The organism is Amphibacillus jilinensis Y1, from assembly GCF_000306965.1.
In the GTDB taxonomy this organism is placed as follows: domain Bacteria; phylum Bacillota; class Bacilli; order Bacillales; family Amphibacillaceae; genus Amphibacillus_C; species Amphibacillus_C jilinensis.
In genome coordinates, this window is record NZ_JH976434.1 from 531,773 (window position 1) to 589,443 (window position 57,671).

Genomic DNA, 57,671 nt, shown 5'->3' on the forward strand with positions numbered 1-57,671 from the left:
TGATCAACTTCAACTTGAGCAAGAAAGTTCCCACTATACACCAGGTTTAACCCAAACACCTCGCCATGATGTTCCGTTGCATCAGGTCGACTTAAGGCAATAAACGGATTATGTTGGGCGCTACTTGTACCTCTCGTACTTGCAACACTTTGGATGCCGGCAGTTAACCTTCTTTTCTTCATATGCCTTTCTCTAGCCCATGAACCCGACAATTGATGCAGATCAAATTGGTGATCATTTAAATCGAAACTCGCGCTCATGACACGGTTTAATTGCAACGTCTGATCACCTTTATTGTGATAATGAGCTGAACGCGCAATCACAGCTGTTTCTTCAAATAGGGTATAACTCAATGTCAATTCTGTACCCATCTCTTGATCAAACAGGCGCACCTCAACCGTTGTCGCTTCATGATTATCTTCCACATAAGTTGCCGGAAGACCTGCCAACTTTCTTTTCCCCTTAAAGATAATATGATCGATATATTTAAAATCGGTGATACGACTCCCGTTCTCTTGAGTAATCTGATGGGCAGGCTCCCTAAAATCAGTCGTTCCATAAGACGGGTACTCTTGCTTGATCAAATCAAGTGAAAAATGGTTGCTTTTACCCGTCACGAAGCACGTATTCGGTGTCTCTTCGACATAAAAAAGTTGGTTAAAATCATCTCTATCAATTAAACGTTTGCCAAAGTATAAATGACCTAACTGATTATTTTCTAGCACGTTAAAAATATAACTTACTTTATTTGACTGCAAATGAAAGACTTTCTGATCTTCATGAAAATAGATTGGCAAAAAAACGTCCCCCTTATCAAAAATTCTATTGTTTAACCTTTAACAGATCCCATCATTCCTGCAACAAAATGTTTCTGCATAAAGAAGAAAACAAGTGCTGTTGGTAGAGTTGCAATGGTAATAGCCGACATGATCATGCCATAATCCGGTGAATAACTTGAACCTAAATTAGAGATTAATAGTGGAATCGTTTGCTTATCTGGTGATTGTAAGACAACAAGTGGCCATAAAAAGTTGTTCCAGCTATTCATAAATGCAATAATAGCTGCAGCCGCATACGTCGTCTTCATTGTTGGCATATAAATCCGAAAGAAAATCCCAAGTTCCGTTAATCCATCAATTCGCCCCGCCTCGATCAAATCTTTAGGGAACATTTTCGTGTTTTGTCTAAAGAAAAAGATAAAAAAGGCAGTTGTAATGGTTGGTAAGAACGCGGCAGCTAAAGTATCTAAACCGATAAGTGGTGCTGTATGAGAGATCCGACCAAACAAACGATACAGCGGCACCATAATAGCAGCAAACGGTATCATCATGGATAGTAATAAAACATTAAAAGCAATGTCTTTGCCACGACTCCGATACATCTCAAATCCGTAACCTGCTAATGAGGCAATCAGTAAAGTCAAAAAAGTTGATAATACAGCAATAATAGCTGAATTCGTTAAGGCAGTGACAATATTAACTTGGTCAAATAGGTTTGTTAAATTTTCAATTAAATGCGTGCCTGGCAACTGTCTGCCTCTCGTGACATCAACAGATGCATTCGTGCTACTTACCACCATCCAAAAGAATGGATAAATTGAAATGATCGTAGCAATCGACAAAAACGTATAGACCAACATGCGTTTAAACTTTTTCATTCTTTATCACCTGCCACTTTAAATTGGATTGCAGACAGTATCACAACGAGAATGACGATAACGTAAGACACAGTCGCTGCGTAACCAAAGTTCGGTGTATATTCAAACGACAAATTATAAATATACTGTGAAATCGTAATCGTTGCATTACCCGGTCCACCACCTGTTATATTAACCACTTCATCAAACAATTGGAGTGTTCCTATTGTTGATGTAATGGTAGTAAACAAAATAATCGGTTTTAACATCGGTACTGTAATTTTAGTAAACTGTTGAAAGGTTGAAGCACCATCGATACGTGCCGCTTCATAAATGGAATGATCGATATTTTGTAAAGCAGATAAATAGAAAATCATATTATACCCCGTCCATCGCCAGGTGATCGCCAATATAATAACAATTCTTGCCCAAAAGGAGTCCGTTAAGAAATTAATCGGTTCTGAAACAATAGATAGATTGATTAAAAACTGATTAACGATACCATTACCGCTAAACATATATTTAAAAATAACGGAATACGCTACCAAGGATGTAACCGCGGGTAAAAAAATGGCGGTTCTGAAAAAACCACGGAACTTTAGCGTTGGATCATTTAACATGACAGAAAATACTAAAGCGAGAATAATCATAACAGGCACTTGTACGATTAAGTAAGTAAACGTATTTGTTAATGCACTGATAAACGTTGGATCATCAAAGAGACGCATCCAATTATTTAATCCTGTATACTCTAAATTAGCTCCCATCCCTGATTGAAACGATAGTAAGAAGGCATCAATCATTGGATAGAAATAAAACAATGAAATACCAACAATAGAGATAAGTACAAATAACCAACCAATATTGTTCTTTTTTAACAACTTATTCACCTGCTTGCACCCCCATTTATAAAGATTAAACCACAAGTCACAACCAAACTTGTTTTCATTGTGCTTGTGGTTTAATAAAGCTACTCTTCAATCAGCGAGCGTCTTTGTGCTTCTCCCTCTGCTTGGTTTGTTTTGTGAATCAGGACATTAGCGTCCGTTAGCTCCCGCCTCTGCGCTCTGATTTAAGACGGGACTTTTACAGACGGTTATCCGTGATACGTTATCTTAATTGTGTCTCTGCTTGAGATTGTGCATCTTCCAACACGTCTGTTAGCTCTTTATCATTTAAATAGTTTTGTAATTCAACTGCTAAAATATCATCAATTGCATAAGTGTGCATGCCGTAATTGACAGCTGGAATCGCTTCCGTCCATTCAGAGAAATCAGCAACAATCGATTGACCATCAAAGAATTCATGCCCTTCTTCAAAAGCCTCTCCTTGCATACCAGGTAAATAAGTTCCAATTGCACCAATTTCATTAATTAAGTCTTGATAGAACATTTCATTTGATCCAAATGTGTTAGCTAAGAATGTCGCAGCAGCTTCCTTACCATCTGAATTGAGTACATACCAGGAGCTTCCACCTAAGTTTGTTACATTTGTTGCCCCATCTACTTCTAGCTTAGGAAACGGTACAACTGCCCAATTACCGGATTGTGTTTCTTCTGCTGTTATACTCGGTGTAATCCAGTTGCCTGTTGGCACACTTGCCACATCACCATCATTGAACGCGCCAACAAATTGACTCCAATCTGATACCATGCTAACAATATTGGCTTCCATTAATTCACGATAAGCCTGCACCGATGCTTCCAATGCTGGGTTATTAGCTAAATTTGGTGTTGAGCCATCTTCTTCAAAATACCACGAACCTGCTGATTGAATCATCATCCGAATTAAACCTAAATCACTTGGGTCTTGGGTGAGCATATTATTTCCGGTCGCTTCTTTAATATCTACACCGATTTGAATATATTCAGCCCATGTAATGTCTTGAACATCATCAACACTATAACCTGCTTCTTCTAAATAATCGGTTCGAATATACAAACCGGCTACACCTGTATCAAACGGTAAACCATACTGCTCACCATCTAAGCTTGTTGTTTCAATTTTATAGTCAGCAAATGCATCGACATCAATATAGTCAGTTAATGGATAAAATGCATCTGGATAAGCTTGTAAAAAGCTTTGTGCACGATAATCTTCTATTAGGACAATATTTGGCATGCCTTGGGTCGTACCAGAACTTAAACTTGTATTTAAGCGTTGAACAATATCATCTTGAGCATTTTCTATAATTTCTAATTCTAAATCAACCTCACCATCATAAGCTTGATCAGCTAATTCTAAAGCACGAATATTAAAATTCGGATCCCACGCCCAAGCAGTAATGGCCTCACCTTCATCGTTTGTGGCACCTTCCGTCTCATCGCTAGCTTCCTGATCATCAACCGATTCCTCATCTCTATCCCCACAAGCTACCAATGCAACCATCACTATGATTGTCAACATCATGAATACGACTTTCTTCATCGTTAACCCTCCTTTTATTGTAAGCGTTTACTTACGCTATAAATAAAGTATAACGCCAAGAAAAAAAGATCGTTAGTACGATCTTTAGAAAACAAATAGTCTTTTTTTTAGTAGAAACCTCCCTTACCACTTAATAGAATTGGACTTTCTTTAGAATTTGAACTATCTTTAGATTTATTTACTTTTTTCAATAACTGGTAACTTAATTGTTACCTTCGTGCCTTTTGTTAATTCGCTCGACACTTCAACACCATACTGATCGCCATACAACAGCTGAATCCGTTCATGAACATTTCGCATCCCAATTCCACTAAACAATTGACTTTTTTTCTTATATTTAGTAGGGAACTTATCTTTATTAATCACCATTCCATCACCATCGTCCACCACTTCACCATATAAAAACTTTCCATGTCTGCGGATAAGAATTTGAATAAACCCATCTTTTTTCTTATTAAAAGCATGAAAGAAAGCATTTTCTATAAAAGGTTGGAGCACAAGCTTTGGTAACTGTAATGATAAACAATCGGGTCCAATAAAATAATTAACTTTAATCCGTTCACCATAGCGCGCTTGATTAATCGTAGCATAGTTCTTCGTATTCTCTAGTTCTTGCTCAACCGTTATTGTTTCACTCACTTCTCCCAAAGTGCTTTGCAACAAGGTAATTAACGCATGAATCGTCGACATCGCATGTTCTGGATCACCTTGCATCACCATAAACTTAACCGTTGTCAGCGTATTGTAGAGGAAATGTGGATTAATTTGATGCTGTAATGATTCCAGCTCAGCATTTCTTTGCCTTTTCTGTGATTCAATAACAATGGCAACATAAGTCTCAAGCTCATCTAATGTATGATTGAATGCTTTAGCAATCTGTTTTGATTCGTAGCCACCTTCTTCAGCGACACGCTCACTAAAATTATACTTAGCTATTTTTGATATTTGCTTAACTAACCGTGTCAATGATTTTGTTATTCGTCTTGTGACAAACCAAACCATACCAAGTGCGAATAAAATAATAATGACACTAATCAATAAAATCTCTCCCGTATTTATTAAACTACGGACAACCAGTTGACGGTCAATTAGATTGACCAAATACATATCAAATCCCGGTAAATATTCAGTAAGTAGTAAATAATCGCGCGTCCTCCATTCCACTTCAGTATGCTCTTGGTCCGACAAATACGTCGACTCTGCTATATCTAACAAACCAGGATCTTCTGTCCCTACTAAACGAGTCTGACTACTTGAAACAATTTGACCTGTTTGATCAATGAGGATCACGTCATTTCCTTCGCTCGTATAGCCTTGATAAAACTCTCTTAGCTGTGATTCCCTAATCGAAATATAAACCGTCCCATAAATATAATCAGATAACCGCTCGGTAAGTGCTTTGGCAGCAACAATGACCCGATCATTTTCAATAACATCCGTTTCCATTGCATGATATGTTAATGCATGAGGGGCATGTGCCTTTTCTGTTAGACTTAATGATTCAATATAAGACTTTGAAACTGGCCAATAAATATAATTCATATTATACAAATGCTGGTTTCTACCCGATACCACTAGGTTCGCATCGAACGTTTGTAGGTTGGTATAAATTCGCTCAAGCTCTTGATTGACTTGATAATACGATCCCGCTAAGGTAACAGAATCGTCCTCCTCTTCATTTAAAACCCGTTTAATGACGCCATTATTTTCAATTTGATTCACGGTTGTAGCAACCGTTGCACTAAAATGATTAAATTGTGAAGTAATTTGTTGAATAATTTTAGAGTTTGTAATACTAAATGTTTCTAAAAACAAATTGGTTGAGACGCGAATCGTACTTAACGTAATCAACGTTGAGACGAGAATAATACTAATTAAGGTGACACTAAACAGTTTAATAAATAAGCCGTTTTTTATCATTATATCCTTTCCTTTTGCAATCATCCGTCTCATTTTAATGCATCTTTCCGATAACGACTTGGTGATTTATTGGTATTTTTCTTAAACACTTTGCAGAAATAACTATGGTCTGTATACCCCACCATTGCACCAACCTCTGCAATTGAAAGTTCTTGATTCGCCAACAATTCCTTTGCACGATCGACCCGCACTTTCGTTAAATAATCACTAAACCCCACATTATGATGTTGTCTAAAATAACTCGATAAATAGGACGGATTAAAATGAAAATGATCAGCAAGTGATGTTAGACTTAATGATTCAGAATAATGTTCATCTATATAGGTTAATAGCTGATCAATACGCCCTGTTTGCGACGTTTTTTCCTTCGCTGAAATCATTGTCTTTACAGCAGCAATGTACTGGGTAAACGAGTCAATCGCTTCATCAAAATATGTCGCGTTATTAATGGTATTAAAGTAATGATATTTGTCTTTTTCCAACTGATCCATATTATAATCCAGCATGCTTAGTAGCACCGTCGTATTAAAAATAATATTACCTAAGAAACTTTTAATCTGGTCGGGATCATACGTATAAAAGGATTGTAATGCATCAATGTATCGATCCAACTTATAAAATGCTGATTCGAATTTTTTATGTTTTATTAGCTCAGTAAAATAATCTAAATCAAAGGGTTCCTCTGAGCTAATAGGCTTTGGTAAATGATCATAATAAAAAAGCGTTTGGTCTTTTAAATAAAACCGATAACGTCGAAGCATGGCCATCTGCTGCTGATTGATCGTTTTCAACTGATCCAACTGATTAAACACCCCAGATATCAACCATTTTTCTTGCTGTTGACTTACATCATCCTTTTTTAATAAAGTAAGGAAGTCAGAAAAAGTCTTACTTGACAGATTAACTAATAATTGACAATTTGTATTTGTTTTCGTCAAAATAACAGCATTGATCAGATCAAGAGGTTCAATAACAGCTTCTATTACACTATCAATGTCAATTGAGGCGGGATAATGAATCTCCACAAAAGCAAATTGGTCTTGATTAAAGAAATCAAGTGATCGCTTATCTTGTGCGGATAATTCATAGCCTGCTAATAATTTTTTCAAAGGTGTTTTTAGTAATTGCTTTTGACCAATCACATCGTGACTTGATCGCGACCTTTGTCTTGAATTCTCGCCAACCACCCGTTCTAAAGCGGCAAGTAAACTGGCACTGTCTAATTTAGGCTTTAAAATATAATCCGTAACACCACTCTGGAATGTATTTCTTACATAATCATAATCACCATAACTGCTCAAGACAATAATTCCGATTTCAGGGTGAAGCGCTTTCACTTTTGCAATAAATTCAGTTCCACTCATAACAGGCATAACCATATCCGTAATAATAACATCAGGTTTATTTTCTGCAATCATCGTTAGGGCTTCTTTGCCATTCGACGCTTCTCCAATAAGCTCAAAACCTTCTTCTCCCCAATTAATATAATGGATGATACCTTGTCTAATTAATAGTTCGTCATCAACAATTAATACTTTTGTTAAAGCAGTCATCCTATTCCCCCCCTAACCAACACCGTTAATCAAATGCGGTACTAATTCTTATCATAGCATGCTTTTTGGTAAAACTCTAAACCAAAATTTTCTGCATTTTATTTTTTCATTGGGTGGATTTCATAATGGCCGCACTAATGCTAAACATGAATATAACCACCCCTATCATTCTTGTTTTTCGTGAATATATGTAATATGAAATGGATTTATATCGATTAAAATAAAAAAGGGGCTAATCCTTTTAAAAGGAACCCGATCTTGTTACTCTATGCATATCTTCCTCTATCAAGATAGTTGATCATCTATCATCATGCATTGATAACCAATTCCCCAATATAAATAGCAGACTACACCTAATACATATGAGACAACACAGTAAGAGACCAAATGATTTCATTCGGCCTCTTCCTTCTTCACCATCTATTATTTAACCGTCAACGGTTTTAATTGTTCTACCACACGGTCATAGTTGGTTCCGCCTGACAGTAACGATGCAGCCGTATAGGCACCTTCGATAAAGGCAACGTCCATTATCTCCACGGTCTTATCTGTCATTTCTATGGCCATCTCCATTGTCATTTTCGCACTTCCTAAATCATAAAAGGCAAAGCAATGGTCAGCTTCATTATCTTTAATCGCTGTCGTTATTTTATCAAAACTTGATCCGATCTCACCGTCATCTGTACCACCAGCATACGTAATTGACAGATCAGGTGCTGTTTCTTGCAACAATTGATAGACACCTTCAGCTAGTTTAAAGACATGTGATGATAAAATAATCCCGATCTCACTCATCAATAATCTCTCCTTCAATCATCGCTTCAAACAAATAGCCACTTGATACGGCACCCGGGTCCAATTCACCAAGTGACCGCTCACCAAGATAAGAGGCCCGACCCTTTGATGCTTTTAAATCTTTGGTCGCTTCAACGCTGTCTTGAACAGCTTCAATGGTGACAGTCCCTTTCTCTAGGTGTTCAACGATTGGAGACCAAACGTCAACCATTGTCTTCTCGCCAACCTCGGCCTTTCCTCGCTTTGTAATCCCATCAAGTCCAGCCTTTACAATAGCATGAATATCTGCTGAATCTTGATCTGCTTGCTTAGACATCCCTAAGAAAGCACTGCCATAAAGGGGGCCTGAAGCACCGCCAATTTTAGATAACAAAGCCATCGAAGCATCTTTTAATACCTCTTCTGGCTCAACGTAATCACCTTCAGCAAGCTTTTCTTTCATTGCTTTTACGCCTCGTGCCATGTTGTTGCCATGATCACCATCCCCGATCACACTATCTAACTCACTTAAATAAGCTTTATTTGTCTTAATCTTATCAGCAAAGCGTTCCAACCATGCTTTTGTATTATTTACCGTTAACATCTGCATTCCTCCTTACCAATCTGTCACATCAACAGGGTGTTGCCAAAGTTTCAACCAATCCTGTTCCAATTTAACGAGGGTTAGTGACACCCCATTCATATCAAGTGATGTCATTAAGGCGCCGACTTTTTTAAAAGCAACGTCTACGTCTTCGTTTGCTAACTGCTTCTCTACATCATGAAGGAAAATGTATTGTTCCATTAACGGTGTCGCACCTAGACCATTAACGAGCAAGCCATATGTTTCACCGTTTTGAAAATCAAAGGCTTGTTTTAATTTACTGACTAGTTCCTCCGCTATAGATGCCGAGCTCTTAACCTTCGTTCGATGATAACCAGGTTCACTATGAATCCCAACACCATATTCCATCTCATCATCAGCTAGAGAAAAACCTGGTTTTCCTACTTCTGGTACAGTGGCAGCTGTCATAGCCACGCCAATCGACTTCATTTGTTTCACTAACCTATCTCCTAATGCTTTTATATCAGTTAGGGACATCCCCAAATCTGCAGCTGCTCCAAGTATTTTATGAACAATCACTGTTCCAGCCACCCCACGTTTACCGGCTGTATGAGTGCTATCTTCAACAGCAATGTCATCATCAACGATTAACTGTTCAACCACAATTCCTTCTGCTTCAGCTAATTCTTTTGCCATTTCAAAATTCATGACATCTCCCGTGTAATTTTTAATGATTAACAATACACCAGCACCGTTATCTGCTGCTTTAATGCCTTCTAGTACTTGATCCGGTGAAGGTGAAGTAAACACTTCTCCAGCCACAGCAGCTGTGAGCATCCCTTTTCCAACAAATCCTGTATGTGCGGGCTCATGGCCACTACCACCGCCACTGACTAAAGCAACTTTGTTCTTTTCTTTATGCTTTTGAACAATAACCGTTGTATTCGGGACACGCTTGACACGCTCTCCATTAGCATAAACAAATCCTTTCAACATTTGATCAACCACTTGATCCGGTTGGTTGATGATCTTCTTCACTCTTAATCCTCCTTTATATCATGTCATGTTGTTCCTATTCCCTAAATATATGGATTTATGCCATCATTTAGCACAGATAACCGTCCGTAAAACACTGACCTCAACATAGAGAACAGAGGTAAATTTATATAGGTGGGGGATAACGGGGACACATGTCGTAATTCACTCAACTAATAATCAGTGGGTGAAGAACGAAAATGCTCACTGTATTGTTACAAAACCCCACCCTAACTTAGGTGGGGAACAGATAATGGTCATCTAATTGTCAAGGTCAATTCGATAGGCGCCGTTATCGTCATTGATATGCGGTGACTTTGGTACAGTTAATGTTAGTAAACCATTTTTAAATTGACCTTTAATCTGTGATTCATCGATGTCACCAACATAAAATTGACGCTTGAATGAACCATAGGAACGTTCACGACGAACAAAGTCATCTTGCTCTGATTCTACACGTTGTTCTTGGCGACCTTCAATCGTTAGGTAGTTGTCTTTGTACTCGACAACAATATTATCCTTGTCAAACCCAGGAAGTTCTGCGTCAATTTCGTAGTGATCTTGCTTGTCTTTGACATCGACTTTTGGCATATCAAAATCAAATAACGACTGATCGTGATGACGATCAAAAAAACTTGGCAACCAATCAAAAACATCACGTTTACGAGGAAATAGATTTCCCATCATTGACACCTCCTGTATTGATTTTATTTAACTTTCATAAAAATATTACCACGCCTCTTCGATGGTTAAACATAAGAAATGCAGATATTTTCTTATGATTTTTTTAAATAGATGAGTCCTTATTATTTTTGATACTTTAAAATGTTTACTTCTTTTATTAGAAATTTATCTTTTCCTTATCAAAAAAATAAAAGATCAAATAAACATGGTATAATAGCGTTTACAATATTAAAACAAAACTGGAGAATCGTGATGGAGCGCTTAACAAATTTAGAAACACAATCAGCTAAAAAACAGCTTTTACTCATTACTTGGCCAATATTCATTGAGATTTTTTTACAGGCGATTATGCAATTTTCCGATGTATTTATGCTAAGCTACATATCTGATCAAGCGGTAGCTGCGATCGGTGTCGTCAACCAAGTGATGATGTTTACTTTTGTCTTATTTAATTTTACGGCGATGGGATCTGGAGTCGTTGTTGCCCAATTCGTTGGCGCCAACCAACCTAAAGATGTAAGAAAAACAATCGCTCACGCAATAACCGTTAACTTAAGCTTCGGAATCCTACTGAGTTTAACGATCGTTAGCTTTCGCAAGCAATTTTTAAATTTGTTTTCACTTGAACCACAACTTTTTGAATTTGCCGAAACCTATATGATGATAGTCGGTGCAGCTTTATTTGCTCAAGCCATCATTTTAACCATCTCTGCTGCTTTACAAGCAATGGGGCACACAAAGGATGTCATGTTTGTCGTCTTAATTATGAATTTATTAAATATCTTCGGCAATTATTTGTTTATCTTTGGGGCGTTTGGCGTTCCTCAACTTGGGGTAACAGGGGTAGCAATTGCAACAGCTTCAATGCGTCTATTAGCAATGATTGGTTTATTTTTCATACTGGTTAAGCGCATGCCTATTAAACTACGGTTTAAAGCATTCTTCACATTAGAAAAAAGTTATCTTAGCAAGATTCTTCATATTGGCGTACCGGCCGCAGGAGAACAACTTTCTTATAACATTAGTCAAATTATCATCACAATCTTTGTCACATCCTTAGGTGCAACGGCACTTGCAACTCGAGTATATGCCCAAAATTTCATGGGATTTATGACGATCTTTTCAATGTCGATTTCAAAGAGCATGCAGATTTTTGTTGGTCAGCTTGTTGGTGCTGGCAAACAAAAAGAAGCTTATCATCATATGTTCACCGGTTTGCGTTACGCAATGGCTGTCTCGTTATCGATTGGAAGTATACTGGCGATCTTCGGCCAGCACTTATTCGGATTTTTTTCTGATGATCCAGCTATTATTACACTAGGAGGAACGATTCTTGTTATTACGCTTATTCTAGAGCCCGGACGAACATCAAACCTTGTGATTATTAGTGCCCTTAGGGCTTCTGGAGATGCTCGCTTTCCTGTTGTAGTAGGTATGCTCATTATGTGGGGCGTTTGTCTTCCACTCGCTTACTTCTTCGGCATCATATTAAACTTGGGACTACCTGGCATTTGGCTTGCCATGTTGACAGATGAATGGATGAGGGCAACCTTGATGTGGTCAAGATGGCGAAGCAGGAAATGGATACGCTTACAATATTAAATAAATGATACAGCAAATAGGCATGCCTCATTCCTATTTGCTGTATAATTCTAATGGTAAACCATCCGGATCTTTAATAAAAGTATAAGGCTTATTGGTAAGGGGATCCATTCGAATCGGTTCAACATTCACATCCTGTTGTTCTAGATACCCAACAGTAGTGTTTATATCATCAATCTGAAATGCTAAGTGGCGTAATCCTGCTGCTTCTGGATGATCAACACGTGCAGGTGGTGATGGAAAGGAAAACAATTCAATTTGATCCTGTTCCCCCACTTGTAAATCTAATTTATACGATTGCCGTTCATGTCTGTATGTTTCACTTATGATCTTAAAACCCAAAACTTCTGTATAAAAATGTTTTGATTTTTGGTAGTCAGATACGATAATTGCAACATGATGAAATTTATTAATTCCTTTCATATCTACCCTCCTCATAGAAAACGAACCTTCAATCAGGCATTAGCGTCCGTTATCACCCACCTCAATAGATTTGCTCTGACGCTCTAGTTTGAGATGGGTGGTTTACAGACGGTCATCTTCACTGCTAGCGGCCACTTTCCGACAGCATACTTCCTCGCAAGTCGATAGTTCTAGACTCAAATCACTCCGACAGGAAATCAAGCAAGTCGATTGATTGGTGACTAACCGATAGGATTCGTGCTGACCATCTACTTAAATGGTCGGTGATTGGCTCAATACCACAACGACTAACTGATGTAGCGCCCCGAAGTTAATACTAGTTATGAGGACGTATTTTTTGGTATAGTGACGGAAAATGGTCAATCGTTACTAACTATTTCTTATGACGACCAAAATAAAACAAGCCAAACAATAAGAAAAAGACGGTTATGATGAGTGAAATAATTAAGAATATCACCGGTCCAAATTGATAGATTAGAGGTAAAGAAGCGGCCGTGACAAGTCCACCACCAACAAACGGTTCAAAGAGAATTTGCTTATATCCAAACCCTTCTAGCGCTGGGGTCTCGTGATCGGGGTCAGCAATCTTCATTAATAATAATCCAGTCGCCGTCATTCCCATCGCTTGTCCTAAGTCCCCTACACCACGTTCAAACCAATATTCGGGAATCATTCGAGGAGCTAAAACAAGAAAAGCAAAAACGTTCCAGGCAATGGCAATAATAGAGAGTAGTAGAAAAGGTACAATATTATCTCCGATAACAGCTAAAGATAAAGTAGCTAATGCACTTACCAGTAGTACATCGAGAGCGAAGCCAGATATTCTACTAATTAGATTTTGATCAATATAAGTTTCAATATTTAAACGATCAAACACAAGCTGAACAACCATGCCACCAATCATTGCTAAAGGAAAGAGTGGAACATAAGGAAACAGATAGACATCCGTCCACCCCCCCCAAGTCACTGCTTCTAAGCCAATTAATAACTGTTGAAGAAGATAACCGAGTGCAATGGCAATGGCAATTAAAGATAGATGAAAAGCAAGTGGTTCAATAGACGTCACTTCTTTCGTTTCCTTCTCGATCTCATACCCATAAGACTCACCGATTTGGGCACGTTCTTTTTCGGATAACTTCGCTTTACCACCTACAAATTTAGCGCGACCAGATCGGTAACCCCAATTAATTAATATAATCCCAATCACCACACCTGATAAAATACCAATCGTTGCCAAACCAAGTGCCAGATCGGCACCTTCAGCAAAGCCGAGCTCTTGGAACGTACTCGATAAACCTGCAGCTGTACCATGTCCCCCAACAAAGCTAATCTCAATAAGGGCACCCGCCAACGAGCTCATTCCGAAAAATGGGGTTAGGATAAGTAAGGTGAGTAGCAAACCAACCACATATTGTCCCCATGACACCGTTTGTCCCATCACCACCTGTGGACCAGCTATTAACCAAATTTTCTTAAGATTTGGAACAGCTTTACCCAAAAACAAAGCAGCAAAGACAACATTAATAAATAAACTTGGTAGTGTACCCCAAACCTCTAGCACAAATTCTGGAATAAAACCATGATAAAAAAATGACGTCTCATTGAAAAACTGTGACGTCACACGCCCTAATACTTCTGGTCCTACAATTAAAGCAATAAAGCCTGCAATAATAGAACTCGGTAAAAATAAATCGCGTAACCATTTCGTATGTAGACGAACAACTTTTGCAATAATTAAAAATACGCCGATTAAAACAAAACTAAAGCCAATCATGTTAGCAGACATATAGTAACCTCCTATTCTATTAACAATCTAGCGACATTTAGAGAAACGACGCCAAAATTATTATAATAGAAAAGGAAGGGTCACTACAAGTAGAAACACTTTATTCCAAATATTGCGATTATTTCAATTTTAATATAAACTCTTCTATAGTATCATCTGGATAGACGCCTATGCGTGGAATTTCTAATCGATTAACTTCTTGATCAGCTTTTTTATATTCAACAGTAAATGCAAGGTCAACTCCGACATTATTCAAAACGGTTAGATTAGCTTGATCATACTCACCATAAGGGTAAGCAAATGCGCGCTTTCTTCCACCCAGCTTATTAACACTTATTAACACATCAGATTCTACCTCTCTATGATCATGTGTAAGTAAATAGGGTATGTCTGCTTCCGTTCGCTCATGTAATCTGTCTGTGTGGCTTTGATATTCAAAAACGTCAGCACCTGCTATGATATCCTCTTCACTTAAATATAGCGCATCCTCGCTAACTACCTTACCTGTTATTAAAAATATGGTCGCAAAGAAGTCATGGCGTTTTAAAATGGGATAAGCTACCGTGTAATTATCTTTAAACCCATCATCAAAAGTAATGAGTACGCTTTTCTCTGGAACATCTAACGCCCCATTAATAAATTGTTCGAATTCCTTTAAGTTAAGGGTGACATATCCTTGTTCAGCTAAATAATCGATCTGTTCTTCGAATGCTTGACGATGAACAATCGTATCATACAATTGTCCATTTTCATCATAATGCCATGTCTCAATATCTTCATCAGCTAAAATACGATGATACATTAATACAGCAACTGATTTAGCTTCTTCTCCTTCTTCCACATCAAATGACCGCAGCGTTTCACTCCAATCCCCTTGCTTAACCGGTGGTAGCGACCATTCACGATTTAAATGTCTCGGGGGATTGGATAAGGCGTTGATAAAAGGAATGCCCATGAGATTGAATAACCAAATCATTGACGTAATAAAACAAAAAGTAAAGATCAGATTAAACTTCACGAAGCGCCCTCCTCTAACTGCAGTTGGCCAACCCGACGTGAAACATGCCAACTTTCCTTATTTTTAAAGTAGAGAAAGGTTCCACAGATGACAAATAGAATCCCTAGCAGGCGATAGCTAACGACCTCGAATGGAATAAACAGACCAATTCGAATGTAATCTAGAAGCCGGTATCGAAAACCATACCTTCCACTTACAACAAGTGCTGCTATACTTTGGTAACAAGCTGTTAACAAACTGGTTAGCCCTAGTGTTAAGGGAATAATCAATGGTGTTTGATAAATTAGTAATGTAAAGGGAATCAAGATCATAAAGAAAGCATTAATCGTCCCTAACAAGAGCGAATCGAGCAACAAATAAATAGATGGCAAGCATTTCATTTGTCGAAAGAAACGATGCCAATAGGTAACAACACAATCAATAAACGCTTTTTGCCATCTCATCCTTTGATTAAATAAATCAGGAAAAGTAGCTGGACACTCTGTAAAACAAGTAGCCTTAGGTACAAATATGAGTTTCTCTCCTGCACCTGTCTTTTTAATTAACTGCTGAATTTTCAGTGTAATATCCATATCTTCTCCAACGGTTCGACGGTAACCACCTACCGCAATAAGAGCCGATTTCCTAAAGGCTCCAAAAGCGCCAGCAATAACGGTAATTGCCCCTAACTTAGACTGGGCATACTTATGCAAATAAAAGGCTGTTAAATATTGCAACACTTGAAAGCGAAGTAAGCCCGATAAACTAAACGTTGGCAACTTGCCCAACATCCCTTGTCCAATATGAACAACACCACCAGCCGCTATAACTTTAGGATCACTAAATGCTTGTTGCATCTCGACAATCGCATCGGGAGCTAAAACACTGTCAGCATCAAGTGTGACTACTAATTCATGTTTTGCAAAATCTACACCCACATTAAGCGCATCAGCTTTGCCTCCATTCTCTTTATCTATTACATATAAATGTGGATAATGTTCAGATTGATAAGTAGCTTTTACTGTTTGATAATTTAGTTTTCCACTAAACTGTCGATTGGTGGGTACTAATTTTAAGGATTCTTCCAAGACACTCAACGTGCGATCATTAGAACCATCGTTAATGAAGATGGCTTCAAAATGTTGAGCATCGCTTTCTAAAATGCCAGATAAACAATGTTCAATTACTTTCTCCTCGTTAAATGCAGGAATTAAGATTGAAACTGATTTTAAGGCGTCGCCTCTTTGTTCAGGTTGATGCTTCTTGTTCTGAAATAACGGAATAAACATATACAATAATTGAAATACGAGAAACAGCGCATATAAAACCAAGGCAAACCATAGCATTAGTGTTCACCTTCTTTCAATTGATAAACGCGAATATAATCCACTTCATACGCTTGAGGTAATCGCGTCGTTTCATCAGGTGAACCTGGCCAGTCCCCTCCAACTGCTGTGTTCAAGTAAAGGTACATTGGCACTTGGGGTACAAATGCTGTTGTTCGATAACGCTCTACCCCATCAATTAACCAAATCAATTCATCTTCTGACCATTCAAGTACAAATGTATGAAATGCTTCCGAGAAATCAGGCCCTTTAAAAGAAGCGGCATCACTTCTCAAGCGTTCGTTCTCTAACCAATGGACGACCATCCAGACGCGATCAGGCTCATGCCCTAGTAACTCGATGATATCAATTTCAGGTAACCATGTTTCGTCTTGGTTAGGCATCATCCAAAAAGCGGGGAATATCCCTTGCCCTCGTGGTAGCTTTGCCCGAATTTCAACACGTCCATATAAAAAGCTCCATTTGTCTTTAGTATGTAATGCACCTGATTGATAACTTTCATCCGTCACTAGTCGTAACAGCCCTTGGTTAACCTTCACTTGATCCGGATGATAGAATTGCAGCTCATTGTTTTTATCTAGCCATCCTTCTTCTAGAGTCCATTTACTTCTATTTACTTGTTCACCTTCAAATTCATCTCGCCACATTAACTGCCACTTAGGATATAAAAAGCAAGTTGCTGTTTTTCTTTGATTAAGAAAAATACTGCTCTTCTGATGATCAACCGCCAGCACTGTACTAGGAAAAGTATGATACGACATCCTGAATATTTGTAAACAAGTTAATGCAAACAAACCTAATATACACTTCAATACCCCCACCTTCATGTCCATTCCCCCATCATCAATTTCTTCTAGTAATATATGGAGAGAATAATAGGATTAGAACTAGAGTTTAGAAATATATGTGCATGAATAAATTTAAAAAATTAATCTTTTAATAGGTTATCTATAAGCGTTATTGACATAACTTAAAATGAACGAAAATCAGGTGATCAACACATACTTTTTGGAGAGCCTTTTATCCACAGATAACTGCCGGTAACAAATAGATAATAGAGCAAATCTATCTAGGCGACAGCTAACGGAGGCCATTGATTGAAGGCTCGTTTGATACTTTCCAAAAATTCAAAAAAGCCAGCTATAACAGGAAGTGATATGCTCCCCTAAAGGTAGACAGATTAAAAAATAAAAATCTGACTGCTTATAGGGGAGTATTTATTATGTCCAAAAGATCTTACTCTGCAGAAGAGAAATACGAGGTATTAAAGAAATTAGATAAGCAGTGTTCAACATATGAACTTGAGTCAAAATATAATGTGCACCATACAACGATTGTGGACTGGAAACACAAGTATGATAAGTATGGTTTGGAGGGTCTAAAAGCGTCTTCCACTTGGAAAAAGTATTCAAAGGAATTGAAGCTAGCTGCCATTAGAGATTATCTGTCTGGGAAGTATTCGATACGTGCGGTGGTTAGGTTGTATGAAATATCGAGTACTTCTGTCCTCAGAGGTTGGACAAAGAAGTATAATAGTCATAGAGATTTAAAAGACACGTCAAAAGGAAGGACGAGCGCTATGACTAAGGGAAGAAAAACGACTTGGGAAGAACGAATACAGATTGTAATGGATTGCCTGGGGAACGAAAAAAATTATCAAGAAACAGCTAATACTTATAATGTTTCTTATCAACAAGTTTATCAGTGGGTTAAGAAGTATGAAGATGGTGGAGATGAAGCGCTGAAAGATAAACGTGGTCATAAGAAAGAAGAAGCTAAGCTAACTCCAGAAGAGAAAACCAACCTTCAAATGAAAAAGTTAGAAAGAGAAAATGAACGGTTACGTGCGGAGAATTTATTCTTAAAAAAGTTAGAGGAGATCGAAAGGAGGCGAAAATAAGCCAAATCCGGTTTGAGGATAAATATATCGCTATTCAAGAGCTTCACCAGGATGAAGGTTTAAGCATTCGTTTACTTTGTGAAATTGCAGGAATTGCACGATCTGCATACTACAAGTGGCTTAACCGTACACCTTCCTCCAGAGAAATACTAAATAAAGAAATTATCAAAGAGATGAAAGCTCTCCATGAAAAAGTGGATGGCATATTTGGTTATCGCCAAATGCTGCTTCACATGAATAGAAAGTTCGAGGAGAAGTTTAATCATAAAAGAATCTATCGGTTGATGAAAGTGGCTGGATTACGCTCTCTCATTCGTGTCAAGAAGAAGCACTATAAACGCTCTACACCTCAACATGTGGCAGACAATATATTAAATCGTGAATTTACAGCCGAGAAACCAAATGAAAAATGGGTAACGGACGTGACAGAATTTAAGTATGGCCAATCAAAAAAGGCCTATTTAAGTGCCATCCGTGATCTTTATGACGGATCTATTATAAGTTATGTTCTAGGACACTCCAACAATAATCAACTCGTATTCAAGACACTTTATCAAGCCACAGTACTATTGAATGGTGACCATCCTCTTATCCATAGTGACCGTGGATTTCAATACACATCTAAAGGGTTCAAACGCAAGATAGATGCGGCAGAGATGACACAAAGTATGTCACGAGTTGGGCGGTGTATTGATAATGGCCCAATGGAATCATTTTTCGGAACACTGAAATGTGAGAAATATTATTTGCACAAATATAAGACATTTGAGGAACTTACTACTGCGATAGATGAGTACATCCATTATTATAATCATGAAAGATACCAAAAACGATTAAAAGGCCTTAGCCCTATGGAATATAGAGCTAAAGCCGCTTAAATCATTTTTATTATTTCCACTGTCTACTTGACAGGGGGCAGTTCATTCTATCTTTTTTCTTCTTTTATAATCTTTAACATAAACATCAACAGCTTTGAGCGCTTCGACAACTTGATCAGCAGTCACCTCAAATGGCATATTTGTCATGGTATCGTCTGGATCGACTGCTAATTCTGCCACACGTTTCAAATCTTTATCTGAAGCTTCATCTAAATGAAGGGCTTCCATGGTAATCGGTAAGTCAAGCTTAAGCATAAAATCAATATAACGCTCAAGCTCTTCAATAGGCCGATTCTCTAGGACGAGCTGTGCAACAATACCATAAGCAACTTTTTCACCATGTGACATACTATGGATTTCACCGTGAAGAGCTGACAGTCCGTTATGAATGGCGTGTGCACCTGCAATTCCACCATTTTCAAATCCTAGCCCACTTAATAACGTATTTGCTTCTACTATTGCTTCAAGAGCGGGGGTGACAATTTTTCCTTTATTAGCGGCATAGGCTTGTATACCATATTCAAATAATATCTCTTCACATTTTTCAGCAATCGCGTAACCAGCAAGCGTCGATTTTCCATCATGCATATTTTGACCGTGAGCCTGTCTTGTCGCTCGCGCTTCAATTAATGTTGCTAAAGCATCTGAAATACCTGACGCCAGCATATGTGGTGGCCCTTGTGAAATAATACGTGTATCATTCATGACCAAATCAGGGTTTTTATCATAAAATTGATATTTCTCAACTTCACCATCCTCTGTATAAATCACAGATAAACCAGAAGTTGGGGCATCTGATGACGCCAATGTATTAAAGATCAGCATCGAAGCATCTAACTCTGCTGCCACAGCCTTTGCAGTGTCTAGGGCCTTACCCGTACCGACACCTAATACAGCATTTACATTATCTTTTTCACCAATTTCCGTTATGCGTTCAATTTCTTTCATCGAACACTCACCCTGAAACGTTACCTTTGATATGCTGAATCCATCATGCTCTAATTCATCAACTAAATCATTCCCACAAATTTCTTGCACGTTTTCATCAGCTAGTACAAGCACTTTCTTACCATACGGTTTAATATAGTCACCAGCACGTGACAATAAATCTTTTCCTTGAACATAGCGACTTGGACTTCCAAAAATTATATCCAATGTAACCTGTCCTCCTTTGGTTTTACAAACATAATGACGCTTGGTTATTGTATACCCAGTAATTGGAGCACTAAACATGTAATGATAGTAATAGCGAAAAGGAACGGGCTTTGTACATGAAACTATTTACAATGAATTTTCAGATTATTATCAGGATAATGAAGGTAGTAATCGGTTTACAACATTAGAATGAGATGGAATGATGATGAAGGTCTACAACTTGCACAAGCATTTGTAGAGGTAATATTAGAATTTGTTGAACAGGAGTAAATACCATTTTTATATAAGAAGGCGTAGAAATTTCCTCTACGCCTTTTAGTAAGAAATATTATGTATAGAATAGACCATATACAAAAATAATGAATTCCAATAAATAAACGAGTATAAAATGGAATTAATAAAGCTATTAATCCAATTTTATACTCGTTAATTAAAACTTTAAACTAAACTTCGTATCCCACAATGGAGACTAATTATTATTACTTCTAAAATTACCTCAATGACCGAGGTTATCGCTATCGCCACTGAGTGGCTCAACCACTTCCCCATTATTATCGGTTACAATCGTTTTCTGAGTCGGTTCTTTCGAATCTAAAAAATAAGCAAAAGTTCCAATTATGATAACTAACATAATTAGCATTATAAAAATGCGTTTTTTCATAACTATCCTCCTCATAAGATATATATAGAAATTACTTAATTGTAGCTACATGATATGTTTGCCCATTGTTTGGATTATCTACAACAAAATAAAAAAATTCACTTGCAATAATTGTATACGGTGATCCACTCAATGGTAGATTATACTACTCTTCTACATCTGATGGACTATTGAGCCAAGTATGAGTCCGGAGACCATAAAAACTACAGAGCTCTCAAGTATGAGTGGAATAATTAATAATACTAAGATACTACCTAACATTTTCTTATAAAACGTGTGTTCCCTCCTAAAATTAAAAGTTTACTTTTTCAATAAATTAACAATAAGGTATAAATCCCTTAATGACAAGTTAAAGTACGATGGAAGACAAAAAAGACTGTGATATTGTCTAACAATATTGTAGTAAGAATATTCAGTTTATTATAAGATAACAACATATTCATCATGCCAAACGCTAAGGAGATGATGAAATTAGCACACTTACATGTGGAAAGGTGAGGTTTAGCTAAGCTCACCTTCCACACAAATGTATATGTTCACGCATTTAATCACATTTTTAATGATGTAAATGCGATTGACATGTCGCATTCCCCCTGTTCTCAGGCGACACCAAAACTTTAAGACCCTCAATAAATCAATGAGGGTCGTTTTTTTTGGCATTTTTGAGATAGAGCATATTAACAAATAAGTGAGTAGCGTTAAGCTCAATATATTTAAAGTCAAGTATAAGAAAAAATCACAAACTTACTAAATGAACATTTTTTATTTTACAGATACTACACCACACATTCTATTAGTAGGTCATACCTTCTATTTCAAAACGTCCTTCTGTTATTTTCTCGCCATCTCGATAGATACGAACAATATAACGACCAGGTTCAAGAAGGTCTTGCGTCGGATCATATAAATAGTCATAAAACCGTTGCCATGATGGATCAACACGCACTTCAAACTGACCAAGCATTTGTTCACCTGTCTCCAGTGCCTCTAGAACATGAACATCAACACGTGGTGCACTAATTCTTTCTCCGAATTCAACTTCATAATAAATTAACTCGTCTTGTGAAAAAGTATCTTTAATACCCGTCACACCGCTAGCACCTTCATCTGTTCCAAACACAACACCAGCCGTTAAAAAGTAAGCATACATGGTTATCATTGCAAAAACAAATAAGATTAGTGAACCAAGCGCAAGTAGTGCGCCAGGAACACTTGTCCCGCCTGCTAGACTAATATCTCGCTCAGTTGCCTGTGTCATTTCAAATTCAGCTAATTTCTTTTTCGCATGCCGATAATAGAGCGCGTTCCCATATACACCAATTAGCACAGTAGTCCCGATATTGATAAATGGTGTCATTATACTTAACAGGTCCTCATTGTCTAGAATAACGCCTATTAAACCAACAATTAAATAAAATAGAAAAATAGCAAACATCGGTTTAAACATTCGGCGATAACCTAACCAAAAAATCCCCAAAAAGAAACCTGCTCCATTCCAACTTGCCGCTGTAGCAGGATCATGGGCTATCTCCCACTTTCGTTGATAATATGGATAATTCTTTCCAACAAACGTAGCCAACGTTTGATCTTCACTTGATTCTTCTGCAATCAAGCTGTCATTTAAAGATTGACCACAATCTCTACAAAAATTTTCCTCAGCTTGATTCTCTCTCCCACAATTTGGACAATACATATCCATCCCTCTCTCTATTTTTAATAAAAATACTATATCATAATTATTGATTTTTTAAAGCTAACTTTTGAATCGGGCTAATATAACTATAAAAGCACATAGCATGATCTGCACGTCTAAAACGAATGGTTTACATAAATCGAAACTTTATATTCCCTTATGCTATCTTGGCTGAACCCGAAAATTCAGATGGTAAAGTTGAGTTAACTATAACAGACCCCCAAACACTTGATTTCCAGTCTGTTTGGGGGTAGATCAACATACATGATTTTTTATGAGACTTGCTTACGATTTTTCCATTTATTTGATAGATCATCAAAATAAGTATAGACGACAGGAATCAGTAACAATGTAAAAATACTTGAAATAGTTAACCCAAAAATAACAGTAATTGCCATTGGTTGTTGCATTTCCGCACCTTCTCCAATCCCAAGTCCTAACGGGATCATCGCAAGTACCGTCGTTAGTGTCGTCATTAAAATCGGACGTAATCGAGACGTACCCGCATCAATAATTGCTTGATGGCGATCAATATCACGTCGACGTAAAATGTTAATGTAATCAACAAGGACAATCGCATTATTAACAACAATACCTGCAAGCATGATGATACCAATAAAGCCTACAATACTTAATGGCGTACCAGTGATAAATAATCCTCCAATGACACCAACAACTGAAACAGGTAGTGAAAACATAATAATAAATGGTGTCAAGAAATTTTCAAATTGTACAGCCATAACGACATATACCAAGAATATTGACAGCAATAAAACTAAAGCCAATTCAATAAAAGCTTCTTCCATATCTTCAGCTTGACCACCAATCGTATAATGATAGTCTTCTGGAAAATCAAAACCACTTAATTGTGCTTCAATCGCGCGAGAAACTGTCCCAAGGTCATAACCAGCAATATCTGTATTAATCGTTACCATAGGTTGCTGATTGCCTCGTTGCAATGAAGCTGGCGTTTGCGTCTGTTCAAGGTTTGCCAGCTCAGTAAGAGGGATATTAGCACCTGTCTGTGTGTGAATCGTTAAATTTTCCAAGTCATTAATTGTTTCATGGTTAGTACCTGGATAAACTAAACGCACATCAATATCGTCACCCGCTTCTCGATAACGCATCACCGTTTGGCCGGACAGACGCATTTGCACCTGATTTAATATACTCGCTTCATTCAAACCATAGCGAGCAGCCACTTCACGATCAACACGAATTTCCATTTGTGGTTGGACTTCGTCAATAGAAGTAGAAGGATTAAATACGCCATCAATTTCTTCAATTTCAGTCAATACCTCTGAAGCGAGTTCATTTAATACTTCGTGTTCAGGACCTTGCAATTCAATCGAGATCGGATCACCCATCGACATGTCAGTCATCGCACTAACCGTAATATCAGCACCTGCTATATTTTGAAGGTCAGCATCAAGCTGTTGAACAAGTTGATCTGTCGTGATGTCGCGTTCGCTGGCAGGGATTAATTCAAGCGTAAATGAAGCTGAATTGCCACTACCACCGGCTCCCATCATTCCTCCCATCATATCACCACTGCCAATAGAAAGATTATTGATTCGAATCAGATCTTGATAACCATCAACGCGGTCATTAACTTCTAATGCGATCGTTTCAGTATGCTCAGAAGTCGTGCCAGCCGGAAGGTCAACATCTATACTAATTTGACCTTGATCACCTTCCGGAATAAATTCGGTCCCAACGAATGGAATAAGCGCCAAACTTCCAACAATAAGTAATATCGTTACCAATACCGTTGTCTTTCTAAATCGCAATGATTTTTCAAGCGCATGTTTATAGCCATTGGTTAAGCGGTCCAGGAAGCGATCAAACCAATAACGACGTCCCTTTCCATTATCCCCTTTAATATCTACTAATAGTTTAGAAGACAGCATTGGTACAAGAGTAATCGCCACTACAAGTGCAGCAATTAATGCAAAAGCAACCGTTGCAGCTAATGGAATAAATAACTCTGCTGCTATCCCTGAAACAAATACCATCGGTAAAAATACAACTAAAGTCGTCGTGGTAGAAGCAATAACCGCAGGTGCAAGTTCCGAAGCTCCTAACTTAGCAGCTTCGAAGCGCGAATAGCCTCGTTGACGGTAAGAAACAATATTCTCAAGAATAACAATTGAACTATCAACCATCATACCAATTCCTAGAGCTAAGCCACCCATCGTCAAGATATTTAACGTTTCACCTGTAAAGTAAATCAAACTAAATGTTGCAATAACTGCTATTGGAATTGAGACACCAATTACCAATGTTGCGCGGATGCTCTTCAAGAAGAGTAATAAAATGAATAGCGCAAACACGCCACCTAATATAATATTTTGCACAACCGATTGAATCGAAAGTCGAATAAACTCAGAGTTATCATAGACTAAGTCCAGTTCTACATCGCTAGGTAAAGCGTCATTAATCGACTCCATACTAGTCAATACATTATCCGACACCTCAACCGTGTTACTATCCGATTGTCGCATAATGGATAACACAACAGCTTCTTGACCATTAACAAGGGTCGTGTCTGGTGTTGTGAACGTATCTTCAATTGAAGCTACATCTTCTAAATGCAAAATTGAGCCTTGCTCTGTTTGGATAATGGTGCTGGCAATCTCCTCCACCGAATGGTAGCTTCCATCCAGTCGAACTTGAAGATTTTGATCACCTCGCTCAATGGATCCCGCTGAAGCAGATTGATTCGATTGACCGAGTGTTTGCATGATCTGCTCAGCACTCACCCCATACTGTTGCAAGCTCGCTTCATCTAATTCAATATTAATAATACGCTCTTGACCGCCTTCGATAGAGACGGATGCTACCCCAGATTGACGCTCAATTTCTGGTGCGACTTGATCATCAGCAATCGTTTGAATCCGTGCCAAATCTTCTCCTGACAGACTAACAGCCATAATCGGCATTTGATTAGGATTAAACCGAAGCACATTTGGATCGCCAGCATCATCTGGTAAAAAGCCACCGACTTGATCAATTCGCTCGCGTACTTCAAGTAAAGCATTATCTAAATTTGTCCCCATCTCAAACATCATGATCACTAATGAAGAACCTGTATTTGATTGCGTTTGAATCGATTCAATCCCTTCTATCGTACCCAACGCTTGTTCAACTGGCTCACTCACTTGATTTTCAACATCTTCTGGGGCCGCTTCAGGATATTCAATACTAACAACAGCAATCGGTAAATCAATATCCGGCATTAAATCAATGGGTAAGCCTCGTAATGAGATAAATCCTGTTGCAATTACCGCCAATACAAGCATAATCACACCGACCGGGCGCTTTACCGACGTTTCTACTAACTTCACGATTCAGCATCCTCCCCTGCTACGTTGACGGCCATCCCATCATCTAATGTCAATTGCCCACTAATAACGACTTGATCGTCTGCTTCAAGTTCAGCTTCAACCGCAGTATAGTCAGATTGAATCATGACAACATCAAGATCGATACGTTCTACATGATCATTTTTAACGACATAAACAAAGGCTTGGTCCCCATCTTCATTTAAAGCAGCTGTTGGAACTAACAGCGTATCTTCAATGGTGCGCTCTGCTATATGTACTTCAATAATCGCACCCGCTTTCCAAGCATGCTCATTTTCCGCTATTAGAGTTACCGAAAACATTCCGGTATCACCAGGCAAAACACTAACTTTGTCAACGGTCGCTACATTAGCTTCTTCTTGATCACGACCATAGATGTCAACTTCATCATCAACGTCAAACAAATCAGCATTTGCTGCTGTTACGTCAAGATCAATAAATAGTTCGTCAAGTGAAACAATGATTAAAGCAGGCTCTTCGTCAGTTAATATATCGCCTTCTCTTATCGTCAAATTTGCCACTTGCCCCTCTACATCTGCCGTTAATTCTACTTCCATACCTGTCTCCATCACTGTATAAGTAATCAATAGATCATCTTCCTCTACTTGATCACCTTCGGCAACATGAACCTGGTCAACTTCACCGATCATCGGTGCGATGACTGGCTGTGTTTCACTCGGTGATGTTCGACCATAAAATTGTTTATCAACAACCAAATCCCCTTCAGTAACTGCATCCGTTTCAACAGTGACAATTCGTTCGGTTTCATTTGCCTGTTCTTGATCGTCATTAGAACACGCTGCCAGCAATGTAACAAACGCCACTAAAATGAAAATAATCTTTCTCATCTCTCTCTTCCTCCTCACATCTATTAAGACCAAATCGTAATGCTTAACGTTTCACGTTAGGAATAATATGTTGTTTAAATGCTTGAATATATGGATACAATTCTGGAATAGCACTTAGTTCATGAATTATACCCCTTAACAAGACTTGGTTAATTTCAACTTTATTTAATTCCTTTTTTAAAAGCAATACAATATCTTGTAGTTGATTTTTTTCTTCTTGATCGTGATCTAAGCGAGCAATTTCAGCGCTAAGCTGATCACAGTGATCAGCGACTGATAAACTCGTATCTGTTTGCTTAATGCCCAACTGCTCCTCAGTCATTTGTGGAGACGGTTGTTTATCTAGTAAGTCTATCACGACACTTTTTAAACGCTCTACGATAAAGGTGGCCAATTGTTTGGGATCAAACTGCAACTCATACAGAACTATAACCTTGATATATCCTTGTACCAAGCCGTCATAAATAATTGAGCAATCCATTAAATAAGGAATAATCTTCTGACCATAAATGTCTAACATGCGTTGCTTGGTTAGCTGATAACTTTTCCCAATAATTTGTTTAGCTATTTGATCAATATTTTCTCCTACATTTAGGTTATCCCTAACACTCATTAACATATACCCTCTATGCTGACTAACCAACTGTAAGAACAGTGCTGTTTGTTTTACTAGCTTATCTTCCGGTGTGCCTGCCCCCTCATTAATTGTATCTAGCTTCTCCATCACCATTTTGACATAATAATCAACAATCTCTGATGTTAAAGCTTCTTTTGAAGCAAAATACAGATAAAATGCCCCCTTGGACACTCCACTTTGTTCAGCAATTTCTTGGATTGAGGTTGCATGATAACCTTTCTTTACAAATAAATTGATACTCTGCTCCAGTATCCGTTGTTTTTTTTCTTGCATACACCCACCTCACTCATTTATGACTGACCGGTCAGTCATTGGTACTAATTAAGACAGTATCATAAATTTCAGTGTCCAGCAAACCATATCTCTTACATTTGTGCAGTATGAGTTGAAAATCCCTCAAGTCTTATCTTAAGCTATGCTTCAGCATCAAATGCATTTAACTGTCTTCATTCCACTCTCAACTCCCCTCATCTAAAGTATGTGCTTTACAGACGGTTATCAGTGATAAAAACACCTTCAAAATAGCCGCCGCATTTATAATATGCCATAATGAAAATAGGTAATTTTTACTACAAACCCAGTAGGAGGTGATTTTATATATCCAATTAACTCTTATTATACAATCACAGATCAAACCTTATATATTCGTTCAGCACACCAAACCGTTGCCAACACAGAAGTTGAAGAACTTAAAGGCACACGTTATGTGATGCAATCTGGACAACACATCATCGAACAGGCTTGTATTCAAAACGGATCCTCATATCAAGGAAGAGCTACAGCCATGCAAGCCTTATTTAAACTAAAACAAAATCCTCCAATCCCAATTAATCCAGCATTTGATCTCTATGCTTTCGCCACCCATTCTCCACGTCAAGATCAATGTGTGTGGATTGTCACGAAACACATTAAGTATATTGATGACCGAGATAAAGAAGCAATCATCCACTATACAAATGGCAAAATACTAAGAATTCCGATGTCAAAAAGGCGAGTCCAGCGCGTTTGTTTCTACTTATATAAATACCAGCTGTACTTTAAAAATTCGTTTGATCTTAAACCGGGTAAGGCATTCGCTTCTGAACGTTCACCAAGTAACGTCAAGTAGTGGCGCGTTTTCTGTTTGCAAGGTAATCCAATCTAGAAAAGAACAATGATTCTATTTGCAGTCGAATAATCAGCTTAGCGAGCAAATGTGGAAGCAACAACGTCATTTCAAAAGATAAACTCATTTTTCTTAAATACATATTTTTTCTAAGTAAGGGGTTTAATCATCTATATAAGTGGAATCACGATAGTAAAAGGGTAAGGGGGATACTATGTCTAACAAAAAAACAATAGGTGTGATTATCGGTTTGCTTGTTTTTGCTGTCTTATTGATTTTAACAATACCTTTGCTACTTAGGGATAGTCAGCAAGGACATGATGATCAACAACCCGATCGAAACGAACAAGAAGTGATTGGTGACCAACCAAATAGCGTTATTGAATCATTATCTGATGACCAAGCCAATCAAATCATAATAGATTATCGATCTGCATACGAAGAAATCATTAATGATCAAGACGATAGCCAGTATTTAACCACCTTCGAATCACTCGATGATATCGATAGACATCTCACCACTATCATGACGGATCAACATGCCCAATCAGTTAAAGATATGTATGTCCAAGAACATGATGACGGCATTTACCTTGTACCAATGGATGGCGTCGTTCTCATTGACCCAGAAGAAAACTATGCTATTGAAGAAATAAGTGAAAATCACTATACAATTACACAGCAAAAGACAAATGAAATCGTAGGGCATGTTGAACTGATCTACCATGTGGAATGGGTTGAGGAGCAATGGTTAGTTGCTGACGTACAGCAACATGAAATTGAACCACCTTCTGTTGAAGAGACAGCTGACCAAGTTATTCAAGCAATAGCAGACAACGATTATCAGCAATTAGCAGCATTCGCTGACGAGGATCAAGGTGTGTTATTCTCGCCTTATGTCAATGTTAGCGATCAAGACCTAATCTTTGATCAATATGAGATTGCCCAATTTGCCCAAGACGAGCACACCTATACTTGGGGGCAGCATGATGGCAGTGGCGAACCAATCGAACTAACAGCCACGGAATATACCGAGGCATTTGTCGATGTAAGTAGATTAATTGAACCAGACGAGATTTTTATTAATCACTATAATCAGCATGGTAATGTATTAAATAACTTGGAAGAAGCATTCCCAGAGGCGACCGTTGTTGAATATCATCATCAAGGCTCTGAAGAAGAAGGTAGCATTGATTGGGAAAGTCTACACCTTGTATTTGAGGAAAATGAATTCGGTTTATGGCGCTTGGTCGCTATTATATCAGATCAATGGACGATTTAATGATGATCCAATCCCTTTATGCCCTACGGTTAATAAAGGGATTTTTTCTCGCTATATGTTAATCCTGATCATCGCGAACAGCTCGTATTGAATGGTTTTTTAGTCTAATTATGACGGTTTAATTTAATTGATTTTCTTTACAATCCCCCTTCTTGTCGAAGTCGTGCAGCGACTATAATGTCTTCCCCCGTTTCCTCTAATAGTTTAATGGTTTGTTGTTCATCAAACTCTTTTGGCAGTAGATCATTAGCAACCATAATACTCAAGCCTGTTTGGAAAATTTGAGTTTTTAGAAAAATAGTCTTTAGCTGCTCATTATCAAATTTTTTTAGATCAGGGTCTTTTTTCATCTGCTCCATTAGAATAGACCACATATCATGATTGTAAGTGTCCATATATGAATTTTGCTTCGTTACAAGATCCATATAGAGGGTACTATGCTCGTTTGCCATTTTCATACTAGCTAGTCCAATATCATAAAAGGGGTTCCCCGTATTCTGCTCAGAAATCATCTGTTGGGAAAGTGCAACTACTCGATTAATTACTTCATTTTTTAATTCAGTTACATCCGTGAAATTCACATAAATAGGTGCAATAGAACCACCCATTTTTTTAGCTATTTTTCTAATCGTGATATTATCTATCCCTTCAGATTTAGCTATTTCAAAAGCTGTATCAATAATTTTCTCCTTGCTGTATCTTCTCTTTGGCGGCATATTAGTGACTCCTCTTGTTTTTTAATAACTACCTTAATGTTAATTGCTAATTATTAAAATAGTAAATAACATTTAATAAAACTAATGATATATATCGTATACTATATATCTTTTATTACTGTCAAGATATATTTCAAAATTGTACTAATTTATCTTAAGAATTAACATCAGGGATACTCTTCACAGCATTTTCGAATTACAACCCAGATATACGAATTAAAAAATGGGGGTGATGACTAAAGTAATTTGAAGATTTCTTGATACTTAAAACTCGTGCTCGTCATGAAGATCGACTATGAGAAGAAAAGCGTAGACAATGAATATTTATCTCGTTTACTCAAAGCACTTTAGATATCTTATATGTGAATTAGCAATTACAGCTTACCTAATGGTTAGGCTCTAATTATCAAATTAGTCTAACCTTTTTTTCTTTTTAACCCTTTACAGAAAAGCAAATATAATATAATGTATATCTTATGATATATATCAATCGATACATATCATTCGTTTTTTGAAGAACGAAACTACTTTTAGCTTTTTTATACCGCTTTTAATCTGTTCCAATATTTAAAAGGGGCACTAAGTACGTTATTCCTTAATTAAAGAAATATTTTCTAAAAAAGTGAATGGAGGTTTAAATCTATGATTTTAGAAGTAAACGATGTCTCAAAAGTTTTTATTTCACGAAAAGCAAAAACTGTCGCTAATGATAATCTTTCCTTCAGTATTCAAGAGGGTGAAATTTTTGGATTATTAGGGCATAACGGGGCTGGAAAAACCACTCTTGTAAAACAAATTTTAGGTCTTTTAATTCCAAGTAGTGGAGATATTAATTTATTAGGAAAATCCGTCATTCAATCCCCTACATGGGCTCGCTCTGTATGTGCCATGCAACCACAATCACAAGTACCACTTGGATTTCTTACACCTAGGCAAGCTGTATCGATGATGGGAAAAATGCGATCAGGAAAAAATTTCAATCCCAAGCGAATGGAAATGTTGTTTGAAGCATTAGACATGGGAGAATGGCTAGATACAGAAGGTCAAAAACTTTCAGGAGGAGTGAAGCGTTTAACAGCTTTTTGTATGACTGCTATTTCACCTAGCAATCTAATCATACTTGATGAGCCTACAAATGATGTGGACCCAGTCCGAAGACATTACCTTTGGCAAGTTATCCGCGACCTAACCCGTGATGGAACATCTGTCATTTTGGTTACACATAATGTTGTTGAGGCAGAAAAGGCTGTTGATCGATTGGCTATTCTCCACAAAGGTAAATTTATAGAACAGGGTACACCCTCTCAAATTAAAAGTTCCGTTAATAATTTAGTACGCTTTGAGATTAGTATGCTAGATCATAAAGTAAAGCTTAAAACGCCGGAATGGGCTATTTCTACAAATCATAGTGGATCAAAATTATCATTCTCATTAGAACCGTCTAATGTACTACGTACAATTAATTGGTTTGAAGACCAAATGAATAGCGGAAAAGTTCTAAACTATACCCTTCAACCAACGACAATTGAAGATGTATACATTGAATTAACTTCAGAAAAGGAGATCATACGATGAATATACTAAGTAATTTCAAGTATGTTTTCCAAATGCAATTTTTTAGAAATATTGGTTTTTTTATCTTTTTTGCTTTGATTCAAATTTTAATATCAATAGGTATTGTTATTGGTTTTACTTATATGATGCCTGATCCAAGTATAAGTACGATTCTCTACCTAGCAACCGGAGCACCAACCCTTATTTTAATCATTACAGGTATGGTTATCCTTCCACAGCAAATAGGTACTTCAAAAGCAGATGGTTACTTAGAGTTTGTTAGATCATGGCCCGTAAAAAGATCAGTAATATTAGCAGCTGACACAGCAATTTGGATACTAATTACAGTACCAGCAATAGCTGTTTCCTCATTAGTAGCACATTTTATTTTTGATCCAGGCTACGCTATGAGTTGGACAGTAGTTCCAGCGTTCTTCTTGATTGCTTTAACCTCAATAGGTGTGGGATATGGCTTTTCCTATCTTTTACCACCTGAATTATCCTTGGGGGTGTCACAAATTGTGATCTTTGGAGCACTTATGTTCTCTCCAATTAACTTTCCAATGGAAAGACTTCCTGAATGGTTACAGAATTTACATGTCTTTCTGCCCTTACATTCAATGTCTGAGGTTATGCGAGCATCCCTTTCGTCAACTTATTTTTCAGCAACAACTGGTAACTATATTAACCTGATAATTTGGTGCATTTTAGGTTATGGAGGTGCTATCTTTATTCTAAATAAAAAATAGTGACTATCGAAATGAGACACTAAATTACTTATACAGTACTTTTTTTAAACAACCATTCTACTAACCCACCATATAATTGTTCATATTTAAGTATGACAATTGTATAGGGCTTTTCACAATTAGTTATTGAAACGAAATGATATGAAGTTATATTTTAACGCATAATCTAAAACAATTAACTCCAACGCAAATCGTTTTCGGAACACGGTTATAGCACTTCGAAGAGTAATTTATTACTATTAAACAACTAACAACAAACACACCTCTCACCATTCAAGTACAATACTTATGAAGGTAAGAGGTGTGCGTCTATCATAAAATTAGTCTATGATCACACTTTTAGTCGAACGAAGCATGATCAATACGACCCCAGTCATCATTAAAACAAAACCAAGTAGCAACCAATTAAACGTGGTCGTGGCTGTTTCTGGTAGGGGATGTGTAACATCGACACTATCTTTGGACACCTCTTCTAATTGAGGCGTGCTGTCTGAATCATCGTCTATCACCTGATCTTGGTCATCAATCGTACTTATTTGATCCTCTTCATTATTAGGCATACTTACTACGGTTTGATCCCATACCGTAAATATACTAAAGTGATCGGTTGTTGCAGTGACATAACCATTCGCGTACTCACCGCCAACTCGCTCCCAGTCCTCTTGGTCATTTAAATAATAAACTTTTAAATCCTCTGGGTCGGCCACTTCACTTGTATCGACGGCAAAAGATAGGGTAATCTCTTCTTCAAATGATGTAATCAATTGATCACCATCTGCTATCGTGAATTGATAAACAGGACTTAATCGATTATCAATGTTTGTCATTTTTTCGATGGTTAATGCAAAGGTAGTGTTGTCTGCGAAATTAATCATCGGGATATTTAACTGAATATCTTGAGCCACTACAATAAGCGTCGCTTTTTTATTGACAAGATCCGCTAACTGTTCGGCTGTCAATTCAATTCGGTAGTGTTCCAAATTTAAGCCTGTCAAATCAAGCGTTAGTCTGCCATCTTCCGCAAGGCGTACAATCGAATCATCTGCAATCATCAGTCGATTTTGATCAACACTGATGTCCGCTGTGACATCTACTGCTAACGCGTCCTCTGTAAATGCAATAATATCCTCAGTGCCTCGGGGCTTAAGCTGAATCGTATCTTGATATATACTGGAAATACCAGTAATGGTGACTTGATCACCCACTTCAAAATGAAAATCAGCATAGTTGAGCCCTGTCCGATTATCGACACGAACTAACACCGACTGGTCATTGACCGTTGCATTAAATTCAAACGTTCCATATTGATTGACTTCATTTAAATTTGATATCGTTGCTCCCTCTATTTGAACAAGTTGGCCTTGATTGGCTGATGTGAGTTGATTCGGCATTAAATGAATGGGATCAGGAGTGGACACTTGACCCACCACATCAAGGTTCTCGACATCTGAAATTTGCACCTCGCCATTAAAAACATTTTTACTCCCTGTTAGCACAATTTGATCACCAGCTTCAACAGTTGCTTCTGTCTGATAAACATAAATGCCAGCTGTTTCATCTTGCAAATAGAAACCTGCGCCTCCCCAACTGCCACTATTTGTTGTAGCTGTACCTTCAATTTTAACTTGTTCACCATTACTAACCGTTCTAGCCTCAACAATAGGAATGAAATCAAGTTCGGGATGCTCAGTTTCTTCAACAAATTGATAATCTGTTGGATTTCTTAGTCCGGGTACTGAGAAGTAATTTTCTAAATCTCCCGTAATCTGGACACGTTTACCTAAGTGATCTGGGTGATCGACTATATTTAATGCCTCACGAAGCGCATTATTAGGCAATTGCACAGGTAAAATATGTTCCATATCTCGCTCGTCAGGTGAGTCAGCTAACATAATATTTGTTCGTACAAAAGGCCCCTCAAAATTACCGGTCATTGTACCAACAATATAGCCTTGAACCGTTGCTACCCCTTGATTATTCGCAATTGCTTCAGCCACTGTGATAAATTCTTGGTCACCTTCTGATTGGTCAATCGTAATCCGGGAGCCTTCTTGATAATCAATTGGACCATCATGTGACTTAATATAATCCACTACTGTTTGCCAAACGAGAGGATATTCACCTACGACCGTCTCAGCACCTAAGTTATAAAAGTTACTACCATGCATATAATCATTGTACGCAACAACATATTGCGCCGCATTATCAAGCGAGGTACCATCTGTTGAAGTGAACGACACATCAACAAATTGATTGCCTTCTTTAATCAATTGATAATGTAAGCCAGACACTTGAATATCAACAGCCCCATGGTAATTTGACTGGGTTAAGATAACCTCTTTTAGACGATCAAGATCTGTTTTCACAACCTCAACTCTATTACTATATTGATCTAAAAATTCGATTTGACTATCGGTGATTACTCCTGCAGGAATATTACCATTAACGGATGAGCCATTTAATAAAGCAAAATCAGCCCCTGTTTCTGCACGGACGGCATCTGTATATAGATTCCCTAAGCCTGAATCTCCATTACGATTATTGACCGATGATAAGCCATACTCGGTTGATCCAATCGGCTCACCTTCAATAGGGGCCTCAGTCACTTCTATTGCAATTCGCTCATTCGCACTGTAATTAAGCATCTGATCATTTGCGGTTAAATACTTTGCGTACGTCAGCATCGCATCCGTCATCATCCCGGTTAAAGCATCCAATACCGTCCCTTGGAAATCATAACCACTTCCACCGGTACCAATGTAATCACTAACCGCAACCGTATAAGTGGCATCTGGATCTATTGGTTCACCCTCTATATAAAGTTCAGCATCAACATAACGCCCTGTATTATTGGTTAAAATCGTATAATGCAAGCCTGAACTCTGCAAATCTATTGATTGTCGACGCTCATATGAAAATTGAATGACTTCTTTCAATGCTGACCCCGTCATCTCATAGGTCATCATTTCATTTGCAAAAGGTTCAATGGTATAAATATCATGTACTGTTACCGGACCCACAGCAATATTCGCTCGAATGCCTCCATTGTTGGTTAAAGCTACATCTGCACCCGTGTGATGTCGCATCGCATCTGTCCAGAAGTTACCTAGCGACGTATCTGTGCTTCCACTACGATTTAATCCTGTTTCCGTATAGCCAATTTCTTCGGACAATAACTCGTCCATTTCTTCATTATATTGATTAACCATTGCTTGAATCTCAGCATCAACTTCCGTCAAGGCGCTCACATTTTGTAAAGCGCCTTCAACTGCTTCCACTTCGCCTGTTGATTGATTAAAAGATAAAGTTACATTACCAATATTTTCACCATTCCCACCCGTTTGTACAATCGGCGTACCATTAACGACAACAGGTTGATTAAGTGTGGTATGCGAATGCCCACCAATAATCAAATCGAAAAACTCAACTTCTTCAGCAAGCTGACGATCCACGTTATAACCAATATGCGTTAGTGCAATTAAAATATCAGTCTGCTCTACTAAATACTGATAGTCTTTAGCTGTTTCAATTGGATCGTCGAAGTGCATTCCTACTACATTAATAGGTGCGGTTGACGGAGGCGTTTCTGTTAACGATAAAACACCCACTGTTAAGCCATCAACGTCAAAAATATGATAGGGGTCAGGTTGGGGGAAATCGACTAACGTATCGTTACCCACCACCATATTCGCACTTAACCATGGAAAGTTCGATTGTTCAATCCGTTTCACTGTCTCTTCTTGCCCATAATCAAATTCATGGTTACCAATCGCCATCGCTTGCAAACCGATTTGATTTAACAAATCTACAATCGGCAAACCATACTGCAAGTCGACGACAGGATTCCCACTAAAAATATCACCTGCATCTAAATAAAGTGAATGACTCGCTACTTCCCTTTCTGCTTTAATATAAGCCGCCATTTTTCCAAAGTCATTAATTCGAGCATGGATGTCATTCGTATGCAAAACCTTTAACTCAATGCGGCCATCTTCTTCAGCATGGCTGACCACTGGCATATTAAAAGTAAATAAGCCGAACAGCATCACAACAATTAATATCAGTGCACAGATTTTCTCCAACAATCGCTTAACTTGCATGTCTAAGACCCACTCCCATTCCATTTATTTTCATCACTTAAAGTTTACCAGACTATTGTAAAAATAATATAAAATAACTGTAAAAGTTATGTATCTATTATTAAAAAAGGTATAATTATAGCATAAGGAGCTGATTTTATGGTGACCGTTTACGTCGATAACCAGCGGATTGAACTATTTAATGGTGCCACATTAAAGCATGCTTTGTTAAAGAAAAATGAGCAGCTGTATCATGATGTAAGAAAACAACGTGCTGTTATTAAGGATAGTGAGGGGCATCTAACGGCGTTAAATGGGGCGGTGATGAATGGTTGGCACTATATCGTTGTGTATCAATAATAAAACGAAACTTCAATCAGCGGATGGAAAGCTATCTGTGACAAAAAAACAGGAATCAGTATATTACACCTGTTCCTGTCTGACTATTTAAGTGAGAACATTTTTGCTGACAAGATCTTTCCTTCGATAAACACCCAGAATCAAACCAATATAAGTTGAAAACATCATGTTTAACTGACCACTGTAACTAATAAACGGTAAAGGAGTACTGGTGATCGGTAACCAGCCGACAACCATGGCGAGGTTCCATATAAGTGCTACACTAATAACAGCAACACTAGCGACAACAATAGCGCGGCCAAATGGATCATTCGTACGATAGGCAATGGTAGCAAGTCGATATAAAAAGATTGTCAAACAAAATAAAACAACCGCTCCAAATAGCCAACCAAACCGATAAACAAGATACGGAAAAATAAGTTCCGTATGGATATTAAAGAAACCCTCTAAAGGCGCTTCACTTCCAAATAACGTTGCCTGTTCTAATAATCCTTGCACCTGCATGTATATGTAGCCATAATCTGATTGATAGTTTTCCGGACTTACAAAGCCACTCAATCGACTTGCATAATAAGGGGATAAATTAAACCACGTAATAGCTAAGGTCATCATCAAAATGAAAAGTTGTGTTCCAATGGATACTAAACGAAATTTCTTTGACAAAGGCGATAATGCAAGAATCGCCGTTAACACAATTAAATAGACGATGACAAGAAATAAGTAGTTTGTCTTAACAAAAACAATAATTGGAAACCAGTAAAAAAGAGAAATAAGCAAAAGCAACTTTGCTCCCTTTGTCTTACTATACAAGAAGCCGGTGAAACCAAGGATAAAGAGCAAACTTATTGTCCAGCTCGTCAATGATACAAAATGCAACTCTATATAATAGGTTCCATTTCTCATCTCGCCTGAAAACAGCATCCAGAACGAAAGAACGCATGCACTTCCAATCAATATATACCAATATTTCCTGACTAGACGATAATCACTAAACATCATCAGCAGCGCCATAGACAAACCGAGCAAACTAAAAATCAATTGATTTTTACCATAATAGTTATATTCTATAAATGAGTCAAAACTAAATATTAGTATACCTAGCAAGAGCACCGTGATAAAGAGCGCTATTGTAACCCAATCTATTCTAGGTCGATGAATTAATGCCATTTCCTTTCCAATAGTTGTTGGGTTTCCCATTCGCGCTATTGCTAAGGTTTCCGCCTCTTCTTCTTCATGACCTTTATCTATATAAACAGATTTACGCTGTTCAATATGAGTGCGTAATTCTTCTTTTATCACATATTTCGCTTCTTTTGAACGAACAGCACTGACAACTCTGTCTAAATAGGAATCCATCTTGTTTGTCATCGTTACCATCCACCTTTAAAATTCAATTGCCAAGCGTTATGACTTAGCACGTCATCCGTTTCTTTTTTGGTCATCGACAGCTGTTTTTTTCCTAATTTATTTAAATGATAAATTTTTATCGGCCTTTTCTCACTTGTCCATGTCGATCCAATCCATTGTTTCTGCTCTAATTGATGCAAGATAATATATAATCTGCCTTCATCATTTAACAAAGGTTGTAATTGCGGTTCTTTTTCAAACCAACAAATTAAGTCATATCCAGATTGATCAGTCTGGTGTAAAGCAGCTAAAATAAATAATTCAAGCTGTTGATCATCAATTGTCTCTATCAAATCCAATGTGCGATTTTTTTGTTGATCAGAGAAGTTTACTTCACTAAATACCGTTTTATCCATTGCAGCTTTTAAATTAATTAAAGGATCCTTCATGATACCCCTCCTGCTCTAATTGTTTTTTCAATAACGCCTTGCCTCGCTTCAACCTTCCTTTTACAGTGTTCTCTTTAGCTCCCGTAAGTTGGCTAATCATCTTAATCGTTAAATCCTCATAATAATATAAATAAATGCTTTCACGATAAATAACAGGTAGTGTAAACACGAGTTGTACTAAATGTTCTTCTTCCACCTTCTTTATTAGCTGTTGATCCGGTCTCACCCCATCGCTAACGGCGTGATGATCAACTTGATCATTTACAACAATATGGCGACAATACCAACTTCGCAAATAATCTTTACAATGATTAATGGCTATACGATATACCCATGTTTTTAAGCTTGAATCATGTTGAAAGGTATGTATTTTTCGATAGACCTTTAAGAAAATTTCTTGTGTTAAGTCCTCTGCAGTTGAATACTCTTTTACATAAGTAAAGACAAGTCTTTGAATAGCTGTCCCATATGTATCCATAATTTCCTCAAACCATTGCACCTTTGATTCAAACGTGATTGACTGATCGATCATGTCAATATCAGACATTTATTACCCTCCCCTCATTTTATCTATTCGACGATTCATAATCTCTTATGGTTGCACAGGTAATATAAAAATCAAATTTTATAATAAGCACATATGACAAAAGCTTTTAACCTTATCCATCCAGTTTTACACATTAAATCTTTTTATACCAAGGGTTATTTTATCTATTAATAATAAAAAAACTCAGTAACTTTATATCCGTTACCAAGTCCTCTGATTCTATTTATTTGTTTGATTGCTCTAAAAATTAAAAGTATTTTACCTTCACTCTGGCCAATTTAAGTCAAATTCAAGCACTTCTTCCTTAAGCACTTCACCATCACTGTCATATAAAATAAATGTCGCTTCTTCAAAGGGCTCATCTTCTAAAATTAGATACCACATCTGCCACTCTGCCCTACCAAGATCTGGGATATATTCTCTGCCATCACCAGTGATAATTTCAATCTTAGCTACACTTGCCCACGTGGGTCCTCTTAAAATAGCATAATCACCAATTTCAGCATATACTCCCTTTAACCAAGCGTTTTTCATTTCCATTCGGTTACTAACAGCTTCAACAAATTGCCAACCTCTCCACGTTTTTTCTAATTCCATCACACCAAAATTAGAATAATCCGGAAAACTCCAACTATAGAAAACCAGTACTCGATCATTATCTAGAAATTCAATCGCATAGATATCCTCTACAGTATGCTTTAATTCATACAACTCTTGTTCAATAGCTTTTTCAATATCTTGATTTTGGTTTACTAATTGAAAAGCAAAGTAACTGACAACGATTAGCAAGACAATAGTCATTGTAACTATTATTACTTTCTTTTTTTTCACACGATCCCCTCCAATAGATAAGCTAGTCTTTCATATTAATCTATTTCTTTAGGGGGTTCTATCCCCAAATCAATCAACACCTCTTCAATATATGTCGTATCATATTGATGGTACTTAATATAGTTAAAAAGAGTTGTAAAACTAGCCCCTGCTCCTTCTGGAGGTATCGTTGAATCCTCATACATTTGATCCACTACTTCTTTCAGTACATCCGTATCTTCAAGTGACTCTTCCACTGTAAGCCAATCTTCTGCTTCGATCGCTGCCTCAGGATAGTCAAGCTCAGGGTAGCGGTCAGAGATTGCTTTCCACCTATTCAGAATCGCTTCGGTATGTGCTGTCGGATATAGCTTGACTTCAATTGGAACCTCTTTACTTTTGTAAACTGCGTCTAATGCATATTCACGCGTCATATTTTTGTAATCAATTAGTGCTTCAGTAACAGCTTGCTCCTGTCTAGCTTTTATTCCGTAATAATAAAGAAAAATACCAATAAACATTAATAACACAACAATCATTAACACTTTATATTTAAATGAAAGCTTCATGACTCACCATCCTCTATTCCACATTATTTTTAGTCAGATTTTCAATGGTTGCTTCTTCTGATAATTATCCAGACTTAATGTAGCGACTTCATTCATCCTCAACATCTTCAGTATGATATTTCCATTTATGTAAAGAAGCTAAGAAATTAATCCTATGCCATACAAAAAACTTAGTAACCAAACATCAGTTACCAAGTCCTCTGATTCTATTTATTTGTTTGATTGCTCTAAAATTTAAAATGCTTTACCTTCACTCCGGCCAATTCAAGTCAAATTCAAGCACTTCTTCATGAAGCACTTCACCATCACTGTCATATAAAATAAATGTCGCTTCTTCAAAGGGCTCATCTTCTAAAATTAGATACCACATCTGCCACTCTGCTGCTCTACCAAGCTCTGGGATATACTCTCTCCCATCCGCAGTGATAATTTCAATCTTATCTACACTTGCCCATGTTGGTCCTCTTAAAATAACGTGATCACCAATTTCAGCATATACACCCTTTAACCAAGCGCGTTTCCTTTCCATCCGATTGCTTATTGCTTCAACAAATTGCCAACCTTGCCACGTTTTTTCTAATTCCATCACACCGAAATTATAAAAGGCTGGGAAATCCCAACTATAAAAAACCAAGGCCCGATCGTCATCTAGAAATTCAATCGCATAGACATCCTCGACATATTGCCTTAAGGTACGGAACTCTTGTTCAATGACTTCTTCAATATCTTGATAAGCATTTAATCGTTCAGTTATTAGGTAACCGGCAATAGTGAGCAGTGTGATAACTGTTACAATAATCACTATGATTCTTTTTTTCAACGCGATCCCTCCCATAGACTAGCTATTTCTTTTGAAATTATTCTTCTTCCCTAGGTGATTCGATCCCCAGATCAATGACTACATCTTCAATGTTTGAGGCCTCATATTTTTGGTAAAAAATATAATCAAGTAAAGTGATATAACTCACCCCTAAACCCTCAGAGGTAACGGTTGCGTCCTTATACATCTTTCTGATTACACCATTTAGTAAGTCCGTATCCTCAAACGCCTTATGCACCTCAATCCAATCTCTAGCTTCAATCGCTGATTCAGGATAGTCCAGTTCTGGGTAACGATCTGAAATAGCTTTCCATCGCTCAAGAATCGCTTCTGTATGCGCTGACGGATATAGCTCAACTTCTACCGGAAACTCTGTACTTTTATAAATCGCATCTAATGCATATTCACGTGCGATATAACTGTAATCTTTTAATGCTTCACCAGTGGCTTGTTCCTGTCTAGCTTTTGTTCCAAAATAATAAAGAAAAGCACTAATAAATATGGATAATATAACAATTGTTAGCACTTTATATTTTAATGAAAGCTTCATAACTCACCATCCTCTATTCCACATTATTTTTAATCATATCTTCAATAGTTACTTCTTCTGATAAATAACCAGATTTAATATAGTCACTTAAATCGCGATGCACTGCTTCAAACTGATCCGTAGAATCATTATAAAAGTTACTCACCTTATCCCACTGCTGCTCATTTATATATTCCTTTGGAAATGGGATATCTGAGTTCATCTGATGTGTCTGTTCCCACCGCTCTAAAATAGTGTATGTTGAATTAGTCGGTAAAACTTCTACCCACGTATTAGATTCAATAAAATCGCCACTCTCTACGATTAACATTTCCATATTTAAATTGGATGCACTCGAAACGGCATTTCCAATTGTAATTTGTTTGTTTAACTCTTGTTTTTCTATTTGGTATTCATTTATCATAACAACAGGTTGAAATACTGATTTTGTTGTAATATCCGTAGCCAATTCCATAACTTTGCCACCAATAAAGTAAGTCGCATGTTTACGCTTATATGCCTCCATCTCAGCAGTATCATCTCTATTCAAGTTTGACACCGCATTATCACCCATATAATAATTGACATTAACATCAATCAATACCATATTTGGAAACGGAAGTTCCATATCAAGAAATACTTCTCTAAACTCTTCATCAGCATATTTAGAGATGCTAACTATTAATTCTGAATTTATAACATGTACTCGATTATTTACCTCTTCTAATGAAAGATCATTAACCCTTACTAAAAACGGCAGTTTCTCACCTTCAAGATTAATTTGTTCTATATTTTTTTTGTATTCTTTTAGCAATTTTTTATACATTTTCATTATTTTCACATAATCTATTTCATCAAAACCTAATCGATCCGATTCCACCTTCATATGATCAGTCACTCTCATATTTCCACTATATAAGTAAGCTTCAATAAGAGCTATTTCAGTAATTAACGCTTCTTCAGAAACAAGGACATGATGATTCAAATGGGATTGCAGTTCATCTACATTTTGTTCTGTTAACATGTCAATAAGAGCGTTAATTTGCTCCCTTTTCTCATCTGTTAAATAGTGATTTTGCAAATATTGATACAAAAGTTCTTGTTCAGAAGACGTCATGGAAACCCCTGCTTCCATCTTTGCTAAAATGTTAGCAAAGAGAGCATCATCAGAGAAAACAGCTTCTTGTAGCCGTGTTAAATTCAATTTATCCAAATTCGCTCCACCTGACCCTAACTCCTCAATAAACGCATCCATTGTCGTATTTAAATTGGATAAACCATGCGTGACTTGCTCAAATCCCTCAGCTGCGTTCTTATCTGCACTCACCATGCCATTCCAAAAATTCTTAACGGCATTTTTTTCCATATCCGTTTCTATATTAACCCTATCATATATTCCCCCATAGCTTCTTGAGAACTGAGCTTGCCTTTCATTCCACGCTTCTGCTACATCCTCATATTCCTGTAGACGTTGGCTTAATTCATCACGATCCGCATTGTAATTTCCCATGTAAGATGCTCCCTTCATTATAATAAAACGCACTGTCAATCAGTAGGTGAGTAAATCAGGCATTAGCGCTCCATTAGCTCCTGCCCATATAGACGATCTCTACGCTCTATTTTGAGACGGTTATTTGTAATAAACACACCCTTCCATTATACAGGTTTAATGGTTAATTTTTGAATATGACTAAAGTAGGGGAGTTTTACTGGTTAAATCTCAACTAAGGTCAGAGGACCTAGGTTTATTGAATGAGGGTGTATTAGTTAACTTGTTACTGCAGTTGTTTAACGCACTAAATGATCTTCACATGAGAAAACTAACGATTCGCTTATCCTTATTCGCCTTTAGGTACAAAAAAATAGCATAGAGCTAACTGCCCTATGCTAAAATTTTTTTTAAAACTAGATAAAATGATCCTTTAATCAGTGGATGGAGGGCTACGGTCGTAGATCATGCAGACGTGGCCACAGGACATGGCGATCTTAGTCTGTAATCCTACTTAAAGACGTGGTGGTCTTAGTCTACGGTCTCACACACCGACTGATTGTTAGCTGAGTCAAACAGGACATTAGCGCCCGTTATTATCAAGCTAAATAAGTTTGCTCTACTCTCTATTTTGAGGTGGATTTTTATCGACGGTTATCTAGGATAAATCTGCCCCATTGGTTTCGATGACTTTCTTATACCAATAGAAAGACTTTTTCTTCTTTCTCTGATAACTTCCTTCCCCATAATCATCCGCATCAACATAGATAAAACCATAACGTTTAGTCATCTGCGAGGTTGATGCACTAACAATGTCAATACACCCCCATGAAGTGTAGCCCATTAGATCGACACCATCTTTAATCGCTAAATGCATTTGCTCAAGATGTGATTGAAAATAATCAATGCGATAATCATCATTAATTGACCCATCTTGCTCAACCTCATCTTTAGCACCCATCCCGTTTTCAACGATAAATAAAGGGACATGATAACGATCATATAAATCAATTAAACCTACACGCAGACCAATTGGATCAATTTGCCAACCCCATTCTGAAGTGGCTAAGTGGGGGTTTTTCACACCACTTGTTAAGTTCCCGCTCACCTTTTCTCTTTGATCTGCATGAATAGAGGTAACGATAGACATATAGTAACTTAACGATAAATAATCCACGGTATAATTTTTGATTAAGCTCAAATCTTGATCCGTCATCGTAATATTAAACCCTTGATCATCCAAGTAATTCAAAACATGTGTCGGGTATTCACCTAGCACTTGCACATCAGAAGCAAACATGTTGTTGCGATTTTCTTGTTGTGCGAGTAGAATATCTTCAGGATTACATGTTTCAGGATAGTGAACAACTTTCGTTAACATACAACCCATCTTTGCATCTGGGATGATTAGATTAAGATGCTTTTTAGCTAAAGCAGCAGCAACAAATTGGTGATGCAAGGCTTGATAAATCGCTTCTTCTGCTTGCTTCTTATCCGCATATTTCTCCTCTACCACCCCTGCAGTTGTAAAAGGGTGTCTGAACACACTATCAATTTCATTAAACGTTAGCCAATAGTTAACTAATCCTTTATATTCTTCAAAAACCACTTTACAGTATTTCACGAACATATCAATCACATCTCGTGATGCCCAACCATCATAAGCTTCAACTAAATACAATGGCATCTCATAATGGGATAAAGTCACAAGAGGTTCAATGTTAAGCCGCTTCATCTCAGTAAAAAGCGCTTTATAATAAGCTAACCCTTTGGGATTCGGTGTGTCTTCATTCCCATTTGGAAATAGTCGTGTCCAAGCAATCGATACCCGTAAGACATTGAAACCCATCTCAGCAAAAAGAGCTAGGTCTTCTTTATAGCGATGATAAAAGTCAATTCCACGTCGTTTAGGGTAATAAACCGTATCATCTGTAAGTTTTGCGGCTTTTATATCTTCGAGTCCAACATGCCATTGCGCTTTATAATTCTCTACTGCTACCTTGGGTTTGAATGTTGCCACATCTGCAACAGACATCCCCTTACCATCTTCATTCCATGCACCTTCAGCCTGGTTCGCTGCAATCGCACCTCCCCAAAGAAAATCGTCTGGAAAATAATTTTTTGTCATGAATAGTCCCCCTGTGTTATTTATTGAGCCATGTCTAACTTCGCTTGCCTGTTAGCCAACCAAACAAATGGAATATAGAATAATGTACCTAAAACAAGAATGATCAATTGAACAATGACACCGTTTAGACCGAAGCCAAGAAATGCACTAAGACCAAGCGGAATACCAAACGGTACGTCAACTATATTCGGTGTAATAAAGCCAATATTGATGGCGAATAAGCCGATACCTGTTGACATAACGGAGGCTAATGTAAACGGAATCGCAAAAGTTGGATTTAAAATAAGCGGCATCCCAAATACGACCGGCTCACTGATCCCAAATAGACCAGGCAATAGTGCTGTCTTAGAGATGGCTCGATGATCCTTTCGTTTAGAACTGATTAAGCTCGCAATTATTAAACAGAGTGTTAAACCGGCACCACCTGGTACAACAAACACCATCCAAAATCCCATCGTTACAGATTGTGTCGGTTCCAAACCCTGTTGAACAGCAGCAATATTAGCTGCTAAGGCAGCAATCGCTAATGGGTTTCGAATCGGTGAAACAATCAATCCACCATGAATTCCTAAAAGCCAGAATAGCTGACTAATAAATACGATAAACATAATACCGATTGGATTTTGGAATAACCCTTCTAATGGTGCTTGTAAAATTTCATAAATGTATTCATTAATGTAGGTGTCCGTCATATTGACGAAAATCCGTCCACCAATTGCTGTAATCAATAACGTAATCATCATTGGAATCAAGGCATTAAATGAATTTGCTATCGCTGCCGGCACTTGAGCAGGCATTTTAATTCTTAATCTATCAAAACTAATCAACTTACTAAATAATTCAACAACTAAAACCGTTAATATCATACCAATAAATAGACCGGAAGCATTAATACCACCTACTGGCAAGCCAGCAATCACTTCTTCAGCACCTTCAAGTACATGTGTTAAGCTTTGTGGGATCACGGTTACATAAGCCGTTAATGAAATAAGCCCACAGAGCATTTCATTCTGCTTATTCCGCTTAGCAAGTGTCATCCCGAGAATAAACACAATCGCCAAAGTCATAATATTCATCGTTGCAAAGTTAATCGCATTAAAGGCGGGTGCAATACCTGTTAAAAAACTAAAGAACTCAATGCGAGCAAGACCTGTCGTTTCACTTGTTAAAATCGTGTTAAATAGTAAAGCAAATGAACCAATAATAATGAATGGTAAATAGATCGTAAATGTGGTTTTGATTGCGTTTAAGTATTTATTTTCATCAACTTTTTCTGCTACAAGGTTCAGTCCATCAGAAAATTTTTCGACAAAGGCCATTTGTTTATTCCCCCTTTTCTATCAATTCTTCTGCAAATTGCAGAACGGCTGCACCGTCTCCTCTTCCATAATCAACAGGTTTGATGACCGCAACAGGGGCAAGATCGCCAACTAATCGCGTCACCTTCCGCTTCGTATGTTGCACTTGAGGACCTAGCAATAACACATCGAAGTTACCAAGTTCTTCTTCAATTAGACTTTGATCAATCGCCCAAATCTTATAGTCTTTACCTTGTTGTTTTGCTGCTTCTTCCATTTTCGAAACCAAAATACTTGTCGACATCCCAGCTGCACATGCTAACATAATTCTCATTATTCATTCTCCTCCTTTTTTAATCCTGCTAATTGTTTGTAGATATGAAGGAACTCTTCTGCATGGGCGATGTTAATCATCGCTGTTGTTAAGTGATCCTGAGCATGAACCAATAAAATACTCAATTTTGTTGGTTCACCATTCGCCTCTTTTTGAATCAACTGTGTTTGACTATCATGTGCAAGGCGTAATTCTTGAGCACCTTCTTCAATCAGTTTTTCTGCTTCAGTAAACTGGTGTTCTCTCGCTTCTTGAATAGCCATCTGCGCTTTTGAGCTTGCATTTCCTGCATGTAAAATTAATGTAAAACTTTCTTCATATAGTTCCATTTTTCGTCCCCCTTTTTATCTCTTAACTACATTTTATTATGTAAGCGTATACATTTGTAGGTTCGGATTTTCCGTTGGCAACCGAAAAAAAGACAAAGGATATTGCTTATCCTTTGTCTACAACTGGCGAATCAACATTTGTAATTGTTTTTTACTTTTACAACGAAGTAGCGCTTGAACCGATTCTTTATTATTTAATAATTGCATAATCACTTGATACATTTTTTGTAAGTCTGTTTTATTCGCTTTCATGATATGAAGCATTAAAATCAATTGAACCGGCTTACCACCCCATTGAATCGGATCTTCCAATGTCATTAACGACCAAAATGTTTCAGACGTTTGCGGATCAATGGCGTGAGGGATGGCGACAAGATTTCCGAATGCCGTCGTTGAAAGCTTTTCCCTTTCCAATATAGATGGAAGATAAGATTGATTCACCAATTGATGTTGAACGAGGTCGTTAACCATATATTTCAATACATCCTCCTGCGTTTTTAAATCTTTTCTCAAATAGATATATGGCTCACGCAAATATAGATTAACCGTATTAAAACCATCTATGAGCAGCGTTTCAATCTTATTAACATCTTGATTTCCTAAAATCGTACTTACATGCACGACGGGTACATCTAATTTCTCTTTAATAGAAATTGTACTAATCACTAGATCAATGTCTGTCAACGTTTCGTTAAATAGATTGTAATATTCGGTTGTGCCGACAATATTTAATTTATTGCCAAGTTCACGTTTTAACTTATAAAGCAATAATTGTGCTGTACCAAGGCCTGTGGCACACACAATTAAACACCGTGGTGCATGATTGTATAAATACTGTTGGCGTTCTTGGGCAGCTTCAATATGTAGAGCAAGGTAGCCCACCTCATTCTCGTCAATGTCAACTGCCATCAGTTCTTTAATTACTTTTGAACAACTTAAGGCGATCTCAAAAGAGAAGGGATACTGTCCCTTAATATCTTCTAACATCGGATTTCGAATATTCATCTGATAACGGTAGCGATTAATAGCAGGCTTGAGGTGTAAGGCTAACCCTTTTACTAAATCCTCATCGCTCAAGAAGTCTAATCCATATTTATTATTAATATGCTCAAGCAAACAACTAACAAGTCTGTCAATCTCTTGATCAATAACTTCTTTTAACGCATCTGACTCAGCAACTGGATTCACCAGTTTAGTCCCTTGCATATGCATCGTTAAATAGAGCACTTCTTCTTCAGAAAAAATAATCGAGAACCGATTCCCAAGTTCATGAATAATATCAAGGGCAACAAGATATTCCTTACTCTTTAATATATCTCCATCAATCGTTTTAACCGAATCAGAAATACTATAACCATCTTCAATTCTTTTGCATGAAATGGCAATATGTGTGATTAAGTTCTGTAAGCTAATATCTGAAATGTAAATCCGGTTAATACGTAACTTGCCCAAAACAACTTCCTTTATTTCCGACAATTTTTCAAAAGAAATGATTTCAACCCATTCTTCATCATGTTCAATCAAATCGCTTTTTTGATTAAAGATATATTCAGAGATACAATAGCGAATATTAAACTCTGAACCGACAATCTTTGTCCCATAATAAGGCTTCGTTTCTAATGATAAGTTATATTTATCAAGAATGCGCCTTACCTCTTTAAATTCATTTTTCAACGCTGATCTTGTCACAAACAATTCATCAGCTAATGCTTCTAATTTAATATAATCACAAGTCATGAGTAACCGCTCCATGATGTAATGAACACGATCTTGAAATGTTTCGCACTCATGTATGTAATCGCTATCATTTAAATGCTGTTTAAAGGACTGCTGATTCAAAATATGTAATTGATAGCCTTTCCCTCTATAAGATACAACTTCTGCAACATCAGGAGGAATAAGCTCATGAATCGATTTCATATTATTTTGAATCGTCTTTGTACTCACTTGTAACTCTGTAGCTAGCTCTTTACTTGTGACAGGCCGGTTTGATTCCGCCAACTTCATCAACATTTTACGCATGCGTCCGTCCACAACATGACCCCCATCTTCAGCTACGATTTCTATTATACCTTTATGATAGCGAAGAAAAGTTAAATTGTATATAGGCTCATAGAAATAAAGAAGTCGGGTTAAGTTTAAAGAAGTGATGTCGTGTTTTGTGTCTTGAATGGTTAATCATCTATACCATTAAAAAAAAGAGAATGCTTAAACATTCTCTTTTAATATTATTCACCACTTGCGTAATTGGATGCTGTGTAAAGAGGATCATCCGGTAAGTAAAAGCCTTGCTTATTAAGATGGCGACGAATGAATCGCTCAAGTGCCCCAGATTCTTGTTGACTTAATTGTCTAATATGTTCAAATGATAAAGCAAGTTTAAAGTGACGATAACAATCGTCTATAATCACAAGCTGGTAAATATCCTGTTCATAAGGTGATTTCCTCAAATCAAAGCTGTAATCTTCCTCTAGTTCGGCAAAAATTTGAGCGACAGCGCCAATAACGGATTCAAATAATATCTGTTGCTCCTTAACACTTATACGTTCCAATAAGATCACTCCTTCTTATTATTTACAACAACGTTAAAGAGTGACGAACAGAAAAAAACACCTCTTTCATGGATGATAAAAGAGGTGCAGTTCCTACGTATTTGTCATCATCCAAAGCACTTAAGCTTTGCTGGTCGGGGCACCTTACACAAGCAGGTTGCCGTGGAGTCATAGAGCCAGTTCTCTCATCCACTCTTTATAAACGTATGTTGTTACTATTATTATAACAAAAAATGGAGGAAAAAACACTAATCAATTGTGATATTGAAAATATATCATAATTTCCAGTCGCTAACCAACCGTTTTGTCATGTCCTTTAACAGACTTATTTTCCAAGACAATCAGAACGGTTTCTGTTTTCACAAAATCGTGCATTAACGTACTTCCTATGAAAAGAGCTAGGCAAGAATTAAAACATAACCTATAACAAAAGCTTGTCTAATCAGTACTTAACTTTCAACTTTATCGTCCAACCTACCATCCATCACCAGAAAACAAGCCCCTTTTCAATATGAAAAGAGGTTTGTTTCAAAGGCTGTTTTGTTCATATACTTAGAACTTAATAACCCCATCCGCCATAGAATGACGCTCCAATGATAATTAACAAAATGAATAGCACAATTAAAAGCGCAAAACCTCCACCGAAACCAGTAGGAGCAGGTGTGTGGCAACCACTCATGATAACAACCTCCTTTAAGTCATTTCACCAGTAGTATATGTCTTTGATTCAATTGTGTAATGGACATTGCCCCATTTTTTTATACAACTGCATGATTGATTTGGCAAGACGAAGTTATTCCTTAGCGAGTTACTTAACAGACCCATCCGAAATCCCCTTAATAATGTATTTTTGTAAAAACATATAAAGGATTATAATTGGGATAATCGCAAGTACTAATCCTGCTAAAGCTAAATTCCATTGTCTTGAATATTCTCCAAAGAAGTAAAACGTTCTTAGTGGAATTGTGTGCATACCTGCTCGATTAATGACCAGTGATGGTAATAAATAGTCATTCCAAAACCAAATCGCATTCAAGACAATAACGGTAACTGTTGTTGACTTCAACATTGGAAACATAATGTACCAATAGACTTGAAACCTATTACAGCCATCCATAATCGCTGCCTCATCCAAAGCTTTAGGTATACCTCTTAAGGCACCAAAGTATAAAAAAATCGCCAAACTTGAGCCTAATCCTAAATACATAATAGCCAAACCCGTTCGGTTGAGCATATCCACCTTGCCGAATATTGCGATAAGTGGAATCATAATCGATTGAAACGGGACAAGCATTAAGATCGCAAAAATAAAGTAGATCATTGAACTTGTCTTTGATGGACGTCTTGATAAAGCATAAGCAGCCATAGACGTACAAAAGACAATTAAAGCAATACTACCTGCAGTCACAATAGTAGAGTTGAAAAAGCTTTGAATAAAATCTAGTCTTGCAAAAGCGACCGGATAGTTAGCTAGCGTCGCATCGATTGGCAAATTCAATGGGCTTGTAAAAATTTCACCTCTTGTTTTGAAAGAGTTGACAATCACAAGATAAAAGGGATAGATCCATAATAAAGAGGTTAATCCGCCAATGATCATAAACGAGTAACGAGAATAGCTTTTACCATTCATTATAAATCGACCTCCCGCTTACGTGTGAAATAAATCTGAATCACAGAAATGGTTGCGACAATAACCAAGAAAATCACCGCTTTAGCCTGAGCATAGCCCATCTCTCGCGTCATAAAAGCGGAATTGTAAATATTCATCGTTACCATTTCAGTTGAACCGAACGGTCCGCCGCCCGTTAATGCCATATTTTGATCATACACTTTAAAAGCATTAGATAATGTTAAAAAAAGACTAATTGTAAACGCTGGCGCAATAAGCGGAAATTTAACATGACGAAAACGTTGCCACGCATTAGCACCATCAATCGTTGATGCCTCAAGTAATTCTTGCGGTACATTATTTAAAAATGAAATATAGATAACCATAATATAACCACTCATTTGCCAAACAAATAGGATAACCAATCCCCAAAATCCCGTTCGGGTACTAGCCAACCAGTCACTAAAAATCCCCCATCCTGTCAATTGGGCGAGACCATCAAATGCACGAATAAAGATAAACTGCCAAATAAAACCGAGGATAATACCGCCGATCAAGTTAGGCATAAAATAAATGGTTCGAAACACAGTACTGACTTTGTTTGACTTCTGTGTGACTAATAGAGCAAAAGCAAGCCCAATAACATTAATTCCAATTATAGAAGCAATTGAAAAGCCTGCTGTGAAACGCAAACTATTTAAAAAATTTTGATCTGTAAATAAACGACGATAATTATCAAAGCCTACAAAGCTTGAAATTTGAAAACCATTATAATCTGTAAGTGAATAATAGATACCTTGTAAAAAAGGCACAATAATGACGAACGTAATCGCAAGTAAACACGGCAATAAAAATAACCAATATGTCGATTGTTTGAATTTCACCTTTACACCACCTTAGAGAATTCGAATGCACACTTAAGCGGAGGGCATCGAAATCGTTCTTGTTGTCAATTAAGATCTAACCTTCCCCCAACACCAATTGCTTCCGTTACCCATTTTTTATAAAACGAACCTTCTATCAGTAGGGCGGTTCGTTCTGCTCCCACTAACTGTTAGTTAAGTGAATCAGGAGATCACGTCCGTTAGCGCCCACCTGAATAGATGCGTTTTATTCTCTATTATGAGGAGAGCTTTAACAAACATTATCTGTGGTCACACTGTAAAAACATTTTTATCTTTTTATCATAGCTAAACTTTATCCGTTTACTAGGTTAAGAATATTAAAGAAAGAGCTGAAGTCGAAGCGCAACTACTCCGACTTCACAAGCTATTATCGCATCTGTGAATATTGTGTGCTTGTCACTTCTTTAAAGTCGTCCCAACTAATATCACCGTTTAAATATTTCTGGAACTCTGGGAACAAGACGGTATTAAAGAAACCATCCGGGTAGAGATTGTTAGCCCAAATTGCTGTCTGATCATTTAATAATGTTTGATAGATTTCTTGTGACAGTTCATCTTCAATTAAATCTGGATCATAGTCCTCGTGTGCAGGAATATAGCGGAAATCAGTCATGATCATTTCTTTTCCATACTCTGATGTATACATCCAATCTAGAAAGTCTTTCGATGCTTCAATTTCTGCCTCCGACTTCTGCCCGTTAACCCCCCAGAACCACGATGGCCCAGCCGCCATAACACCTTGATCATCTGACTCGATAAAGAGTGGGAGAATACCTAATTTGTTTGTAACAAAATCTGGATCAATATCCATTAATGTTGGGATAATCCAATTCCCTTGGTGTATAATGGCTGCCCGATCATTGACAAATAAATCTTCCACTGACGTACTATAATCTAATGATAAAATCGGCTGAACATTATATTGGTTAATAAGGTCTGTATAATCCTGCAAACGTTCACCATACTGATAAGTTAATGATTCTGCCTCATACGCATCGATCACACTATGGTTAAATTCTGCCGAACTAAAATGGGCACTAAATTGGCTAACTACCCAGTCTTCTGCACCACTAAAAGCAAAGACAGCCTCTAATCCCAATTCTTCTTTCTGACTATCAATCGTTTCTACTGCTGAAACAAAATCTTGATAGGAATGAATCGCGTCTGGATCAACACCAGCTTGATTGAAAATTTCTCGATTGATCATCCAGCCAAATCCTTCAATATTTAATGGGATACCATATGGCGTGCCGTCTAATGTTGCACCTTCTAGTGTGCCTTCAATAGCGGTTTGTGCTGATGCCATATCAGAAACATCAGTCAAATAATCTTGATAGGTCTCAACGTCTGAAAGACCACCGAGCGTTATAATATTAGGATCTTCACCAGATGCAAATCTTGCTTGTAAAGCAGAAGGGGCATCTTCCCCTCCACCAACCGTTGTTAAATCGATATTGACATGTGGATTGTCATCCTCATAGGTAGCGATTAGCGCTTCCAATTGATCGCGTGTTTCCACTTTAATGTTAAAAACAGAAATCGTAACCTCTTCACCGTCAGCACCCCCATTGTCACCTGATCCACATCCTACAGCTATTAGTAATGTTAAACTTAAAATCCCTATTGATGTAAATAAACGCTTCATTATAAACACCCTCCTAAATGAATATAAACTTCGCCAAAAAGATGAACTACCGCTTCCCCTTACCACTTATTTTACATTTCTAACATACGCGTCATACACGTATGCCCTATTTCTAATAACTCAACTTTCAAACGTAGCTCAAGCCACGCCCACGAAAAGCGGAACATATCTCATCTGCGAGTCGAAAACCTATATTCAAAGGCAACGCCTATATTTAATATGCGGTTTACCCTTAGGCTATCTTGACTGAACCTGAAAATTTAGTTGAGAAAGTTGAGTTCATAAGTAAACTTACAAAATAAGCTCTAGTTTCTGTGAACCATAAAGAGAAATAACAGACTGCCCAGCTTGATTTTGCTTTAATTCTCCACTTGTACATGATTGAATGTCTTGATCATGACAAACGATTTGATAATGTAAAGCTTCCATGTCTGTTTCAATAGAAATCACTTGATTATTTAGATAGGCGGTCACTTGACCTTTTTTATTACCCTTTTGATCAACAAGCACTGCATGTGCTTGCTTCCCTTCTTGCAATTGGTAAAGTGTAAACGTCGGGTGATCGGTATAATCATAATCGGGTACATCATCACGATAACCTGTGATTAAGATCGTATGCTCCCTTACATACAAAGGTAAGTTAAAGTAGTCATATTGATCATGATGCCAACCCCCACCTTTGACAACTTCACCTGTTAATAGGTGCGTCCACTTACCTTCAGGTAAATAATAGGATGCTTCTCCATCTGAATTAAAGACAGGTGCAACCAATAATGAAGAACCAAGCATATATTGACGATCCAGATAATGTGTCGTCAAATCTTCAGAAAAATCAAGTAACAACGGGCGCATGACCGGTAAACCTGTTTGATGATTGTCAACTGATCGTCCAAATAAATACGGCATTAACGTATTTTTTAACTTGGCGAAGTGACGTGTGACCTCAACCGCCTCTTGATCAAACACCCAAGGGACACGATAAGATGTCGAACCATGTAATCGCGAATGGGTCGATAAGAGCCCAAACGCTGTCCATCGTTTAAATAAATCGGGAGTAGACGTATTCTCAAAACCACCAATATCATGACTCCAATAGCCAAAACCAGACAAGGCAAGCGACAAGCCGCCTCTTAAACTTTCAGCCATTGACTCATACGTGGCATCACAATCGCCACCCCAATGAACAGGAAACTGTTGACCACCTGCTGTTGCAGAGCGTGCAAATAAGACAGCCTCATGTTCACCACGTTCTACTTTTAACAAGTCAAAAACAAGTTTATTATAAAGATAGCTATAATAGTTATGCATTTTGTTTGGATCAGAACCATCATAGTATGCAACATCTGTCGGGATCCGCTCACCAAAATCGGTTTTAAAAGTATCTACACCCATATCTAATAATGCTTTTAATTTTTGCTGGTACCATGCACAGGCCTTTGGATTTGAAAAATCAACGATCCCCATTCCTGCTTGCCACAAATCCCACTGCCAGATCGACCCATCAGGGCGTTTCAGTAAAAAATCCCTTTCGACAGCTTCGTCAAATAACTTCGACTTTTCTGCAATATATGGATTAATCCATACACTAATTTGTAAACCTTTCTTTTTTAAACGCTGTAACATTTTTTCAGGTTCTGGGAATGCATCACGGTCCCATTCAAAATTACTCCATTCAAACTCTTTCATCCAAAAGCAATCAAAATGAAAGACACGTAAAGGAATATCCCTTTCAGCCATACCATCAACAAAATGATTTACTGTTTCTTCATCATAGTTCGTTGTGAATGAAGTCGTTAACCACAAGCCATATGACCATGCGGGAGGTAGAGCAGGTTTACCTGTTAAGCTTGTATAATTGCGATAGACATCTTGCAAATCCTTACCATTGATGACAAAGTAGTCTAACACCTCACCTTCTAAGCTAAATTGTGTTTTTGAAACAGCTTCAATCCCTACTTCAAAACTCACTTTTTCCGGATGATTGACAAATACCCCATACCCTTGATTACTTAAAAAGAATGGTACATTTTTATATGCTTGTTCAGAACTCGTCCCCCCATCTTGATTCCAAATATCAACGACTTGCCCATTTTTAATAAATGGACTAAAGCGCTCACCTAGACCATAAATTTGCTCACCTACAGCTAAATTTAATTGACCACGCATATAAGTGGATTGATCAGGTCCTTCAATCCATGCAAGACCTTTTAGATTAACCTCAGTTAATTGTTTGCTCTGGTCATAGAAATAGATGTGAAAAGGATCATATTCAACCCTAACCACTGTCTCACCGGATTTAATCTCCAAATAATCATCCTGTTGATCGACGTTTAAAGCGAGCTCCTGTTTATTTAGCTCAAATGCAGGGTTGGGGGTAATCGCCCCTTTATGGTGCCAAGCTTTAATCTGGAATACATCCGCCAGTGGTGAACTGATCTCAATGGTTAATGAAGCAACATTTAACGTATTTCCTCGGTGAGCGATGTATTGACATGGAGCGTATAAAGTCACTTTTTCCCGGGAAATATTGAAATCTCTAACCATATACGGATGATTAATCTGATAACCCTGTTTTGTTAAC

General features: G+C 37.5%; 49 protein-coding genes and 1 riboswitch (2 of these 50 running past the window's edge). Of the genes, 7 read left to right on the plus strand and 42 right to left on the minus strand.

Annotated elements, in window-relative coordinates; all coding sequences use genetic code 11:
* The 10 genes from B494_RS0103085 to B494_RS0103130 all read right to left on the minus strand — a co-directional run.
* Positions 1 to 797: the 5' end (the start) of an alpha-galactosidase gene (locus B494_RS0103085; RefSeq protein WP_017470900.1), read on the minus strand. It extends 1,414 nt beyond the left edge of the window; only the first 797 of its 2,211 coding nucleotides appear in the window; its start codon is at positions 795 to 797; its stop codon lies beyond the left edge, outside the window.
* Positions 798 to 829: 32 nt separating this feature from the next.
* Positions 830 to 1,657: a carbohydrate ABC transporter permease gene (locus tag B494_RS0103090; protein WP_017470901.1), complete on the minus strand. Its 828-nt coding sequence runs from the start codon at positions 1,655 to 1,657 to the stop codon at positions 830 to 832.
* On the minus strand, positions 1,654 to 2,526 hold the full coding sequence (locus tag B494_RS0103095) for a carbohydrate ABC transporter permease (RefSeq protein WP_017470902.1): 873 nt from the start codon (positions 2,524 to 2,526) through the stop codon (positions 1,654 to 1,656). The genes B494_RS0103090 and B494_RS0103095 overlap by 4 nt, the downstream gene beginning before the upstream one ends.
* A gap of 220 nt (positions 2,527 to 2,746) precedes the next feature.
* Complete coding sequence (locus B494_RS0103100) at positions 2,747 to 4,063, minus strand: ABC transporter substrate-binding protein (RefSeq protein ID WP_017470903.1); 1,317 nt, start codon at positions 4,061 to 4,063, stop codon at positions 2,747 to 2,749.
* A 174-nt stretch (positions 4,064 to 4,237) separates the two neighbouring features.
* Positions 4,238 to 6,016, minus strand: coding sequence for a cache domain-containing sensor histidine kinase (locus B494_RS0103105; RefSeq protein ID WP_017470904.1), 1,779 nt, complete (start codon positions 6,014 to 6,016; stop codon positions 4,238 to 4,240).
* Entirely contained in the window at positions 6,013 to 7,536 is a 1,524-nt protein-coding gene (locus tag B494_RS0103110; protein WP_017470905.1) for a response regulator transcription factor, read from the minus strand. The genes B494_RS0103105 and B494_RS0103110 overlap by 4 nt, the downstream gene beginning before the upstream one ends.
* Before the next feature lie 423 nt (positions 7,537 to 7,959).
* Complete coding sequence (gene dhaM / locus B494_RS0103115) at positions 7,960 to 8,331, minus strand: dihydroxyacetone kinase phosphoryl donor subunit DhaM (protein ID WP_017470906.1); 372 nt, start codon at positions 8,329 to 8,331, stop codon at positions 7,960 to 7,962.
* Complete coding sequence (dhaL, locus tag B494_RS0103120) at positions 8,324 to 8,914, minus strand: dihydroxyacetone kinase subunit DhaL (protein WP_017470907.1); 591 nt, start codon at positions 8,912 to 8,914, stop codon at positions 8,324 to 8,326. The genes dhaM and dhaL overlap by 8 nt, the downstream gene beginning before the upstream one ends.
* A gap of 12 nt (positions 8,915 to 8,926) precedes the next feature.
* Entirely contained in the window at positions 8,927 to 9,913 is a 987-nt protein-coding gene (dhaK, locus tag B494_RS0103125) for a dihydroxyacetone kinase subunit DhaK (protein WP_017470908.1), read from the minus strand.
* 258 nt (positions 9,914 to 10,171) lie between these two features.
* Positions 10,172 to 10,594: an Hsp20/alpha crystallin family protein gene (locus B494_RS0103130; RefSeq protein ID WP_017470909.1), complete on the minus strand. Its 423-nt coding sequence runs from the start codon at positions 10,592 to 10,594 to the stop codon at positions 10,172 to 10,174.
* Between the two features lie 252 nt (positions 10,595 to 10,846).
* Between B494_RS0103130 and B494_RS0103135 the strand changes: the two genes are divergently transcribed.
* Complete coding sequence (locus B494_RS0103135; protein ID WP_017470910.1) at positions 10,847 to 12,196, plus strand: MATE family efflux transporter; 1,350 nt, start codon at positions 10,847 to 10,849, stop codon at positions 12,194 to 12,196.
* 33 nt (positions 12,197 to 12,229) lie between these two features.
* Here the strand turns inward: B494_RS0103135 and gloA2 are convergent, their stop codons facing one another.
* The 5 genes from gloA2 to B494_RS0103160 all read right to left on the minus strand — a co-directional run bounded on the left by gloA2 (position 12,230) and on the right by B494_RS0103160 (position 17,569).
* Positions 12,230 to 12,619: an SMU1112c/YaeR family gloxylase I-like metalloprotein gene (gloA2, locus tag B494_RS0103140; protein WP_017470911.1), complete on the minus strand. Its 390-nt coding sequence runs from the start codon at positions 12,617 to 12,619 to the stop codon at positions 12,230 to 12,232.
* Positions 12,620 to 12,992: 373 nt separating this feature from the next.
* The gene (locus B494_RS0103145; protein ID WP_017470912.1) at positions 12,993 to 14,405 is read right to left on the minus strand and encodes a sodium/glutamate symporter; all 1,413 of its coding nucleotides are present in this window, start codon (positions 14,403 to 14,405) and stop codon (positions 12,993 to 12,995) included.
* A gap of 118 nt (positions 14,406 to 14,523) precedes the next feature.
* Complete coding sequence (locus tag B494_RS18875; RefSeq protein ID WP_017470913.1) at positions 14,524 to 15,423, minus strand: polysaccharide deacetylase family protein; 900 nt, start codon at positions 15,421 to 15,423, stop codon at positions 14,524 to 14,526.
* Positions 15,420 to 16,748 (minus strand): glycosyltransferase family 2 protein, encoded by a 1,329-nt coding sequence (locus B494_RS0103155; protein ID WP_017470914.1) that lies wholly within the window; start codon positions 16,746 to 16,748, stop codon positions 15,420 to 15,422. The genes B494_RS18875 and B494_RS0103155 overlap by 4 nt, the downstream gene beginning before the upstream one ends.
* Complete coding sequence (locus B494_RS0103160; RefSeq protein ID WP_420884339.1) at positions 16,748 to 17,569, minus strand: glycoside hydrolase family 16 protein; 822 nt, start codon at positions 17,567 to 17,569, stop codon at positions 16,748 to 16,750. The genes B494_RS0103155 and B494_RS0103160 overlap by 1 nt, the downstream gene beginning before the upstream one ends.
* A gap of 401 nt (positions 17,570 to 17,970) precedes the next feature.
* Here B494_RS0103160 and B494_RS20400 point away from each other — a divergent pair.
* Positions 17,971 to 19,526 (plus strand): IS3 family transposase gene (locus B494_RS20400; protein ID WP_144032153.1). Its coding sequence is split into 2 segments (ribosomal slippage): positions 17,971 to 18,610 and positions 18,610 to 19,526, totalling 1,557 coding nucleotides; the frame shifts between segments, so codons are not numbered across the junction.
* Positions 19,527 to 19,568: 42 nt separating this feature from the next.
* Here B494_RS20400 and B494_RS0103175 read toward each other — a convergent pair.
* The 6 genes from B494_RS0103175 to B494_RS0103200 form a co-directional block, all read right to left on the minus strand.
* Positions 19,569 to 20,681, minus strand: a complete 1,113-nt coding sequence (locus tag B494_RS0103175) for a glycerol dehydrogenase (protein ID WP_017470917.1) — start codon at positions 20,679 to 20,681, stop codon at positions 19,569 to 19,571.
* Positions 20,682 to 21,177: 496 nt separating this feature from the next.
* Positions 21,178 to 21,342 carry a hypothetical protein gene (locus B494_RS21125; protein WP_017470918.1) on the minus strand — a complete coding sequence of 55 codons (165 nt, stop codon included), beginning with the start codon at positions 21,340 to 21,342 and terminating at the stop codon, positions 21,178 to 21,180.
* Positions 21,343 to 22,135: 793 nt separating this feature from the next.
* The gene (locus B494_RS0103185; protein ID WP_017470919.1) at positions 22,136 to 23,035 is read right to left on the minus strand and encodes a DUF2628 domain-containing protein; all 900 of its coding nucleotides are present in this window, start codon (positions 23,033 to 23,035) and stop codon (positions 22,136 to 22,138) included.
* A gap of 272 nt (positions 23,036 to 23,307) precedes the next feature.
* A complete protein-coding gene (locus B494_RS0103190) occupies positions 23,308 to 26,382 on the minus strand; it encodes an efflux RND transporter permease subunit (protein ID WP_017470920.1) in 3,075 nt (1,024 codons plus the stop codon).
* Positions 26,379 to 27,248 carry an efflux RND transporter periplasmic adaptor subunit gene (locus B494_RS0103195; protein WP_017470921.1) on the minus strand — a complete coding sequence of 290 codons (870 nt, stop codon included), beginning with the start codon at positions 27,246 to 27,248 and terminating at the stop codon, positions 26,379 to 26,381. Before B494_RS0103195 ends, B494_RS0103190 begins: the two co-directional genes overlap by 4 nt.
* Positions 27,249 to 27,291: 43 nt before the next feature.
* Positions 27,292 to 28,158 (minus strand): TetR/AcrR family transcriptional regulator, encoded by an 867-nt coding sequence (locus B494_RS0103200; protein ID WP_017470922.1) that lies wholly within the window; start codon positions 28,156 to 28,158, stop codon positions 27,292 to 27,294.
* Positions 28,159 to 28,507: 349 nt separating this feature from the next.
* Between B494_RS0103200 and B494_RS20405 the strand changes: the two genes are divergently transcribed.
* On the plus strand, positions 28,508 to 28,993 hold the full coding sequence (locus B494_RS20405; RefSeq protein WP_277422585.1) for a competence protein ComK: 486 nt from the start codon (positions 28,508 to 28,510) through the stop codon (positions 28,991 to 28,993).
* A 211-nt stretch (positions 28,994 to 29,204) separates the two neighbouring features.
* Entirely contained in the window at positions 29,205 to 30,272 is a 1,068-nt protein-coding gene (locus B494_RS20085) for a hypothetical protein (RefSeq protein ID WP_017470924.1), read from the plus strand.
* 137 nt (positions 30,273 to 30,409) lie between these two features.
* Here B494_RS20085 and B494_RS0103215 read toward each other — a convergent pair whose 3' ends face one another.
* On the minus strand, positions 30,410 to 30,988 hold the full coding sequence (locus B494_RS0103215) for a TetR/AcrR family transcriptional regulator (protein ID WP_017470925.1): 579 nt from the start codon (positions 30,986 to 30,988) through the stop codon (positions 30,410 to 30,412).
* A 642-nt stretch (positions 30,989 to 31,630) separates the two neighbouring features.
* On the opposite strand from B494_RS0103215, the gene B494_RS0103220 reads away from it, so the two are divergent.
* Together B494_RS0103220 and B494_RS0103225 are read left to right on the plus strand one after the other, a co-directional pair.
* Complete coding sequence (locus tag B494_RS0103220) at positions 31,631 to 32,563, plus strand: ABC transporter ATP-binding protein (protein WP_017470926.1); 933 nt, start codon at positions 31,631 to 31,633, stop codon at positions 32,561 to 32,563.
* A complete protein-coding gene (locus tag B494_RS0103225) occupies positions 32,560 to 33,291 on the plus strand; it encodes an ABC transporter permease (protein WP_017470927.1) in 732 nt (243 codons plus the stop codon). The genes B494_RS0103220 and B494_RS0103225 overlap by 4 nt, the downstream gene beginning before the upstream one ends.
* Before the next feature lie 320 nt (positions 33,292 to 33,611).
* Here the strand turns inward: B494_RS0103225 and B494_RS20090 are convergent, their stop codons facing one another.
* Entirely contained in the window at positions 33,612 to 37,415 is a 3,804-nt protein-coding gene (locus B494_RS20090; RefSeq protein ID WP_017470928.1) for a 5'-nucleotidase C-terminal domain-containing protein, read from the minus strand.
* A gap of 114 nt (positions 37,416 to 37,529) precedes the next feature.
* Here B494_RS20090 and B494_RS0103235 point away from each other — a divergent pair, with 114 nt between their 5' ends.
* A complete protein-coding gene (locus B494_RS0103235; RefSeq protein ID WP_017470929.1) occupies positions 37,530 to 37,730 on the plus strand; it encodes a hypothetical protein in 201 nt (66 codons plus the stop codon).
* A gap of 87 nt (positions 37,731 to 37,817) precedes the next feature.
* Here the strand turns inward: B494_RS0103235 and B494_RS0103240 are convergent, their stop codons facing one another.
* From B494_RS0103240 to yicI, 19 genes are all read right to left on the minus strand, one after another.
* Positions 37,818 to 39,098, minus strand: coding sequence for an FtsW/RodA/SpoVE family cell cycle protein (locus B494_RS0103240; RefSeq protein ID WP_017470930.1), 1,281 nt, complete (start codon positions 39,096 to 39,098; stop codon positions 37,818 to 37,820).
* A 2-nt stretch (positions 39,099 to 39,100) separates the two neighbouring features.
* Positions 39,101 to 39,526: a helix-turn-helix transcriptional regulator gene (locus tag B494_RS0103245; RefSeq protein ID WP_017470931.1), complete on the minus strand. Its 426-nt coding sequence runs from the start codon at positions 39,524 to 39,526 to the stop codon at positions 39,101 to 39,103.
* Positions 39,507 to 40,073 (minus strand): sigma-70 family RNA polymerase sigma factor, encoded by a 567-nt coding sequence (locus B494_RS0103250; RefSeq protein WP_017470932.1) that lies wholly within the window; start codon positions 40,071 to 40,073, stop codon positions 39,507 to 39,509. The genes B494_RS0103245 and B494_RS0103250 overlap by 20 nt, the downstream gene beginning before the upstream one ends.
* A 264-nt stretch (positions 40,074 to 40,337) precedes the next feature.
* Positions 40,338 to 40,904: a hypothetical protein gene (locus B494_RS0103255; RefSeq protein ID WP_017470933.1), complete on the minus strand. Its 567-nt coding sequence runs from the start codon at positions 40,902 to 40,904 to the stop codon at positions 40,338 to 40,340.
* A 35-nt stretch (positions 40,905 to 40,939) separates the two neighbouring features.
* Positions 40,940 to 41,452, minus strand: coding sequence for a hypothetical protein (locus B494_RS0103260; protein ID WP_017470934.1), 513 nt, complete (start codon positions 41,450 to 41,452; stop codon positions 40,940 to 40,942).
* A 250-nt stretch (positions 41,453 to 41,702) separates the two neighbouring features.
* On the minus strand, positions 41,703 to 42,272 hold the full coding sequence (locus B494_RS0103265; RefSeq protein ID WP_017470935.1) for a hypothetical protein: 570 nt from the start codon (positions 42,270 to 42,272) through the stop codon (positions 41,703 to 41,705).
* 37 nt (positions 42,273 to 42,309) lie between these two features.
* Positions 42,310 to 42,822, minus strand: coding sequence for a hypothetical protein (locus B494_RS0103270; protein ID WP_017470936.1), 513 nt, complete (start codon positions 42,820 to 42,822; stop codon positions 42,310 to 42,312).
* A 13-nt stretch (positions 42,823 to 42,835) separates the two neighbouring features.
* Positions 42,836 to 44,311 carry a hypothetical protein gene (locus B494_RS0103275; RefSeq protein ID WP_017470937.1) on the minus strand — a complete coding sequence of 492 codons (1,476 nt, stop codon included), beginning with the start codon at positions 44,309 to 44,311 and terminating at the stop codon, positions 42,836 to 42,838.
* A 637-nt stretch (positions 44,312 to 44,948) separates the two neighbouring features.
* Positions 44,949 to 46,418, minus strand: a complete 1,470-nt coding sequence (locus B494_RS0103280) for a glycoside hydrolase family 1 protein (RefSeq protein ID WP_017470938.1) — start codon at positions 46,416 to 46,418, stop codon at positions 44,949 to 44,951.
* 20 nt (positions 46,419 to 46,438) lie between these two features.
* Complete coding sequence (locus B494_RS0103285; protein ID WP_017470939.1) at positions 46,439 to 47,737, minus strand: PTS sugar transporter subunit IIC; 1,299 nt, start codon at positions 47,735 to 47,737, stop codon at positions 46,439 to 46,441.
* Between the two features lie 4 nt (positions 47,738 to 47,741).
* Positions 47,742 to 48,050, minus strand: coding sequence for a PTS sugar transporter subunit IIB (locus tag B494_RS0103290; RefSeq protein WP_017470940.1), 309 nt, complete (start codon positions 48,048 to 48,050; stop codon positions 47,742 to 47,744).
* Positions 48,050 to 48,379, minus strand: coding sequence for a PTS sugar transporter subunit IIA (locus B494_RS0103295; RefSeq protein ID WP_017470941.1), 330 nt, complete (start codon positions 48,377 to 48,379; stop codon positions 48,050 to 48,052). The genes B494_RS0103290 and B494_RS0103295 overlap by 1 nt, the downstream gene beginning before the upstream one ends.
* Before the next feature lie 117 nt (positions 48,380 to 48,496).
* Positions 48,497 to 50,413, minus strand: a complete 1,917-nt coding sequence (locus B494_RS0103300) for a BglG family transcription antiterminator (RefSeq protein WP_017470942.1) — start codon at positions 50,411 to 50,413, stop codon at positions 48,497 to 48,499.
* Between the two features lie 194 nt (positions 50,414 to 50,607).
* A complete protein-coding gene (locus tag B494_RS0103305) occupies positions 50,608 to 50,931 on the minus strand; it encodes a hypothetical protein (RefSeq protein WP_017470943.1) in 324 nt (107 codons plus the stop codon).
* A gap of 101 nt (positions 50,932 to 51,032) precedes the next feature.
* A riboswitch (SAM riboswitch) is annotated at positions 51,033 to 51,136 on the minus strand.
* Between the two features lie 354 nt (positions 51,137 to 51,490).
* A complete protein-coding gene (locus B494_RS20410) occupies positions 51,491 to 51,610 on the minus strand; it encodes a YjcZ family sporulation protein (RefSeq protein WP_017470944.1) in 120 nt (39 codons plus the stop codon).
* Between the two features lie 129 nt (positions 51,611 to 51,739).
* Complete coding sequence (locus B494_RS0103320; protein ID WP_017470945.1) at positions 51,740 to 52,561, minus strand: carbohydrate ABC transporter permease; 822 nt, start codon at positions 52,559 to 52,561, stop codon at positions 51,740 to 51,742.
* Positions 52,561 to 53,424 (minus strand): carbohydrate ABC transporter permease, encoded by an 864-nt coding sequence (locus tag B494_RS0103325; protein WP_017470946.1) that lies wholly within the window; start codon positions 53,422 to 53,424, stop codon positions 52,561 to 52,563. The genes B494_RS0103320 and B494_RS0103325 overlap by 1 nt, the downstream gene beginning before the upstream one ends.
* Positions 53,425 to 53,812: 388 nt before the next feature.
* Positions 53,813 to 55,090 (minus strand): ABC transporter substrate-binding protein, encoded by a 1,278-nt coding sequence (locus tag B494_RS0103330; protein WP_017470947.1) that lies wholly within the window; start codon positions 55,088 to 55,090, stop codon positions 53,813 to 53,815.
* Positions 55,091 to 55,381: 291 nt separating this feature from the next.
* A protein-coding gene (gene yicI / locus B494_RS0103335) for an alpha-xylosidase (RefSeq protein ID WP_017470948.1) crosses the window boundary here: on the minus strand, positions 55,382 to 57,671 show its 3' portion. Its footprint extends 23 nt past the window's final position; 2,290 of the gene's 2,313 nt are visible here — the last part of the coding sequence; the start codon falls outside the window, past its right edge; the stop codon is at positions 55,382 to 55,384.

What these genes read in the sequence shown, in the direction of transcription:
- B494_RS0103090 (WP_017470901.1), bottom strand. Translation starts at nt 1,657, where the DNA reads ATGAAAAAGTTTAAACGCATGTTGGTCTATACGTTTTTGTCGATTGCT.
- B494_RS0103100 (WP_017470903.1), bottom strand. Translation starts at nt 4,063, where the DNA reads ATGAAGAAAGTCGTATTCATGATGTTGACAATCATAGTGATGGTTGCA.
- B494_RS0103105 (WP_017470904.1), bottom strand. Translation starts at nt 6,016, where the DNA reads ATGAGACGGATGATTGCAAAAGGAAAGGATATAATGATAAAAAACGGC.
- B494_RS0103110 (WP_017470905.1), bottom strand. Translation starts at nt 7,536, where the DNA reads ATGACTGCTTTAACAAAAGTATTAATTGTTGATGACGAACTATTAATT.
- dhaM (WP_017470906.1), bottom strand. Translation starts at nt 8,331, where the DNA reads ATGAGTGAGATCGGGATTATTTTATCATCACATGTCTTTAAACTAGCT.
- dhaL (WP_017470907.1), bottom strand. Translation starts at nt 8,914, where the DNA reads ATGTTAACGGTAAATAATACAAAAGCATGGTTGGAACGCTTTGCTGAT.
- B494_RS0103130 (WP_017470909.1), bottom strand. Translation starts at nt 10,594, where the DNA reads ATGGGAAATCTATTTCCTCGTAAACGTGATGTTTTTGATTGGTTGCCA.
- B494_RS0103135 (WP_017470910.1), top strand. Translation starts at nt 10,847, where the DNA reads ATGGAGCGCTTAACAAATTTAGAAACACAATCAGCTAAAAAACAGCTT.
- gloA2 (WP_017470911.1), bottom strand. Translation starts at nt 12,619, where the DNA reads ATGAAAGGAATTAATAAATTTCATCATGTTGCAATTATCGTATCTGAC.
- B494_RS0103145 (WP_017470912.1), bottom strand. Translation starts at nt 14,405, where the DNA reads ATGTCTGCTAACATGATTGGCTTTAGTTTTGTTTTAATCGGCGTATTT.
- B494_RS0103155 (WP_017470914.1), bottom strand. Translation starts at nt 16,748, where the DNA reads ATGCTATGGTTTGCCTTGGTTTTATATGCGCTGTTTCTCGTATTTCAA.
- B494_RS21125 (WP_017470918.1), bottom strand. Translation starts at nt 21,342, where the DNA reads ATGAAAAAACGCATTTTTATAATGCTAATTATGTTAGTTATCATAATT.
- B494_RS0103185 (WP_017470919.1), bottom strand. Translation starts at nt 23,035, where the DNA reads ATGTATTGTCCAAATTGTGGGAGAGAGAATCAAGCTGAGGAAAATTTT.
- B494_RS0103195 (WP_017470921.1), bottom strand. Translation starts at nt 27,248, where the DNA reads ATGAGAAAGATTATTTTCATTTTAGTGGCGTTTGTTACATTGCTGGCA.
- B494_RS0103200 (WP_017470922.1), bottom strand. Translation starts at nt 28,158, where the DNA reads ATGCAAGAAAAAAAACAACGGATACTGGAGCAGAGTATCAATTTATTT.
- B494_RS20085 (WP_017470924.1), top strand. Translation starts at nt 29,205, where the DNA reads ATGTCTAACAAAAAAACAATAGGTGTGATTATCGGTTTGCTTGTTTTT.
- B494_RS0103215 (WP_017470925.1), bottom strand. Translation starts at nt 30,988, where the DNA reads ATGCCGCCAAAGAGAAGATACAGCAAGGAGAAAATTATTGATACAGCT.
- B494_RS0103220 (WP_017470926.1), top strand. Translation starts at nt 31,631, where the DNA reads ATGATTTTAGAAGTAAACGATGTCTCAAAAGTTTTTATTTCACGAAAA.
- B494_RS0103225 (WP_017470927.1), top strand. Translation starts at nt 32,560, where the DNA reads ATGAATATACTAAGTAATTTCAAGTATGTTTTCCAAATGCAATTTTTT.
- B494_RS20090 (WP_017470928.1), bottom strand. Translation starts at nt 37,415, where the DNA reads ATGGAATGGGAGTGGGTCTTAGACATGCAAGTTAAGCGATTGTTGGAG.
- B494_RS0103235 (WP_017470929.1), top strand. Translation starts at nt 37,530, where the DNA reads ATGGTGACCGTTTACGTCGATAACCAGCGGATTGAACTATTTAATGGT.
- B494_RS0103240 (WP_017470930.1), bottom strand. Translation starts at nt 39,098, where the DNA reads ATGACAAACAAGATGGATTCCTATTTAGACAGAGTTGTCAGTGCTGTT.
- B494_RS0103245 (WP_017470931.1), bottom strand. Translation starts at nt 39,526, where the DNA reads ATGAAGGATCCTTTAATTAATTTAAAAGCTGCAATGGATAAAACGGTA.
- B494_RS0103250 (WP_017470932.1), bottom strand. Translation starts at nt 40,073, where the DNA reads ATGTCTGATATTGACATGATCGATCAGTCAATCACGTTTGAATCAAAG.
- B494_RS0103260 (WP_017470934.1), bottom strand. Translation starts at nt 41,452, where the DNA reads ATGAAGCTTTCATTTAAATATAAAGTGTTAATGATTGTTGTGTTATTA.
- B494_RS0103270 (WP_017470936.1), bottom strand. Translation starts at nt 42,822, where the DNA reads ATGAAGCTTTCATTAAAATATAAAGTGCTAACAATTGTTATATTATCC.
- B494_RS0103275 (WP_017470937.1), bottom strand. Translation starts at nt 44,311, where the DNA reads ATGGGAAATTACAATGCGGATCGTGATGAATTAAGCCAACGTCTACAG.
- B494_RS0103280 (WP_017470938.1), bottom strand. Translation starts at nt 46,418, where the DNA reads ATGACAAAAAATTATTTTCCAGACGATTTTCTTTGGGGAGGTGCGATT.
- B494_RS0103285 (WP_017470939.1), bottom strand. Translation starts at nt 47,737, where the DNA reads ATGGCCTTTGTCGAAAAATTTTCTGATGGACTGAACCTTGTAGCAGAA.
- B494_RS0103290 (WP_017470940.1), bottom strand. Translation starts at nt 48,050, where the DNA reads ATGAGAATTATGTTAGCATGTGCAGCTGGGATGTCGACAAGTATTTTG.
- B494_RS0103295 (WP_017470941.1), bottom strand. Translation starts at nt 48,379, where the DNA reads ATGGAACTATATGAAGAAAGTTTTACATTAATTTTACATGCAGGAAAT.
- B494_RS20410 (WP_017470944.1), bottom strand. Translation starts at nt 51,610, where the DNA reads ATGAGTGGTTGCCACACACCTGCTCCTACTGGTTTCGGTGGAGGTTTT.
- B494_RS0103320 (WP_017470945.1), bottom strand. Translation starts at nt 52,561, where the DNA reads ATGAATGGTAAAAGCTATTCTCGTTACTCGTTTATGATCATTGGCGGA.
- B494_RS0103330 (WP_017470947.1), bottom strand. Translation starts at nt 55,090, where the DNA reads ATGAAGCGTTTATTTACATCAATAGGGATTTTAAGTTTAACATTACTA.